44 protein-coding genes and 1 riboswitch (2 of these 45 running past the window's edge) are annotated in these 57,671 nt (G+C 71.1%); of the genes, 13 read left to right on the top strand and 31 right to left on the bottom strand.

All coding sequences use genetic code 11. From position 1 onward, the window contains the following. The 5 genes from FB453_RS15215 to FB453_RS15195 form a co-directional block, all read right to left on the bottom strand. Positions 1 to 1,457, bottom strand: partial view of an SDR family oxidoreductase gene (locus FB453_RS15215; RefSeq protein ID WP_145790789.1) — the 5' portion only. Its footprint begins 4 nt before the window's first position; 1,457 of the gene's 1,461 nt are visible here — the first part of the coding sequence; its start codon is at positions 1,455 to 1,457; the stop codon falls past the left edge of the window. Positions 1,458 to 1,588: 131 nt separating this feature from the next. Next, positions 1,589 to 2,494 carry a siderophore-interacting protein gene (locus tag FB453_RS15210; RefSeq protein ID WP_145790786.1) on the bottom strand — a complete coding sequence of 302 codons (906 nt, stop codon included), beginning with the start codon at positions 2,492 to 2,494 and terminating at the stop codon, positions 1,589 to 1,591. A 27-nt stretch (positions 2,495 to 2,521) separates the two neighbouring features. Continuing rightward, the gene (locus tag FB453_RS15205; RefSeq protein ID WP_145791080.1) at positions 2,522 to 4,621 is read right to left on the bottom strand and encodes an iron ABC transporter permease; all 2,100 of its coding nucleotides are present in this window, start codon (positions 4,619 to 4,621) and stop codon (positions 2,522 to 2,524) included. Between the two features lie 5 nt (positions 4,622 to 4,626). Next, positions 4,627 to 5,610, bottom strand: coding sequence for an iron-siderophore ABC transporter substrate-binding protein (locus FB453_RS15200; protein ID WP_145790784.1), 984 nt, complete (start codon positions 5,608 to 5,610; stop codon positions 4,627 to 4,629). Between the two features lie 32 nt (positions 5,611 to 5,642). Beyond that, the gene (locus tag FB453_RS15195) at positions 5,643 to 6,476 is read right to left on the bottom strand and encodes an ABC transporter ATP-binding protein (protein ID WP_112584481.1); all 834 of its coding nucleotides are present in this window, start codon (positions 6,474 to 6,476) and stop codon (positions 5,643 to 5,645) included. Positions 6,477 to 6,589: 113 nt separating this feature from the next. Here FB453_RS15195 and FB453_RS15190 point away from each other — a divergent pair, with 113 nt between their 5' ends. Further along, entirely contained in the window at positions 6,590 to 9,778 is a 3,189-nt protein-coding gene (locus FB453_RS15190; RefSeq protein ID WP_145790782.1) for a winged helix-turn-helix domain-containing protein, read from the top strand. A 1-nt stretch (position 9,779) separates the two neighbouring features. Here FB453_RS15190 and FB453_RS15185 read toward each other — a convergent pair whose 3' ends face one another. Together FB453_RS15185 and FB453_RS15180 are read right to left on the bottom strand one after the other, a co-directional pair. Further along, the gene (locus tag FB453_RS15185; RefSeq protein ID WP_112584483.1) at positions 9,780 to 10,607 is read right to left on the bottom strand and encodes an ABC transporter permease; all 828 of its coding nucleotides are present in this window, start codon (positions 10,605 to 10,607) and stop codon (positions 9,780 to 9,782) included. After that, entirely contained in the window at positions 10,604 to 11,584 is a 981-nt protein-coding gene (locus FB453_RS15180) for an ATP-binding cassette domain-containing protein (protein WP_112584484.1), read from the bottom strand. The genes FB453_RS15185 and FB453_RS15180 overlap by 4 nt, the downstream gene beginning before the upstream one ends. A 295-nt stretch (positions 11,585 to 11,879) precedes the next feature. Here FB453_RS15180 and FB453_RS15175 point away from each other — a divergent pair, with 295 nt between their 5' ends. Beyond that, positions 11,880 to 12,821: a hypothetical protein gene (locus FB453_RS15175; RefSeq protein ID WP_145790780.1), complete on the top strand. Its 942-nt coding sequence runs from the start codon at positions 11,880 to 11,882 to the stop codon at positions 12,819 to 12,821. A gap of 387 nt (positions 12,822 to 13,208) precedes the next feature. Here FB453_RS15175 and FB453_RS15170 read toward each other — a convergent pair whose 3' ends face one another. From FB453_RS15170 to FB453_RS15120, 11 genes are all read right to left on the bottom strand, one after another. Continuing rightward, positions 13,209 to 14,012 (bottom strand): methyltransferase domain-containing protein, encoded by an 804-nt coding sequence (locus FB453_RS15170; protein WP_145790778.1) that lies wholly within the window; start codon positions 14,010 to 14,012, stop codon positions 13,209 to 13,211. Between the two features lie 32 nt (positions 14,013 to 14,044). Then, entirely contained in the window at positions 14,045 to 14,821 is a 777-nt protein-coding gene (locus tag FB453_RS34890) for a branched-chain amino acid ABC transporter ATP-binding protein (protein WP_145790776.1), read from the bottom strand. After that, the gene (locus FB453_RS34885) at positions 14,821 to 15,564 is read right to left on the bottom strand and encodes an ABC transporter ATP-binding protein (RefSeq protein WP_091406866.1); all 744 of its coding nucleotides are present in this window, start codon (positions 15,562 to 15,564) and stop codon (positions 14,821 to 14,823) included. Before FB453_RS34885 ends, FB453_RS34890 begins: the two co-directional genes overlap by 1 nt. Continuing rightward, positions 15,561 to 16,580 carry a branched-chain amino acid ABC transporter permease gene (locus FB453_RS15155; RefSeq protein ID WP_145790773.1) on the bottom strand — a complete coding sequence of 340 codons (1,020 nt, stop codon included), beginning with the start codon at positions 16,578 to 16,580 and terminating at the stop codon, positions 15,561 to 15,563. Before FB453_RS15155 ends, FB453_RS34885 begins: the two co-directional genes overlap by 4 nt. After that, positions 16,577 to 17,473, bottom strand: coding sequence for a branched-chain amino acid ABC transporter permease (locus FB453_RS15150; protein ID WP_112584490.1), 897 nt, complete (start codon positions 17,471 to 17,473; stop codon positions 16,577 to 16,579). The genes FB453_RS15155 and FB453_RS15150 overlap by 4 nt, the downstream gene beginning before the upstream one ends. After that, on the bottom strand, positions 17,470 to 18,663 hold the full coding sequence (locus FB453_RS15145) for an ABC transporter substrate-binding protein (protein ID WP_145790771.1): 1,194 nt from the start codon (positions 18,661 to 18,663) through the stop codon (positions 17,470 to 17,472). Before FB453_RS15145 ends, FB453_RS15150 begins: the two co-directional genes overlap by 4 nt. A 52-nt stretch (positions 18,664 to 18,715) precedes the next feature. Further along, positions 18,716 to 19,120, bottom strand: a complete 405-nt coding sequence (locus FB453_RS15140) for a roadblock/LC7 domain-containing protein (RefSeq protein WP_030490280.1) — start codon at positions 19,118 to 19,120, stop codon at positions 18,716 to 18,718. Between the two features lie 16 nt (positions 19,121 to 19,136). Beyond that, positions 19,137 to 21,536, bottom strand: coding sequence for a nitrate- and nitrite sensing domain-containing protein (locus FB453_RS15135; protein WP_145790769.1), 2,400 nt, complete (start codon positions 21,534 to 21,536; stop codon positions 19,137 to 19,139). A gap of 253 nt (positions 21,537 to 21,789) precedes the next feature. Then, positions 21,790 to 22,272, bottom strand: a complete 483-nt coding sequence (locus FB453_RS15130; protein ID WP_186718289.1) for a helix-turn-helix domain-containing protein — start codon at positions 22,270 to 22,272, stop codon at positions 21,790 to 21,792. A gap of 263 nt (positions 22,273 to 22,535) precedes the next feature. Beyond that, entirely contained in the window at positions 22,536 to 23,828 is a 1,293-nt protein-coding gene (locus FB453_RS15125) for a cytochrome P450 (RefSeq protein WP_145790765.1), read from the bottom strand. A gap of 471 nt (positions 23,829 to 24,299) precedes the next feature. Further along, positions 24,300 to 26,654 carry an AbfB domain-containing protein gene (locus FB453_RS15120; protein WP_145790763.1) on the bottom strand — a complete coding sequence of 785 codons (2,355 nt, stop codon included), beginning with the start codon at positions 26,652 to 26,654 and terminating at the stop codon, positions 24,300 to 24,302. Positions 26,655 to 26,909: 255 nt separating this feature from the next. Here FB453_RS15120 and FB453_RS15115 point away from each other — a divergent pair, with 255 nt between their 5' ends. The 3 genes from FB453_RS15115 (at position 26,910) to pdxY (ending at position 29,910) form a co-directional block, all read left to right on the top strand. Further along, positions 26,910 to 27,926 carry a LacI family DNA-binding transcriptional regulator gene (locus FB453_RS15115; RefSeq protein WP_145790761.1) on the top strand — a complete coding sequence of 339 codons (1,017 nt, stop codon included), beginning with the start codon at positions 26,910 to 26,912 and terminating at the stop codon, positions 27,924 to 27,926. A 163-nt stretch (positions 27,927 to 28,089) separates the two neighbouring features. Further along, positions 28,090 to 28,884 carry a S1 family peptidase gene (locus FB453_RS15110; protein WP_112584497.1) on the top strand — a complete coding sequence of 265 codons (795 nt, stop codon included), beginning with the start codon at positions 28,090 to 28,092 and terminating at the stop codon, positions 28,882 to 28,884. Positions 28,885 to 29,058: 174 nt separating this feature from the next. Next, positions 29,059 to 29,910 (top strand): pyridoxal kinase PdxY, encoded by an 852-nt coding sequence (gene pdxY / locus FB453_RS15105; RefSeq protein ID WP_145790758.1) that lies wholly within the window; start codon positions 29,059 to 29,061, stop codon positions 29,908 to 29,910. Between the two features lie 65 nt (positions 29,911 to 29,975). Here pdxY and FB453_RS15100 read toward each other — a convergent pair whose 3' ends face one another. The 6 genes from FB453_RS15100 to FB453_RS15075 all read right to left on the bottom strand — a co-directional run bounded on the left by FB453_RS15100 (position 29,976) and on the right by FB453_RS15075 (position 38,721). Further along, complete coding sequence (locus tag FB453_RS15100) at positions 29,976 to 30,308, bottom strand: putative quinol monooxygenase (protein WP_145790756.1); 333 nt, start codon at positions 30,306 to 30,308, stop codon at positions 29,976 to 29,978. A 9-nt stretch (positions 30,309 to 30,317) separates the two neighbouring features. Continuing rightward, positions 30,318 to 33,566, bottom strand: a complete 3,249-nt coding sequence (locus FB453_RS15095; protein ID WP_145790754.1) for a helicase HerA domain-containing protein — start codon at positions 33,564 to 33,566, stop codon at positions 30,318 to 30,320. After that, positions 33,563 to 34,282: a hypothetical protein gene (locus FB453_RS15090; RefSeq protein WP_145790751.1), complete on the bottom strand. Its 720-nt coding sequence runs from the start codon at positions 34,280 to 34,282 to the stop codon at positions 33,563 to 33,565. Before FB453_RS15090 ends, FB453_RS15095 begins: the two co-directional genes overlap by 4 nt. Beyond that, positions 34,279 to 35,382 carry a DUF559 domain-containing protein gene (locus FB453_RS15085; RefSeq protein ID WP_145790749.1) on the bottom strand — a complete coding sequence of 368 codons (1,104 nt, stop codon included), beginning with the start codon at positions 35,380 to 35,382 and terminating at the stop codon, positions 34,279 to 34,281. Before FB453_RS15085 ends, FB453_RS15090 begins: the two co-directional genes overlap by 4 nt. Before the next feature lie 67 nt (positions 35,383 to 35,449). Beyond that, complete coding sequence (locus FB453_RS15080) at positions 35,450 to 36,868, bottom strand: WGR domain-containing protein (protein WP_145790747.1); 1,419 nt, start codon at positions 36,866 to 36,868, stop codon at positions 35,450 to 35,452. 176 nt (positions 36,869 to 37,044) lie between these two features. Further along, the gene (locus FB453_RS15075) at positions 37,045 to 38,721 is read right to left on the bottom strand and encodes a hypothetical protein (RefSeq protein WP_145790745.1); all 1,677 of its coding nucleotides are present in this window, start codon (positions 38,719 to 38,721) and stop codon (positions 37,045 to 37,047) included. 153 nt (positions 38,722 to 38,874) lie between these two features. On the opposite strand from FB453_RS15075, the gene FB453_RS15070 reads away from it, so the two are divergent. After that, a complete protein-coding gene (locus tag FB453_RS15070; RefSeq protein ID WP_186718287.1) occupies positions 38,875 to 40,008 on the top strand; it encodes a tyrosine/phenylalanine carboxypeptidase domain-containing protein in 1,134 nt (377 codons plus the stop codon). Positions 40,009 to 40,023: 15 nt separating this feature from the next. Here FB453_RS15070 and FB453_RS15065 read toward each other — a convergent pair whose 3' ends face one another. From FB453_RS15065 to FB453_RS15055, 3 genes are all read right to left on the bottom strand, one after another. Continuing rightward, complete coding sequence (locus FB453_RS15065) at positions 40,024 to 40,359, bottom strand: hypothetical protein (RefSeq protein WP_145790740.1); 336 nt, start codon at positions 40,357 to 40,359, stop codon at positions 40,024 to 40,026. A gap of 154 nt (positions 40,360 to 40,513) precedes the next feature. After that, complete coding sequence (locus FB453_RS15060; RefSeq protein WP_145790738.1) at positions 40,514 to 41,455, bottom strand: acetamidase/formamidase family protein; 942 nt, start codon at positions 41,453 to 41,455, stop codon at positions 40,514 to 40,516. Between the two features lie 90 nt (positions 41,456 to 41,545). Beyond that, positions 41,546 to 42,568: a polysaccharide deacetylase family protein gene (locus FB453_RS15055; RefSeq protein ID WP_145790736.1), complete on the bottom strand. Its 1,023-nt coding sequence runs from the start codon at positions 42,566 to 42,568 to the stop codon at positions 41,546 to 41,548. Between the two features lie 442 nt (positions 42,569 to 43,010). Here FB453_RS15055 and FB453_RS15050 point away from each other — a divergent pair, with 442 nt between their 5' ends. From FB453_RS15050 to FB453_RS15040, 3 genes are all read left to right on the top strand, one after another. Further along, complete coding sequence (locus tag FB453_RS15050) at positions 43,011 to 43,901, top strand: glycoside hydrolase family 19 protein (protein WP_145790734.1); 891 nt, start codon at positions 43,011 to 43,013, stop codon at positions 43,899 to 43,901. A 275-nt stretch (positions 43,902 to 44,176) separates the two neighbouring features. Continuing rightward, positions 44,177 to 49,792 carry a GH92 family glycosyl hydrolase gene (locus FB453_RS15045; RefSeq protein WP_145790732.1) on the top strand — a complete coding sequence of 1,872 codons (5,616 nt, stop codon included), beginning with the start codon at positions 44,177 to 44,179 and terminating at the stop codon, positions 49,790 to 49,792. Between the two features lie 95 nt (positions 49,793 to 49,887). Continuing rightward, positions 49,888 to 50,547, top strand: a complete 660-nt coding sequence (locus FB453_RS15040) for a phosphotransferase (RefSeq protein WP_145790729.1) — start codon at positions 49,888 to 49,890, stop codon at positions 50,545 to 50,547. 25 nt (positions 50,548 to 50,572) lie between these two features. Here the strand turns inward: FB453_RS15040 and FB453_RS15035 are convergent, their stop codons facing one another. After that, complete coding sequence (locus tag FB453_RS15035; protein ID WP_486480274.1) at positions 50,573 to 51,205, bottom strand: TetR family transcriptional regulator; 633 nt, start codon at positions 51,203 to 51,205, stop codon at positions 50,573 to 50,575. Positions 51,206 to 51,385: 180 nt separating this feature from the next. Here FB453_RS15035 and FB453_RS15030 point away from each other — a divergent pair, with 180 nt between their 5' ends. After that, positions 51,386 to 52,888, top strand: a complete 1,503-nt coding sequence (locus FB453_RS15030) for an MFS transporter (protein ID WP_145790727.1) — start codon at positions 51,386 to 51,388, stop codon at positions 52,886 to 52,888. Positions 52,889 to 52,967: 79 nt separating this feature from the next. Here the strand turns inward: FB453_RS15030 and FB453_RS15025 are convergent, their stop codons facing one another. From FB453_RS15025 to FB453_RS15015, 3 genes are read right to left on the bottom strand one after another with little or no spacing between them, the layout of a single operon-like run. Continuing rightward, the gene (locus FB453_RS15025) at positions 52,968 to 53,564 is read right to left on the bottom strand and encodes a histidine phosphatase family protein (protein ID WP_222431353.1); all 597 of its coding nucleotides are present in this window, start codon (positions 53,562 to 53,564) and stop codon (positions 52,968 to 52,970) included. Beyond that, the gene (locus FB453_RS15020) at positions 53,561 to 54,331 is read right to left on the bottom strand and encodes a CbtA family protein (protein ID WP_145790725.1); all 771 of its coding nucleotides are present in this window, start codon (positions 54,329 to 54,331) and stop codon (positions 53,561 to 53,563) included. The genes FB453_RS15025 and FB453_RS15020 overlap by 4 nt, the downstream gene beginning before the upstream one ends. Next, on the bottom strand, positions 54,322 to 54,468 hold the full coding sequence (locus FB453_RS15015) for a CbtB domain-containing protein (protein WP_486480273.1): 147 nt from the start codon (positions 54,466 to 54,468) through the stop codon (positions 54,322 to 54,324). The genes FB453_RS15020 and FB453_RS15015 overlap by 10 nt, the downstream gene beginning before the upstream one ends. A gap of 92 nt (positions 54,469 to 54,560) precedes the next feature. After that, positions 54,561 to 54,705, bottom strand: a riboswitch (cobalamin riboswitch). A gap of 272 nt (positions 54,706 to 54,977) precedes the next feature. On the opposite strand from FB453_RS15015, the gene FB453_RS15010 reads away from it, so the two are divergent. The 3 genes from FB453_RS15010 to FB453_RS15000 all read left to right on the top strand — a co-directional run. Next, positions 54,978 to 55,856 (top strand): amidohydrolase family protein, encoded by an 879-nt coding sequence (locus FB453_RS15010; RefSeq protein WP_186718283.1) that lies wholly within the window; start codon positions 54,978 to 54,980, stop codon positions 55,854 to 55,856. A gap of 320 nt (positions 55,857 to 56,176) precedes the next feature. Beyond that, positions 56,177 to 57,184, top strand: a complete 1,008-nt coding sequence (locus FB453_RS15005; RefSeq protein WP_091406814.1) for an ABC transporter permease — start codon at positions 56,177 to 56,179, stop codon at positions 57,182 to 57,184. 40 nt (positions 57,185 to 57,224) lie between these two features. Next, on the top strand, positions 57,225 to 57,671 hold the start of the coding sequence (locus FB453_RS15000) for an ABC transporter substrate-binding protein (RefSeq protein ID WP_145790722.1). Its footprint extends 606 nt past the window's final position; the window shows 447 of its 1,053 coding nt (coding positions 1-447); the start codon lies at positions 57,225 to 57,227; the stop codon falls past the right edge of the window.

Here is a 57,671-nt window from a genome sequence, read left to right as displayed (position 1 = left end):
CAGGCGCAGGGCGCGTAGTCCTTCAAAAAACAGCCGTACAGATCCTCGCCCTGCTCGCCGCGGACGATCGGGTCGTACACCCGGGCCGCTCCGTCGACCAGGTCCAGTGGGGCGTGGAAGCCCTCGTCGGCCAGCCGCATCTTCGTCGGGTGAGGGCGTTCGTCGGTGATCCAGCCCGTGTCGACGCTGGTCATCAGGATGCCGTCGGTCAACATCTCCTCGGCGCTGGTGCGGGTCAGCATGTTCAGCGCCGCCTTGGCCATGTTGGTGTGCGGGTGCCCCGGCCCCTTGTAACCGCGGCCGAACTGGCCCTCCATCGCCGACACGTTCACCACGTACTTGCGGCGGGCCGACGCGGCGGCCATCACCGGGCGCAACCGGCTGACCAGCACGAACGGCGCGGTGACGTTGCACAGCTGCACTTCGAGCAGCTCGACCGGGTCCACCTCCTGGACCCGCTGGACCCAGCTGTTGACCGAGTCGAGGTCGGGCACGAGACCTCCGGCGTCGATGGCCGTGGACGCCGCGATCCGTTCCGGCGAGGCCGAGCCGCTGGTCAGCGCCAGCGCGGTGAGCGCGTGCGGGGTGAGCGCTGTCGACTGTGGCCCTGCGGTCAGGCTGCCCACCGGGCCGCCCTGCCCGTCCGGCTTGGCGAACGTGATCAGCTCCGGCAGCGGGCCGTCCGGCAGGGCCGCGGCCTCGGCGGCGATGAGCTGCGCGTACGCCCCGGGGGACCGGCGGACGGTCTGCGCCGCGTTGTTGATCAGGATGTCGAGGGGGCCTTGGCTGCTGACATCGTCGGCGAGCGCGATCACCTGGGCGGGGTCGCGTAGGTCGATCCCGACGATGCGCAGACGGTGCAGCCAGTCCGCGCTGTCGGGCATCGCGGCGAAGCGGCGGACCGCGTCGTGCGGGAACCGGGTCGTCACCGTCGTGTGCGCGCCGTCGCGCAGCAGCCGCAGCGCGATGTACATGCCGATCTTGGCCCGGCCGCCGGTGAGCAGCGCACGCCGGGCGGTCAGGTCGGTGCGGGCGTCGCGGCGCTCCCGGTTCAGGGCGGCGCAGGACGGGCAGAGCTGGTGGTAGAAGGCGTCCACCTCGCGGTAGCGCTGCTTGCAGACGTAGCAGCCGCGCGGGTTGTGCAGGAAGCCGGCCGTCTCGCCCGCGACGGAGGACGCGAGCGGAATGCCCTGTGTCTCGTCGTCGATTCGCCCAGGAGCGCCGGTGGCGGTGGCCTCGGTCACCGCGCGGTCGGCGGCGAGGATGGCGTCCCGCCGCTCCTCCCGCCGCCGCTGCTTGATCACCTTGTAGAGCCGGGCGGTGGCCCGCTGCACCTGCACCACGTCGGGGTGGTCGGAGGGCAGCGCCTCCAACGCCTCGAAGACGCTGAGGCAGGCCTCCAGCCGGCTTCGGTCAATACCCTCTTGACCGTTTTCGGTAATGTTGTCCACCGTCATGCGTCGTTGTCTCGTCCCGTATCCCGTGCCGGCTCCAGCCGACCCGCCCCAAGTCCGACCCGAAACGGTACGCGCCTCACGGCCTCCGACGCACCTCGCGGCCGCTCGGCGTGGTGCGCCTCGCGGCGCTGTCAGTCGGCGTCGGTGTGGCCGAGACGCCAGTAGCCCATGAAGGCCACCGCCCGCCGGTCCATACCCCGCTCGGCGACGAGGTGCCGGCGCAGGTTACGGATGACGCCGGCCTCCCCGGCCAGCCACGCGTAGAGCGGCGCCGAGGCCACCTGCTCGGGCACCTCCCACAGGATCTCGGTTTCCACGTCGACGTCCGGCACGGGTTGGGCGGCCGTCGAGGCGCCGGGGGCCAGCAGTTCCCCGGCCGCCGCGACGACGGCCGGCACCAGCCGGCTGCCGTACCCGTCGGCGCCCCGGGCCAGCCAGCGGACCTCGACGCCAGGCGGCGCGAGCAGCGGCAGCACGTCGGCGGCGTCGGGCACCTCCAGCACGACAGTGCCCCGGGTGTCGAGGGGGAGCCGCTCGCAGATGCTGCTGATCGCCGGCACGGCGGTCTCGTCCCCAGCCAGCAGCACCGTGCCGCCGGTGGACTGTCGAAACTCGACCCCGCCGTGGTTGCCGTCGAAGCCGGCATCCGGCCCGACCAGGGCGATCTCGTCGCCGACGCTGGCCCGCCGAGCCCAGCGCGTCGCCGGGCCACTGTCGCCGTGCAGCACCAGGTCGACGTCGACCTCGGCCAGGTGCGGGCGGACCGCCCGCACCGTGTAGGTGCGTATCGGGTTACGCAGGTGCTCGGGCAGGGCCCGCCACGTCGCGTACCAGTCCGCGCCGTCCGGCAGGGTCGCCCGGTCCTGACCGGGCAGCGGCAGCGCCAGTTTGATCCGCTGGTCGTAACCGTTGTCGGCGAAGCGGTCCAGGTCCGCCCCGGTGAAGGTCACCCGGGTGAAGGACGGGCTCAGGCGACGTACCGCCCGGACGGTGACGGCGAACACGCGCCACGGGGCGATGGGCAGGGTCTCGGTCATGGTGCCTCTCTCGACTCGGGCTCGCGTCTACCGGGTGGTGCTCGCCACGGCGCGGGAGCGCCACAGCAGCCAGACGAAGTACGGGGTGCCGATCATGGCGGTGACCAGACCGGCGGGGATCTGGGCCGGAGCGATGACCGTCCGACCGAGGGTGTCGGCGATGCTGACCAGCGCCGCGCCAAGCAGGGCGGCCACCGGGAGCACCCGGGAGTGCCGGCCGCCGACGAGCGCCCGCGCGGCGTGCGGGGCGACCAGACCGACGAAACCGATGACCCCGACGGCCGAGACGGCGGTGGAGGTGAGCAGCGCCGCCGCGCCGAGGGCGATCAACCGGGTGCGTTCGAGCCGGACGCCCAGCACCCGGGGGGTGTCGTCGTCCAGCGCCATCAGGTCGAGTTCCCGGCGGGCGGCGACCACGGCCGGGGTGAGCACCAGCAGGGCGATCAGCACCGGCAGCACCTGGGTGGGCATCCGGCCGTAGGTGGAGCCGGACAGCCAGGTCAACGCCTTCCCGGTGTTCCACGGGTCGAAGGCCACGACCAGGTAGGTGATGACCGCCATGCCGCCCTGCCAGGCGCCGAAACCGATCAGCACCAGTCGGTCGGAGCTCAGTCCGCCGCGCCAGGCCAGGCCGTAGACCAGGGCGAACGCCAGCATCGCGCCGAGCCCGGCGACGCCGGAGACGGCCCACACCCCGGCCAGCGGCACGAAGGTGAGCAGGGAGACGGCGCCGAGTCCGGCGCCGGCGGTGATGCCGAGGATGCCGGGTTCGGCCAGCGGATTGCGGCAGACCGCCTGCACTGTGGTGCCGGCGACCGCGAGCGCCGCGCCGGCCAGGACCGCCGCGGCGACGCGCGGCCACCGCTGGTCCAGCACAAAGGTGTACGCGGGCCCGGTGGTGCCGTTGACCCAGTTGACGACGTCGCCGAGCAGCACCCAGGTGTCACCGGCGAGCATGCCGACCGCCACGGCGCAGACGGTCAGGACGGCGGTGACGGCGACGACGCCGCGGTGGAAGGCGGCGGAGCGGACGGCCGCGTGCCCTCCGGGCGGACGACGGGTGGGGCCGGCGTCGCGGTGCCGGCGGGCCAGCCAGATGAGGATCGCCGCGCCGAACAGGGTGGTGACCACGCCGGTGGGGATGTCGACCCCGGCCTGCCCGCCCATCACGGCCCGCAGCAGCACGTCGGAGCCGAGCACGATGATCACCCCGGCGATGCCGGACAACGGCAGCAGGATGCGGTGCCGGTGTACGCCCGGCACCACTGGGGCGAGCAGCCGGACGATCACCGGGGCGCACAGGCCGACGAAGCCGACCGGGCCGGTGAGGGTGACGGCCGCGGCGGAGAGCAGCACGGCCAGCACCATGACGGTGAGCCGGGTGCGCCGCACGTCGAGGCCGAGCACTGTGGCGGTGTCGTCGCCGAGGGCGAGGATGTCGAGGCGGTGCCCGAGCAGCACGAGCACGATGGTGGCGCCGACGATCACCGGGGCGAGTTGGGTCAGCGCGGTCAGGTCGCTCTGCACCAGCGAGCCGTTCCCCCAGGCGAACAGCCCGATGGTGGCCTGCTCGAACAGGAGCAGCAGCAGTGTGGTCACCGACCCGAGCGCCAGCGCGGTCGCCGAGCCGGCGAGGATCAGCCGGGTGGTGCCGGCCTGCCCACCGGAGGACATCGCCATCACCAGACCGGCGGCGGCCAGCCCGCCGCAGAAGGCGAGGCCGCCGGCGGGCAGCGCCGGCAGTGAGACGCCGAACGCGGCGACGGCGACGATCGCCAGGTGGGCGCCCGCGTTGACCGCGAGGGTGTCGGGGGACGCGAGCGGGTTGCGGGCGATCGACTGCAACGCCGCCCCGGCGAACCCGAGCGCCACGCCGATGGCGAGCCCGGCGAGCAGCCGCGGCAGCCGCGACGCGATCAGGACGCGGGCCGCCTCGTCGTCCGCGCCGGTCGCGAGCCGCAGCAGGTCGAGGGCGCCGACGTTCGAGGTGCCCTGGGTGAGGTGCACGGCGCCGACCACGAGCAGCAGCAGGGTCGCGGCGACGAAGACGACGGCGACGCGGGGCACGGCCTGGTGTCCGCCCGGAGCCGGCCGGGTGGCCGGCACCGGGCGTGGGGGCGCGTTCAGCACGCTCACACCGTGTACGTCTTGACGAGTTCGTCGATGTACTGCTTGCCGGAGAGAGGACCGCCGAAGGTCCAGATGCCGTTGGGCATCTTGTGCAGGTTGCCCTTCTGCACGAAGGGCAGCGACTTCCAGATGGCGTTGCCGGCGAGACCGTCGGCGAACACGTCGTCGCCGTCGGAGGCGTTGTAGAAGAGGTGCATGTTCGGGTCCTTGAGGACCGTCATGCCCTCGACGTCGGTCTGGCCCAGGCCCCACACCTCATCGGTCTTGCCGGTCCAGGCGTTGGTGAGGCCGAGTTGGATGCCGATCTGGGAGGCCAGCGCGCCCTTGCCGAACATCCGGATGCTGACGGTGCTGCCCTCCTTCCAGCCGTCGGCGATGGCGAACGGACGGCCGGCGGCACCCGCGTCGGCGATTCTCTTCTTGCCGTCGGCGATGGCTGCGTCGAAGTCGGTGAGCAGCTTCTCCGCCTCGGTGGTCTTGCCGACCGCCTTCGCGATCATGTTGAGGTCGGTGCGCATCCGGCCGAGGTTGTCGGTGGCGTCACTGCCCTTGGCGACCACCACGGGCACGAACTTCTCCAGCTGACTGACCATGTTGGCGCCCCGGTCGTCCTCCATCACGACGAGGTCGGGCTGGAGGGCGACGATCGCGTCGACGCTGGGCTCGCCGCGGACCCCGACGTCCTTGACGCCCGGGTCGAGCTTCGCGGAGGTGACCCAGGTGCCGTAACCCTTGGGGTCGGCGACACCGACGGGCATGACGCCCAGGCTGACCAGCAGCTCGACCTCGCCCCACTCGAGCCCGACGACCTTCGTCGCCGGCGCCTTGAGGGTGATCTCCTTGCCCCGGCTGTCGGTGACGGTGACCGGGCCGCCGGCCGCCGAGGCGGAGGTGTCGGGGGCCGCGGCGTTCTCGGTGGTGCCGCAGGCGCCGAGCGTCAGCGCGGCCACGACGGCGATGAGGGCGGTGAAACGGGTACGGGTCATGACGGTCTTTCTCTGCTGTGGATGGGGGTGGTTCAGACCAGGGCGCGGATCTGGTGCCGCCCGACCGGGCGGGTGGTGACCAGTCCGCTGACCGGATCGGTGGTCACCTCGATGCGGATCCCGTAGGTCTCGGTGAGGGCGTTCTCGGTGAACACCGTTGCCGGGGTGCCGGTGGCGCGGACCCGGCCCTGCTGCAACAGGACCACCTCGTCGGCCACGGCGGCTGCCTGGTTGAGGTCGTGCAGCACGACGCCGACGGCGACGCCGTGATCGTCCGCGAGGTCACGGACCAGGTCGAGGATCTCCACCTGGTAGCGCAGGTCGAGAAACGTGGTGGGTTCGTCGAGGAGCAGAACCGGGGTGTCCTGGGCGAGGCAGGTGGCCAACCAGACCCGCTGCAACTCGCCTCCGGAGAGTTCGTCGACGGGACGGTCGGCCATGGCGGCGACGCCGGTGACGTCCATGGCGCGTGCGATGGCGCCGGGACCGTCGGGGTCCTCGGTGCGCCAGCGACCCCGGTAGGGGTGGCGGCCGTAGCCGACGACGTCGCGGACGGTGACTCCGCTGGGCACCGGCCGGCTCTGGGCGAGCAGGGTGACCCGCCGGGCGAACTCCCGGGCCGCGAGGCTGGCGGCCGTGACGCCGTCGGCGAGGTGCACGATTCCGGCCTCGATCGGGTGCAGCCGGGCCAGGGCCCGCAGCAGGGTGGACTTGCCGCTGCCGTTGGGCCCCACCAGTGCGGTCACGGCACCCGCGCGCAGGTTGATCACGGCACCGTGCACCACCGGCACACCGTGATAGCCCAGACGGAGGTCGACGCCGGACAGGCTGCGCTCTCCGTTGACCGACGCCAACTCGTTCTGCATGAGGTTAGGCTAACCTAACCAAACGCCGCAGTGTCAAGCCGGTCGTGGGGCCGTGACCGGCCTGGCGGACCGGTGGTCGTCGGGTCCGTGCGCGCGTGGGGGATGCTGGGTCCGTGCAGATCGCGACCCTCGGCCCACTCGCCGTCGACGGCCAGCCCGTTCGGGGTGAACGGCTCGCGGCGGTGCTCCGCGCGCTCGTCGACGCGCGGGGGCGCGCGGTCTCCGTGAACCTGCTCGTGGACGCCGTCTGGGACGGGGCCCCACCCGACGACGCGACCGGCGCCGTCCAGGCGCTCGTGTCCCGGGTACGCCGTCTCGGGCTGCCCGTGGTCGCGGTGCCGGGCGGATACCGGCTGCCCGCCGAGGAGATCACCGTCGACGCGGTCGAGGCGCGCGCGCTCGTCGATCAGGCGGGCACCGTGCTCCGGTGCGGTGACGTCAGTGCCGCCCGCGGTCTGGCCGATCAGGCGCGGGCCCTGTTCCCCAAGGTGCCGGAGTTGGTCAGCGCCGAGGACACCCGCCTGTTCGCGGAGGTCGCCGCGCTGCGCGCGCAGGCGGCACTCGCCGGCGTGGGCCCGTTCGACGAGGTCGACCTGGGCCGACTCGTCGCGCGGACACCGCCGGACGAGCCGTCCGCAGCCCTGCTCGTCCGGGTGCTTGCCGCGCAGGGACGGGAGGCGGAGGCGCTGGAGGTGGTCGAGCGGCTGCGCGCCGACCTGGCCGACCGCTACGGCACCGACCCGTCGCCCGTGATCACGAGCGTCCACCTGGCGTTGCTGCGCGGTGAACTCACCGCGCCGCCCGCCGCGGCGCCGCCGACGCCGCCCCGGCAGCAGGCGCGGATCACGCTGCCCGCCGCGTGGCGCCGTCCCATGGCCGCCCTCGTCGGGCGGGAGCGGGACGTCACTGCCGTCACCGACGCGCTCGCCGAGACACCCGTCGTGACGATCGTGGCGACCGGCGGGGCGGGCAAGACCCGGCTCGCCGCCGAGGTGGCCAGGCGTACGGCGGCGGGTGGGCAGGCGGTACGCGTGATCGAACTCGCCGGCCTGCGCTCGCCCGACGAGGTTCTGCCCACTGTGCTCGCCGCGCTCGGCGGCGCGGACACCACGGCCACCGGCGGCAACCTGGGTCTGGAGCGGCGGGTCCTCAGCCCCGAGGAGCGGCTGCGCGCCGTGGCGCCGGACCTGGACGGGCTGGTGGTGCTGGACAACTGCGAGCACGTGCTCGACGCGGTGGCCGTCGTCGTCGCGGACCTGGTCGCGGCGGCCTCGCCGGAGGTCGCGATGCTCGCGACGAGCCGCGCCCCACTGGGCCTGGTCGGCGAGCTGGTGCACCGGCTGACCGCATTGCCGGACGCCGACGCGCTCGCGCTGGTGGAGTCCCGGGCACGGGCCGGTGGCGCCGTACCGACGTGGGACACCGAGCGGGCCCTCGCCCTGTGCCACCGGCTCGACAACCTGCCGTTGGCCCTCGAACTGGCCGCCGCGCGACTGCGGCACATGCCGATCGACGACGTGCTCGCCGGGCTGACCGACCGGTTCGCGCTGCTCGACGACGCCCTACGCGGCCTGCCCGAGCGGCACGCGAGTCTGTGGGCGCTTGTCGACTGGAGCAGGGAACTGCTCGCCGAGGCCGACCGCGACCTGCTCCAGCGGGTCGCGGTCATTCCCGCGCCGTTCACCGCGGACCTCGCCGCCGCCGTCGCGCAGGCCCCGGACGTCCGTCGCGGCCTGGCGACCCTCGTCGAACAGTCCCTGTTGACCCTGGTCGAGGGGGACGGTCCGCCGCGCTACCGCATGCTTGAAACGGTCCGTGAGTACGGCGAGGCCCGGCTGGACGCGGCCGGTGCCCGGGATCAGGCCATGGCCGGCCTGGTCAGCTGGGCGCGGGAGCAGTCCGTCGCGCTGACCGGCCGCTTCATCGGCCCCGGCCAGGTCGAGGCGCTGCACCGTTGCGCCGCCGAGCAGGACAACCTGGTCGCCGGCCTGCGGTGGGCGATGGGAGCGGACGACGAGCCCGCCGCCGTCGACGTCGCCGCCGCGCTGTTCCACCTCTGGTCGGTGCGGGGCCTGCACCTGGAGGTCCTCGCCTGGGCGCGCGGGCTGCTGCACATCGACGACCCGCAGCGGCGGCTGCGGTCGGCGATCCTGCGCGGCGCGGCCAGCGGCCGGCCACTGCCCAACGCCGACCGGCTGGCCTGGACGTGCGTGGTGATCAGCGTGAACGCCGGCGTCAGCGCCGATCTGCGGCCCGCCGTGCTCGCCCGGCGGGCGTTGCGGACGCTTCAGACCGAACGTCCCGGCGAGGTGTCGTCCCGGATGACCGCTATTGCGGCGGCGCTGCCCGGCTTCGACGCGTCCGACGTGGAGCAGAGCCTGAAGAGCGCGACCGAGATGGTCGCGCACCCGGACCCGTACGTGCAGGCGCTGGGGCTGTTCGCGCGCGCGGCGGTACGGGAGAACGGCGGCCTGCCGGAAGCGTCGATCAGCGACGCCGAGCAGGCTTACCACCGCTTCGAGGCCGCCGGAGACCACTGGGGCATGGCGATGGCGGCGGGTGCGGTCGGGCAGTTCCTGGTCCCGGGCGGGGATGCCCGGTCGGCCGAGTGGCTGACCCGCAGCGTCCGGCACATGGAGCTGGTCGGCGCCACGCAGGACGCGCGGTCGATCCGGGTACGGCTGGACGTGCAGCTCGCCCTGACCGGCGACGCCGAGGCGGAGCGGCGACTGGGTGAGACGGCCGCGCTGGGCCAGGCCGAGCAGATCGACTCCGCGCAGGCGCTGCTCGGCCTGGCGCACCTCGCCTGGCAGCGTGAGCGGTACGACGAGGCGCTCGCCCACGCCGACGAGGTGACGCGCGTCCTCGCCGGCTGGGTCGGGCCGCAGCCACAGCCGCGCGTGATGCTCCGGGCCACGGCGGCGATCATCTACCTGCGCGTGGCCCAGGTTGGGCGGGTGTCGGGCACCGACGCCACCATCCAGGCGGCCGCGATGCTGTCGCTCGCCCGTGACGATGCGCTGACCTCACGGGACCTGCCGGTGATCGGGGCGTGGGCTTCGGGCGGCGCGGAGTTCGCGGCGTACCGGGGTGACGTCGACAGCGCCCGTGAACTGGCCGTACTGGCGAAGCGGATCGGCACCCAGATCGAGATGTTCTTCCCCTTTGAAAACGGCGAACGGCTCAACGCCATCCTCGGGAACGAGGAGCAGCGTGAGCCGTTGCTGGCCGCGTGGCGCGAGCGGCCACCCGCCGCGGCCGTCAGCCGGATCCGCGAGCTGATGGACGACCTGCTCGCCTGACTCAGATCTTCTTGCGGTACGCCCGCAGCGCCAGCGGCATGAACACCGCAACGAAGCCGGCGCACCAGGCGAGCGTCCACCACACGTGGTTGCCCAGTGGGGTGCCGAGGAACAGCCCGCGTACCGACGCCACCAGATGGGTCATCGGGTTGACGTCCACGAACGCCTGCATCCAGCCCGGCAGGGTGTCGGCGCCGACGAACACATTGGACGCGAAGCTCAGCGGCATGATCAACGCGAACATCACACCCTGCACGGCACCGGCGGTCCGCACCTTCATCGACACCAGCACCGGCAGCCAGCTCAGGCAGAGCGCGAACAGCACCGCGAGCAGACACCCGGCGATCGCCCGGAACGGGTCGGTGTCGATCCGGAAACCCATCACGTAGCCGATCGCGAGCGTCGACACGGTGACGATGACGTACCGGACGACATCGCCGAGGACCGCGCCGACCAGCGGGGCTGAGCGGGGGATCGGCAACGACCGGAACCGGTCGAAGATGCCCTTGGCGATGTCGGTGTTGAGGTTGACGCCGATCGCGATGGCACCGGTCGCGATCGTCTGCGCCAGGATTCCGGGCAGCAGGAACTGCAGGTAGTCGTGGGTCGATCCGGCGACCGCGCCGCCGAAGACGTACACGAAGATGATGAGGAACAGCACCGGTTGCAGGGTGACGTCGATGAGCGCCTCGGGCGTACGCCAGGTCTTGATGAGGCTGCGCTTGGCGAGCGCCAACGAATGCCGGACCAGCCGGAACGGCCGAGGGTTCGGCGCGGAGTTCGAGAGCACGCGGCTTCTCGTGGGCGCTGTGTCGGTCAGAGTGCTCATGCCGCGACCTCCGTGGGGCGGGTGGTGTCGTCTTCAGACGCCGTACGCCCGGTGAGGGTGAAGAACACCTCGTCGAGGCTCGGCAGGTGCAGGGAGAGTTCGGTGACCCCGATGCCGGCCGTGGCGAACCGCGCGACGCTCTCGGTCAGGGCCGCGTCGTCGGTGACCGGCACCGCGAGCACGCCCTTACGGATCTCGTCGGCCTGCGCGCCGGAACCGACCTGGGTCAGGATCTCCGCGGTGCGCGGCAGCTGAGCCGGATCGGACGGCCGGACCTCCAGGGTCTGCCCGCCGACCACTCGCTTGAGCCCTTCGGGAGTGTCGTGCGCGATGACCCGGCCGTGGTCGATCACCGTGATCGCGTCGGCGAGCGCGTCGGCCTCCTCCAGGTACTGGGTGGTCAGCAGCACCGTCGAGCCGTTGTTGACAAGCGTTCGGACCACGTCCCACATGTCCTCGCGCTTGGCCGGGTCGAGCCCGGTCGTCGGCTCGTCCAGGAAGATCACGTCGGGGGAGCCGACGAGGCTGGCGGCCAGGTCCAGCCGTCGCCGCATGCCGCCGGAGTAGGTCTTGGCCGGACGGTTAGCGGCATCGGTCAGGTCGAACCAGTCGAGCAGTTCGGCGGCCCGTCGCCGCGCGCCGACGCGCCCCAGCTCCAACAGGGTGCCGAACAGCTCCAGGTTCTGCCGCCCGGTCAGGTCCTCGTCGACCGAGGCGTACTGGCCGGTGAGGCCGATACTCTGCCGAACGCGTTCGGCGTCCCGTACCACGTCGAAACCGCTGATCCGGGCGGTCCCGCCGTCCGGGGTGAGCAGGGTGGAGAGGATGCGCACGGCGGTGGTCTTGCCGGCGCCGTTGGGCCCGAGCACCCCGAGCACCGTCCCACGGGGTACGGCGAGGTCCACGCCCTGAAGCGCCCTCGTCTTCCCAAACGTCTTCACGAGGCCCTCGGCCTCGATCACCAGGTCAGCTGTCATGCGCCGAGTCTGCGCGGGCCCGCTGACACCGCCCCGACACGCCACCGACATCGGCTGACACGGGCTGATACCGGGGCCGAGAGGGAGGGCGGCCAGGGTGTGCACATCCACACCGGCGGTCGGCGTCACGATATGCTGGCCACGGCAGAGCGCCTGCCAGCGCCCGATGTGGTGGCCCACGCCTGACCACATGCTTGGGGCCAAGAGTCTCCGACTCCGCGCCGCTGTGTCGACTCTCGGCGTGCCGGTCACGCCGCCCGTTCGGTGGAGTGCGTGGGGCTGCACCGGAGGCGTCATGTCTGATCCGATCCCCCGACGGACCCCGGCCCCGGGACGCGCCCGCAAGCGCGCCATCCGGGAGCATGCAGCCCGGGCCGGCGTTGCCTACTCGGAGGCGGCCCGCCAGCTCGAGTCGGTCGGCCTCCGGCCCGGCGAAACCCTTTCCAGGTACGGGCGGACGATCTATCCGATCGGGTCCGACCCGCATCGCCAGCTGCTCGTCGAACGCCGTGAGCGGCGGTCGTTCGAGGAGCGGGTGTCGGACACCAGGCGGGCCGCTGCCCTACCTCATGGCCGCGCGCTGCACCTCGTCGAGCGGTTCCCGCCCAGCCGTGGGCGTACCGGCAGCGGGGTGGGCTCGCTCTATCACGGCGAGGGCCGCGAGGAACTGCTCGCGATGCTGTACATCGTGATCGTGGCCGAGTCGCCAGGGTTGCTGCCCGAGGTGGGGGACCTCGCCTGGATCGCGGAACTCGGCGAGGACACCGCGCTCGACACGGCCTGCGCCGAGATCGACCGCGAAGCCCGCCGCCTGCTCGACCAGGAGCCACTGGCCCTCTGGTCGAGCATCCAGAAGGCGCTGACCGTGGCCGAACGCATTGTGGACGGGCAGGTCCGCCAGGAGGCGATCCGGCAGACCGCGCTGTTGACCACGATGATGACGCCGCGTCTGGGATACGCGGGCGAGCCGTACGTTCCGGGGTTGCCTGTCGCCGGTGCCCGGCAGATCCTCGACGCGCTGCTCATCGTCGCCGACGACGGCCACGCGCCGGGCACCCGGGTACGCCTGCTCACGCAGCCGCACGACGCGCGGTCGGCCACGATCATCGGTGCCCGGTGGGGTTCTTCCGGTCCGCCGGTGGGCTATCTCGTGTGGCTCGACGGGGCGACGGGGCCGCTGTCGGCCCGCCCCGACGACCTGATTGTCCTGGCCCACCAGGAAACCACTCCGCGCTGAGCCAGTGCCGGCCTCGGTGGTGCCCGCATCGTCTCCTCCGGGCCCGGTCAGACCCTCCTGCACAGCTTCGTCGCCTGGGCCACCTTCGGATGGATCCGGCGCGGCGGCCGCCGGTGACCGACGGTCGCCTGCGTCGGGCGGATGCGGTCGTGAGCGGTATACCTCAGAGTCATATTCATACCTCCGAGGTATGCCGCTCAACAGCACAACGACATGGCGGGCCAGCCAGAGCGCGCGCCGGGCACGGGCCGGCCGGGCTCCCTCGCGGGGAGCCCGGCCGGTGCGGTCGACGCCGTCGTAGAGCTGTCCGGAGCGCAGCGGGGGGGAGGTGCTGCGGCGGGAGAGGTACGGACGGCGTGACCGCGCTCCGCGCGGTGATCCACCTGCTCAGCTCGGTAGGCGGCCCCGCGTGGAGACGAAGTGGTACGACATGACGGCGAACCCGGGGTCACGGAGCAGCCGTCGGAAGGCGTGCAGTTGCTGGGGCGACAGCCCGGCGGCCAACAGGTCCGGTTCCAACTGGCGGGAGTTGGTCTCGTAGAGCGATGTTCCGGTCGACCCGCCGGCCCAGCTCTGCGAGTGGGTGATGGTGTCCAGGTCGGTCAGACCGGCGAGGGCCATCTCGGTGTGCACGTCCTGCGCCCAGCCCAGGTCGGCGCCGTGGTCCTCCAGGACACCCATCATGGCGTCCATGACCTGCGCGAAGAGCTTGGCGGCGTCGTCGGTCGGCGCGGTCAGCACCCGCTGCGGCGCGGTGCAGTCGAACTCCTCGACCACCAGCCACCCGCCGGGCGCCAGGGATCCGGTGAGCGTGCGCAGGACCCGTCGTCGATCGGGAAGGTGTAGCAGCACCAGCCGGGCGTGGATCAGGTCGAACGTGTCCCCGGGTGGCGGTTCGGTGCGCACGTCGTGCTGGCGTACGTGCAGGTTGCCCTCGGCCACGAGGTGGGTGGGGTCGATGTCGGTGGCCAGCACGTGACCGTCGTCGCCGACCGCGCGGGCCATCCGCCGGGCCATCGAGCCGCCACCCGCCCCGACCTCCCAGCAGGTCGCGCCCGGTTCCAGCACCGGGCGGGCCAGCCGACGTGTCGTGATCGGATCCAGGAAGGACTCCAGCGCGTGCATCTGGGGAACGGCGTCCGGTGCGCCGTTGTCGAACGTGTACGTGTCATCGCTCGTAGCGGTGGTCATCGGTGTCTACCTCTCCGTGAATGGTCGGGTGACTAAGGGGTGTCGGCCCAGAGCCGAGGGGTCGATCGGTTGGCCAGGGGCGGGGGCGGCGCGGCGGCGGTGACGCTCAACATCGCCGCCAGTGGGGCCGGATCGTGGCGGGCCTCCGCGGTCGGCCGGTCGTAGACCACCCGGCCGTACTCCAGCACCGCCACCCGGTCCGCGAGCTCGATGGCGTGCTGGAGTTGCTGCTCCACGAGCAGCACGGTCAGGCCGTCGGCGGCGAGACCGTTGACGAGTTCGCGGACCCGCGCCGCCAGGTCGGGCGCGAGCCCCTCACATGGTTCGTCGAGCAGCAGCACCCGGGGTTGGCCGAGCAGCGCACGGGCTATCGCCAGCATCTGCTGCTCGCCGCCGGAGAGTTCGCAGCCGCGGTGTCGCAGCCGCACCGCCAGCCTCGGCAGCAGTTCCAGGGTCCTGGCGACCGTCCAGCCCTCGCCGCCGGAGGTGGGAGCCCGCCACGGCGCGGCCGCCAGGTGCAGGTGCTCGGCGACGGTCAACCGGGAGAAGACCCGGCGGCCCTGCGGGACGAGACCGACGCCGGACTGGGCGATGCGATGTGGTTGCCGGCCGGCGACGTGCACGCCCCCGATCTCGATGCGACCGCTGGACGCCCGTACCAGCCCGGCGATGGTGTGCACGAGCGTGCTCTTGCCCGCCCCGTTGCGGCCCACCACGGCCTGGATGCTGCCCGGGCGTACCCGAAGGCTGACCTCGTGCAGGACGATTCCCCCGCCGTAGCCGGCGCAGAGACGATCCACAGTGAGCATCAGGCCACCCCGTCGGCGTAGGCCTGCCGCACCAGCGGCGAGGTACGGATCTCGTCCGGTGTGCCGGCGGCCAACGTCTGACCGTCGCGCAACACGGTGACCGTGTCGGAGAGGGCGTACACCAGGTCCAGTCGGTGTTCGACCAGCAACACGGCGACCGCCCTGGGTAGCGCCTGGAGCAACTCGACCAGCCGGCCGACCTCGATGGCGGACAGCCCGGCCGCCGGTTCGTCGAGGAGCAGCAGGCGGGGGCGACCGGCCAGGGCCATCGCGATCTCCAACTGGCGTCGTTGCCCGTGCGCGAGGTGCCCGGCGGGCACCGCCGCGACGGCGGTGAGTCCCATCTGGTCCAGCAGTGGGCCGGCCAGGCGCTGCGCGGCGCGTCGGCGTCCGCCCGGCCACCACCGGCGGCGTGGGATGACCCGGGGCAGCGCGGCCACCACGACGTTCTCCGTCGCGGTGAGCGTCGGAAAGACAGCGGGTCGTTGGTGGATGCGGTTGATGCCCCGCCGGGCCCGGGCCGCCGGGCCGAGCCGACCGACGTCCCGTCCGTCGAACCGCACCGTGCCGCGTTGCGGCCTGGTGGACCCGCCGAGCACGTTGAGCAGGGTCGTCTTGCCGGCCCCGTTCGGGCCGATCAACGCGTGCCGCTGGCCGTCGTGGATGCGCAGGTCCACGCCGTCGAGTGCGGCGAGCGAGCCGTACCGCACGCTGATCTCCTGGGCTTCCAGCAGGCCGGTCATCGGTGCAGCTCCGCAACGGTGGTCTGATCATGGGCGGCTGGCTGGTCCGGCTGTGGCGCCGGGGCGTTCGGCGGGCGCAGCCGACCCCGGGCCCGGTTGACGCCGGTGGGCAGCAGGTAGACCGTCGCCACGAACAGCGCGCCCAGCACCAGTGGCGCGTGGCCGGGCAGCACCCCGAACAGCCAGTCCCGGACGGCGATGACCAACGCCGCACCCACCAGGGCGCCGCCCACCGAGGCGGTGCCTCCGATGACGACACCGAGCAGCAGCAGCGCAGAGGTGTCGAAGCCGAAGTCGGCGGGGGAGATGTACTGCTGGGCGACGACCAGGAGCGAGCCGGCGGCGCCGGCGATCGCCCCGGCGGCGATGTGCGCGCCGGACAGGTGCAGCGCCACCCGGTGACCGCTGGCCCGCAACCGCGTCTCGTCGTCGCGGCCGGCACGCAGCACCAACCCCGCTCGGGTACGCAGCAGCACCAGCACCGCGCCGACCAGCATGGCCACGACGACCAGGGCGTACAGGTAACGGGCCTGATCGTTGGCCAGGGCCGGGAGCCCCCAGAACGGGCGGACCGGTGGGATGCCGGACAGCCCGTCCGTGCCACCGGTCACCGACCGCCACCGCCCGAGGACGATGACGACGAGTTCGCCGATGGCAAGGGTGATCATCAGGACGATCACCCCTCGGGCGTGCACGACGAGCGGCACGGTCAGCGCGGCCAGCAACGCCCCGGCGGCCGCCGCGACGACGAGCTGCACGACGCCGACGTCGGAGACTCGGCTCCCGACCACTGCGCAGGCGTAGGCGCCCGCCGCGTACGGTGCGGTCTGGCCGAGGGTGGGCATGCCGGCGACGCCGGTGAGCAGGGCCACGCTCACCCCGACCAGGGCCAGCGCCAGCGTCCGGGCGAGGATCGCCGTGGTGTAGTCGTCGACCACCCAGGGCGCCACGACCAGGCCGACCAGGACGAGCGCCGCGATGCCGCCCCGAACTCGCCGGATCACCTCGCCTCTCATGCCGCCCTCCACCTGCCGGCCAGGCCACGCGCCCGCACGGCCAGCACGGCCGCCATGGCGGCGAAGAGCAGAAACGGCGCGGCGGACGGCAGCAACGCCACTCCCAGCGTCTGGATCTCGCCGATCGCGAGCGCGGCCAGCAGGGTGCCCGCCATCGACCCGAGACCACCGAGGACGACCACCACCAGGGAGAGCAGCAGCACCGTGTCTGCGGTGCCCGTGCCGGGGCCGATGATGGGCGCGCCCAGGACCCCGGCCGCGCCGGCCAGCGCACCGGCGGCGGCGAGCACACCGGCCCGGATCCGCGCCGGACTCACGCCCAGACAGGCGACCATCTCCGGGTCGTCGACGGCCGCCCGGACGAGCATCCCGGCCCTGGTGCGTCGCACCACCAGGTAGAGGGCGGCGGCGAGCACGGCGGCGACGACGATGAACACCAACCGGTACGCGGCGTAGCGGTGACCGGCCACCATCACCGATCCCTCCAGGGCTGCGGGCACCTGGACCTGCGGGTTGTCGGGTCCGAAGCCGGCGACGAGCAGGCTGCCGCCGGCCAGCGCCACCCCGAACGTCAGCAGCGCCTGACTCAGGTGATTGCCGGTGGCGACCGGTGTGAGCAGACCGGCCAGGAGCACCCCCGCCGCGGCGGCGGCCAGCACACCGACCGCCAACGCCAACGCCAGGCTCGCCCAGCCGCCGTCGAGCAGCGCCGCGGCGGTGTACCCGCCGATCGCGTAGAGCAGGCCGTGCGCCAGATTGAGGATGTTGGCGACGCCGAAACAGAAGACCAGGCCCGACGCGGCGACGAACACCAGCAGCCCGTAGGCGACCCCGTCCAACGCCGGGATCAGGTACGGGTCGATCCGGTTCGTGCCGGCCGCCACCGCTATCACCGGCCGACGGTCGCGAGGTCGCCCACGACGGTGTTGGACAGTGCCCGGCCGTCCTGGCGGACCTGCCGCAGGTACCACTTCTGCACCGGGGAGTGTGTGGTGGTGGAGAACTGCCAGGTGCCGCGCGGGCTGGCGATCTGGCCGAGTTGGCCGATGGCCGTGTTGATGGCCTCGGGGGTCGGGTCGCTTCCGGCGGCGCCGATCGCCCGGTCCAGCACCGCCGCCGCGTCGTACGAGGCCAGCGCGTAGGTAGTCGGCGAACCGTCGTGCTTCGCCTTCCACGCGGCCACGAAGGCGCGGTTCTCCGCGTTGTCGAGGTCGGGCGAGTAGTTGAGCACCGAGTAGATGCCCCGGGCGGCCTCGCCCTGCGCGTTGAGCACCCCGCCCTCGGTGAGGAACCCGGCCGCGTACAACGGGATGTCCTTGATCTCGGACTGCGCGTACTGCTTCACGAAGTCGACGGCGGCGCTGCCAGCGTAGAAGGTGTAGACGGCCGCCGCGCCGGATGCCTTGATGCGGGCGAAGTACGGGAGGAAGTTGGTGGTGGCCGGGAACGGCGTGAAGGTCGTCTTGCCGTCGGCGTTCGCGAGCTTTCCGCCGATCTTGCCGAACGCGTCGGTGAAGCCGCGCAGCTCGTCCCAACCGCCCTGGTAGTCCGGGCCGATCGCGTACACGGAGCCCTTCACGTTGTCGCGGACGTGCTGGGCGATCGCCGCCCCGGGCTCGTCGGAGAGGTACGAGGTGTGCCAGACCCGGGAGACGTCCTTGAGCTCCGGCCGGCCGTTGGAGCCGACCAGTGGCACCTTGGTCTCGTTGAGCACGGGGGTGACTCCGGCGACCGAGCCGCCACCGACGATGCCGGTGAGCGCGGACACCCGGTCCTGCTTGAGCAGCTTGGTCGCCGCCGGGACAGCGGTCTGGGCGCCGTTGCCCTCGTCCGCGACGACGAGGTCGACCTGCCGGCCGCCCAACTTGCCGTCGTGGGTGTCCAGGTAGAGCTGGAAGCCGTCGCGGATCTCCGTACCGACGGCCTGGTACGTCCCGGACAGCGACGCGAGCAGGCCGATCTTTATCGAGCCGCCGGCGCTCGTGCCCGGAGCGTCGTCGCCGCAGGCCGTGCTGGTGGTCAGCACGGCGGCGAGCAGCGCGGCGGTGAGGGCACGGCTGCGCCAAGGCGTGATGAGAGGCATGTCTGACTCCAGAGGAAGGGGAAGGGGTCTCCGGCGTGGGGCGCCGGGGTGGTCAGCGGCTGCGGGCGAGCGCCGCTCGGGCAGCGGGGGTCAGCGCGTCCCCGATGCGGTTGGCCAGCTCGGTCATCTCGTAGGAGACCTTGCCCACGTCACACTCGGGCGCGGCGAGCACCAGCAGCGAGGCGCCGTCGTTGAAGGCCATGGAGAACATGAACCCGCCCTCGAGCTGGGTGACGTTGGAGATCACCGCGCCGGCGTCGAAGAAGGCCGCCGCCCCCCGCAGCAGGCTGACCAGCCCGCTACCCGTGGCGGCCAACTGGTCGGCCCGGTCCGGTGGCAGGTCGCGTGTGGCGGCCACCATCAGGCCGTCGCTGGAAATGGCGATCGCGTGGCTGACCTCGGTCGCTCGCGCCGCAAAGTTGTCCAGCAGCCAGCCGAGATCCTGTTGGTCGGTCACGTGCTCTCCTGTCGCGTCATTTGTTGCCGAGGTTGATCGGGGTGCGCCGTCGGTTCGCCACGCCCCGCGCGTACGCGGCCATCGCCGTCGCCACCTGTGCCGGGTCGCGGTACTCGGACCGTTGCTGCTGCTGGGGCACTGTCACACCGCCGGGCACGAGGTGCCGTTGCGGCTGTCGTTTGGGCAGGCCGGAGTTGGTGGTCGTGGCGACCTCGGGGGTGTGCGCCTGGGCGGCCGTACGCCAGGCGTCGTCGGCGGGGCTGGACCACTGCTGGCCGTTCTGGCCGTTCTGACCGTCGACGACGTCGTTCTGGAACCAGTGGTTGACCTGTTCGAAGATGAGCAGCTCCTCGGTGGGCGCGTCACCCCGGTCCGGGGGTGGCGGAGCCGGTCGGAAGACCGGCGCGGCCGGCAGGGTCCGTTCGGCCGGCGGGCGTCCGGCGGTGGGTTCGGGGCGCGGCTGGTACGGCGGCGGCGGGGTGGGCGTGCGCGCTGCCCGCCGCGACAGCCGGCCGGGTGCGAGCAGGTACTCCTCCGGTGGCAGCGACCGGATGATCGCCGCGGGCAGTGTCGCCTCGGCGAGGATGCCGCGTCGGGGGCCGCGTCGCAGTTGGACGGTGGCGCCCAGCCGGGCGGCGAGCTGGCCCACGACGACCAGCCCCATCGCCCGTACGGCGGCCACGTCGATGGCCGGTGGGCGGGCCAGCAGCTCGTTGAGCTGCTGCATCCTCTGCGGGGACAGCCCCACACCCTCGTCGCTGATCTGGACGATGACGCGGTCTCCCAGGCTTCGGCCGCTCACCCAGGTCTCGCTGCCCGGCGGCGAGTACGTCGTGGCGTTGTCCATGAGTTCGGCGAGCAGGTGCACGACCTCGTCGACGGTCTTGGCGGCCACCGCGACGTCCCCGTCGATCATGCCGAGTCGGACCCGTGCGTAGTGCTCGATCTGGGACAGCGCCGCCTGGAGCACCTGTTGCAGCGGAACGTCGCGCTGGCGTACGCGACCCACGCCGACACCGCCGAGCACCAGCAGGCTGGCGTTGATTCGTCCCATCCGGGTCGCCAGGTTGTCCAGTGTGTACAGCTGGTCGAGCCGGTCGGGGTCGGTCTCGTCCCGCTCGACCAGGTCGACCTGGGCCAGGACGGCGTCGACAAGTCGCTGTTCGCGGCGGCTCAGGTGGATGAAGATGTCGGCGGTGTTGGCGCGCATGACCGCCTGTTCGGCGGCGGTCCGTACGGCGGCCTGGTGCACGGCGCTGAACGCCTGACCCAGTTCACCGATCTCGTCGTCGCTGGACGGTTCGAGGGCGGCACTGGACTGCTGGTGGGCGAGCTTCTGTGGGTCGACGGTGGCGCTGCCGGGCTGTTGGAGCTGGGCCACCACTGCGGGGAGCTGTTCGAAGGCGACGGCGTTGGCCGCGTCCCGTAGCCGGCGCAGCCGTCGGGTGATCTGCCGTGCGACGGCCCAGGTCACCAACGCGGTCAGGATCAGGGCCAGGAGGACGCTGGCCGCCTCGGCCACGGCCCGGCGGCGCTGGTCGGCGTGCGCGGCCCGAACGTCGTCGCGGACCGCGTCGTCGACCCGGGCGCGCAGGTCGGCCAGCCGGGCGGCACGCGTCTGGGTGGTGGACACCCACGCGTCGGTCTCCAGTTTCAGTTGCGACCCCGGCTGGGCCCGGGACACCTCGTCCTGCATCCGTTGCAGGGCGAGCGCCTCCTTGCCGGTGCCGGCCTGCTCCCACCAGATGCCCCACTCGGGTGGGGCCAGGGCCAGGAATGACAGGCTCGACTCGGTGTAGCTGGTGCGGGCCGCGGTGATGTCCTGCTGCATGGCCGGGGTCAGTTCCCCGCCCGCGACGGCGCGCAGCACGGCCACCTGCTGCTGACCGATGGCCTCGGCCGTCTTCGACAGCGCCGCCGAGGCCCGGATCCCGTCGGCGAGTGGGGCGTCCACCACGCCGTGCGAGACGTTCTCCCGGAAGTTGATGAGGTCGGCGATCGCGATGCGGTAGCTGAAGGTCATCGCCGACACCGACGCGTGCGTGGCGGTGCGCACCTGGGTGCGCAGCGGGGCGAGGCCGTCCAGAGCCGCGTCGATGCGCCGCAGGAGAGCCGAGCTGGTGCCGTTGTCGCCGGGCAGTCGGTCACGCTGCCCGCGGTAGCGGGCGACGGCGTCGTCGGTGGCGACGATCTCCACGCCGAAGGCGTCCTGCTGCTCCGGCCGGGCGTAGGTGAGCAGGTCGGCGGCGGCGATGCGTTCGCGTTGCAAACGGTAGGCCAGGTCGCCGGCCTCGGCACCGACCTGCGCCAGAATCTGCAGGTCGCTGGCGCGGGCCGTCTGGCGTGCGCTCTCGGTAAGTGCGAGACCGGCGAAGCCGATTACGGCGACGAGCGGGGCCGCGACGATGAGGCGCATCCGGCCGGCTATCTTCCAACCGCGTCGGCGGGTCGGGTAGGGTCTGGCCGCGTGGGACCGGGTGCTCGACGCCAAGATTGACTCCCACGACTCGTCGATGACGGTCTATCCGCACGTTGCCGAATGCAAGTCCCATTCGGCCGGAAGCCGCGCTCGTAGACCAGACCTGGCCGTGGTACAAACTGCCCGTACCAGCATCTGTACCCAACGTCAGCAACCGGTGACGCCGCGAGGTCGGGCTGGATTCGTCGGGTCAGCGCTGGTTGTCGAGGGGTTCGGCCGACGGGTGCCGCCGCTCCGGTCCATCCGGTTCGGGCTGACCGTTGAGCACCTGGCCGATCAGCTCACGCAGCTCGTCGATCGCGTCCACCACGGCGCCCGGGTCGCGCGCGTCACGCCGTCCACGCTGACGCGGCACCTGCCGATCCAGTCGGGCCGGCTCCGGCGCGCGGGGGCCTCGGCGACCGTCGGCCGCCAACTGCTCGGCCGCGACCCGCGGCCACAGCGCGGCCAGTCGGCCGCCGGTGTCGAGCACGTCGTCGCAGCGCAGCGCGAACTCGTGGCTGCCGAACCGGCGACCCGACTCGACTGCCGCGACCGTCTCCCGGCTGAACCGCACCAGGTCCGCCAGGGCTCGTTGGGTCAGGCCCCGTTGGACGCGGCAGTCGCGCAACTCCCGTCGGAACCGCTGACTGGCCGCAGAGTGAGCCGAGCTCGACGGGGACGTGTGCTCCATGCGCTCACCTTCGTGGAACGGACATTCAGCGGTAGACGCCAGATCGAGATTGGCCGATGAGCTGAACATTCACAGAGGGCAATTCTTAACCCAGGAACCGATGGGTGTGAAGACGTTCACCGGTATGGATCGTCGGGAAAAGCGGGAAAGGTGCGCGCGGGACCCGGCGCCGGCACCGACGTGCGCCGGGTGGAACGGGTCGACCCCGGTCCACCCCACCCTCGGCCCGTCCGCAGGTCAGCGCCGCTGGCGCCCGGGCCCGCTCACGCGGCGTGCACTTCGGCCGTCGCGCCATCCCGTGCCGCCGACACGTCCGCAGGCGCCGGGACGTCGATTGTCGCGAGCAGCGTGCGGTGCGCACGAAACGCGACATTGGGTTTGTACGAGCGATGTTGCTCCGGTGACAACCTCAGCCCGGGAATGGCTTCGGCGAGCCGGCTGAGGGCGATTCCGGCTTCAAGTCGCGCCAATCCCGCGCCGATGCAGAAATGGGGACCGTGGCCGAACGACAGGTGATTGCCCACGTCGGCCCGGTGGGGGTCGAACCGGTCCGGGTCATGGAACGCCGCTGGGTCCCGGTTCGCCGCTCCGATCAACAGCAGGCAACGCGCCCCGGCGGGGACCGTCACCGTCCCCACCGTGACATCCCGGGTGGTCACCCGCAGCCAGCCGTCGATGGCGGGCGCGAACCGCAGCGTCTCGCCCACGAAGGCGGGGACGAGCCCCGGGTCCGCGGTGATCGCCGACCAGCGCTGGGGAGCGGACAGGGCCTGGTCGAGGGCGTGCGCGAGCAACCCGGCGGTGGTCTCGTGGCCCGCGACCAGGAGATTGAAGGCAAGGCTCGCCACCTCGGGCACCGTCAGAACGCTGTCGTCGTCGTCGCGGTAGTCCAGGGCGCGGCTGATGAAGTCCTCGCCCCGGTGTCCACTGTCCACCCGCTGGCGGACCAGGTCCTCGCAGTAGTGCCAGAACTCCAGCAGGCCCTGGGCCAGGCGTACCTGCTCGGCCGGGTCCGGCTGCCCCCAGATGAGGGCGATCTGCCCGTCCGCCCAGCTCCGGATCCGTCCGATGTCGGCGTCGGGCACCCCGAGGATGTCCAGGACCACCAGCAGGGGAAGTTCGGTCGCGAACTCCGGGATCAGGTCGACCTGATCGCCCTCACGGGCGGCGAGACGGGACACCAGCTGGTCGACCCGGCGTCGGATGATCGCCCCGTACTCGGCCTCGACCCGCTCGGCGGTGTTCGCGAAGGTCGCCCGTAGGGCCCGCCGGGTGCGCGGGTGCGTCGGTGGGTCCGCGGCGGCCGTCGTGGGTGGCGCGTCGATCTGCATGATGACGTTCAGTGCCGGTGGACACACCTCGTAGATCGGGGCGAGAGTGAGGGCGTTGGCGAATGTCGTGGCGTCGGCGAGGGCCCGCCGGACGTCCGCGTGCCGGCTGATCAACCACAGGCCCAGATCCTCGGCGTAGTGCACCCCGTCGGGATCGTCGAGAATGCGTCGCCACATGCTTGCCGGATCGGTGAGATAGACCCCGGTGAACGGATTCAACCGCATGGAAAGCCTCCTGGTGCACGCGGCGCGAAACCGGCAGCGCCCCCATTTGGCGATCCACTTCAGCCGGGCCGATAATGGCGTGCATCTGCCTCTGGCTCTTTACGGTGCGCTGGCCGGCCGTACAAGTCAAGATTGATTCTTGTCTATTTATTTGTCGGCATAATTGCGTGTTGCAACAGCCGGGCGAACCTGGCCAGATGCAAGTTGCGGCTCGGTCCTTGCCCTCAAGCCGACCCGGCCGAACGGTGCAATCAACTCGCCGCTTTCGCTCACGACCGGGGAAACGACCCCCGAGACGAGGAGTGACGCCGGAGTCCGCTCACCGACCGCGCCGGCGCTGACGGAAGGGGCCGACCCCTGGGTGGGGGGAGCGGGCCCGCGACGCCCGTCCACGCGTCGCGGGGGTTCCGGCCCACGCCGGAACCCCCGCGCTTTCTTCTTGTCGGAACGGCCCCGCTCAGCGAGCGGCGGTCAGGGCGCCCACGGGGCGGCGATGTTCCAGGTGCTGTCGGCGGTCCATGACGTCGGCGTGTTGTACGCGTCGCCGCCGGCGCCGTTGCTGAGCCAGACCTCCGCGTTGTAGTGCCGCAGGTATTTACCTCGGAAGTTGTACGACTCCAGAGACACGCCGGTGCCGGTCAGCCCGGTACGGGCGCACCAGGTGGCGTCGGCGCGCAGCAGCGCGGAGCCGTCGTCCGGCGAGTTGCGGACCCGGGAGTTCTGGTGGCGCAGGTACTGCCCGGGAAAGTTGACCGACTCGAACGAGTAGCAGCCGGCACCGGCCAGACCGGGCCGGATCGTGTACGTGGCGTCGGCCTTGAGCAGGCTGGAACTCGCGGCGTCGACCACCTCCGTGTAGGCCAGGCTGTCCTGGTGACGGAGGTAGCGGTTGGTGAAGCCGGGTGTGGTCACCTGCAACGACCGGCGGGTGTTGACCGGCAGGGCGACGGGCCCCGAACTGCCGATGGCCTTCGAGGCGTTGATCACGGCGGTGTTGGCGGCGCGCACCCGCGCCTGGTCCATTTTGATCACTTGCCGGTCGTAGGTGAGGAACCCGTTCAGCTCACCCTCCAGGTCGGTGATCTCGGTGTAGATCGAGGCGCTGAGCCCCTTGCCGAGCATCAGGTTCTGGGTGCCCTGCACCAGCCCCACGTACCGGTCGGTGAGGGCGTTCGAACTGGACTGCCACTCGTACGCGAAGAAGCTGCCGTTCGGGCTGTACTCGTGGCCCGGCGTGTGCAGGCCCAGGCCGCCGAACTCACCGAGCACCGCGATCCGGCTGCTCGACGGTACGGGGGAGTCCGGGCCGAGGTAGACGTGCCAGTCGTCGATGTCGCCGTTGCCGGGGTTGCCGAGGGACTGACAGCAGTTGTGGCCGCTGTGCGGGTTGACCAGACGCGTCGGGTCCTGGTTCTTGATGTTCTGCGCGACCCGCCGGGTGTCGGCGAGGGAGCGCTCGCCCCAGCCCTCGTTGTAGGGCGTGTACGCGATCACGGCGGGTGAGCTGCGGTGCTCGTCGACGATCTCGCGTGCCTCGGCCTCGAACTGCGCCTGCTGGGCGTCGGTGGGGTCGACGTCCTGTGCGGTCAGTGACGGGATGTCCTGCCAGACCAGCAGGCCGAGCCGGTCTGCGTGGTAGAACCAGCGCTGCGGCTCGACCTTGATGTGCTTGCGCACCATGTTGAAGCCCAGGTCCTTGTGCTTCTGCAGGTCGAAGGCGAGGGCGGCGTCGGTCGGGGCGGTGTAGAGCCCGTCCGGCCAGTAGCCCTGGTCGAGGGTGCCGACCTGGAAAACGAACTGGCCGTTGAGCTTGGGGCGTAGCACCCCGTTGACCAGGCCGGTGGTGATCTCCCGCATGCCGAAGTAGTGGGTGGTCCGGTCCACCGGGGCGCCGGTGGTGCCGCGCAGTGTCACCCGGAGGTTGTAGAGGAACGGGTCGTCGGGTGACCAGCGGCGGGCGTTGGGCACCGGCACGCTGAAGTCGGTGAAGCCGCCGGTGGCCGAGCCGACCACTGTGGTGCCGTTCAGCGCCTCGGCGAGCACGCTGTGGCCGCTCACGTCGCCCCTGGTGAAGACCCGGACCCGCAGCGTGTTGTTGCTCAGGTTCGGGTAGACGTCCACGCTGCTGATCGAGGCGGCCGGCACCGGCTCCATCCACACCGTCTGCCAGATGCCGGAGCTGGGGGTGTAGAAGATCCCGCCAGGTGTCTTGGTCTGCTTGCCGATGGCGGGCAGGCTGCCGTTCTGCCGGGTGTCGGTGGGATCCCAGACCTTGACGACGATCTCGTTCGTCCCGGTGGTGAGCTGGGGCGTCACGTCGAAGGTGAAGGCGTCGTAGCCGCCGGTGTGCGCGCCGACGCGGACACCGTTGACCCAGACGGTGCTCTGCCAGTCGACGGCGCCGAAGTGCAGCAGCGTGCGCCGACCCGACCAGTTCGCCGGGATGGTGACGGTGCGTCGGTAGAACAGGTAGTTGCGGTTGTCGTTGGCGGCCCGCTGGATGCCGGACAGGGCGCTCTCCACCGGGAAGGGCACGTTGACCCGCTCGGGCAGGTTCGTGCCGAACTGCGGGGCGTCGTCGGTCGTCGACTGGCGTAGCTGCCACTCGCCGTTGAGGTTGAGCCAGTCCGGCCGCGTCATCTGGGGTCGCGGGTACTCGGGAAGTGGTGTGCCGGCCAGCGCCTGGCTGGTCCAGGGGGTGCTCAGTGGCGGCGTCTTGGCCGGTGCGGCGTACGCCGACGAGGCGGGCGCGGCGAGAACGCCGGCGACCAGGGCGATGGCGAGCAGCAGTGGCAGGGCAGGGCGGATGGGGACGTGACGTGTCATGCCGTCTCCGGGGGAGGAGTCGCCGCGGGCGGTGCAGCCAGGCCCGAAGCGCGTGGGTGGTGGGCATCGGGTGGTCATTGACGGGGGACGGGCGTCAGCGACGGATGTCGGTGGGATCTCCACACGCCAACGGTGACCGGCATATTGACATCCATCATCACCTGTATAACGTTATAGAGCCGCGCCGACCCTCCCGTCAATGCCTGTTCATCAATGTCCGGTCGGCCCGCCGGTCGAATTCGCGAGAGGTTGGGGATGGGCGTCAACCTGAAGGACATCGCCCAGCGCGCCGGTGTCTCCCTGGCCACTGTCTCGAACGTGGTGAACGGGTACCGGCCGGTGGGGGAGCGGACCCGACAACGGGTGCAGCAGGCGATCGACGAACTCGGCTACAGCCCCAACCTCGGTGCCCGGCATCTCCGTCGGGGCCGTACCGGTCTGATCGCCCTGGCCGTCCCGGAACTGACCAACCCGTACTTCGCCGAGCTCGCCGAGATCGCCATCTCCGAGGCCGCCGCGCTCGGCTACACACTCGTCATGGAGAACACCGCCGCGGACCGGGAGGCGGAACTGGCGCTCCTCGACGGCTCGCGACAGCGCATCATCGACGGCCTGATCCTCAGCCCGGTGCGCATCGGCCGGGAGGAGGTGCTGGCCCGGACGGCCGGCAGCCCACTGGTGCTGATCGGCGAGGGCGTCTACGACGTGCCACACGACCACATCGCCATCGACAACGTCGCCGCCAGCCACGCGGCTATCCGGCATCTCGTGGCGATCGGCCGCCGCCGGATAGCGTTCATCGGCGCCACCCCGGGCGGTGACCGACAGTCGGCCCACCTGCGGGTCCGGGGTTACCGGGAGGCACTGGCGGCCGCCGGCCTGCCGTACCGACCAGTGTTGGTCGCCGGCACCGACGCGTTCGGTCGGCTCGACGGCATGCGCGCAATGCGTGACCTGCTCGCCCTCGGTGACCCGCCGGACGCGGTGTTCGGTTACAACGACCTGGTCGCCATCGGCGCGCTGCGGGCGCTGGCCGAGGCCGGTCACCGGGTGCCCGAGGACGTCGCGGTGGTCGGGATCGACGACATCGAGGAGGGACGGTTCACTACCCCGACTCTCACCACGATCGCCCCGGACAAGAGGGAGATCGGCCGTCTCGCGGTACGCCGCCTCATCGCCCGCATCGAGGGCGCGGAGGTCGCGGGGCCGCTGACCGTGCAGACACCGTTCCGGCTTCTCCGCCGGGAGAGCACCGGCACGCCGGACGCCTGACCACCGGTCGCCCGCGAGCCTCGCGCCGCGCCGCGCGAGATCCATACCGCCGGTGGTACGACCCAGAGAGGATGACCCACTAGATCCATAATCCTCAATATGATGACCGCTATCTCGACTGCGGTGCGCTCACGAGGCGCGCCATCCTGATGCGGAGGAATGCATGGTTCGCTGGCGTACCCTCACTGGCCTGCTGGCCACCGCGTTGGCCGCGGTGACCGCGGCCAGCCTCACCCTCACCGCGCCGGCCGCCGCGGCCGACAGCCCCGTGACGCCGAACGTCGTCGGCGGCACCCGCGCCGCTCAGGGCGAGTTCCCGTTCATGGTGCGTCTCTCGATGGGCTGCGGCGGGGCGCTGTACAGCCCCCGGCTGGTGCTCACCGCGGCACACTGCGTGGGCGCGACCGGCACCAACACCAGCATCACCGCGACGCTCGGGACGGTCGACCTCCAGTCGTCCAGCCGGATCACCGTCCGGTCCAACTACGTCTACCGTGCCCCCGGCTACAACGGCGCCGGCCGCGACTGGGCGCTGATCCGGCTGGCCAGCCCCGTCACCGGGCTGAGCACGCTGCCGATCGCCAGCACCACCGCGTACGACAGCGGCACCTTCACCGTGGCCGGTTGGGGCGCCGCCCGCGAGGGCGGCGGCCAGCAGCGGTACCTGCTCAAGGCGAACGTGCCGTTCGTCAGCGACTCCACCTGCAACGCCAACTACGGCGGGGATCTCATCCCCGCCCAGGAGATCTGCGCCGGCTACGCCAGCGGCGGCACGGACACCTGCCAGGGTGACTCGGGCGGCCCGATGTTCCGCCGCGACGCCTCCAACGCCTGGATCCAGGTCGGCATCGTCAGCTGGGGCAACGGCTGCGCCCGGCCCAACTACCCGGGTGTCTACACCCAGGTGAGCTACTTCGCCTCGTCGATCGCCTCGGCTGCGGCGAGCCTCGGCGGCTGACCGTACGACGGGACGGCCAGCCAGCGCGCCGGTCGCCCCGCCACCGCTCGGGCGGCCCGGACGACACGGTCCGGGTCGCCCGTTCGTGCCGTCCCGGGTGGGCGGCGAGTGGGCCACCCGACAGATTCGGCGGGCCGTCCGTGCGCCGTCAGCCGCAGCGGCGATGATGGGCCGGTGAAGATCCTGTCCATCCAGTCGTCGGTCGCCTACGGTCACGTCGGCAACTCGGCGGCGGCCTTTCCGCTGCAACGCCTCGGGCACGAGGTCTGGCCGGTCCTGACGGTGCACTTCTCCAACCACACCGGGTACGGCGCGTGGCGGGGCCCGATGCTCCCGGCGGCAGACGTGGCGGAGGTGATCGCGGGCATCGAGGACCGCGGTGTCCTCGGCAGCGCCGACGCGGTGCTCTCCGGCTACCAGGGCGACCCGGCCGTGGGCGCGGTGATCCTGGACGCGGTGGCGACTGTGAAGGCGACCAACCCGGCCGCTGTGTACTGCTGCGACCCGGTGATGGGCGACGCCGGTCGGGGCATGTTCGTCCGGCCGGGAATTCCGGAGTACCTACGGGACACCGTCGTGCCCCGCGCGGACATCATCACGCCGAACCACTTCGAGCTGGACTTCCTCGCCGGTCGCACCACGAACTCACTGGCCGAGGTGCTCGACGCGGTCGACGTGGTGCGCGCGACCGGGCCACGACACGTCCTGGTGACCAGCGTGCTCCACGGCGACCTGCCGCCGGACTCGCTGGAGGTGGTGGCGGTCTCCGACGAGGGCGCCTGGGCGGTGACCACGCCGCTGCTGCCGATCAACCCGAACGGTGGCGGCGACGTCACCGCGGCGCTTTACCTCGCACACCTGTGGACGACCGGCTCACCCGCGACCGCGCTGGAACGCACCATCGCCTCCGTCTACGCCGTGCTCGAGGCCACTCTCGCGGCGGGCACCCGGGAGATCCAGCTGATCGCGGCACAGGACGTCATCGCCGACCCGCCGGCACGGTTCACCGCCCGCCGGCTGCGCTGACGGCGGGTCGCTGACCGCGGACGGGCTGCGTTTGACGGCGGTCGCTGACCGCGGACCGGTGGCGGTCAGCGACCCTCGGGAACGGCCATCTCGCCGAGCAGCGACCAGTCCTCCTGCGGCACCGTGGCGTTCACGATCCGCGGCGTCTCGGCCAGGTACCGCGGCAGGGTCTCCTGGGCCGTGCGGAAATGCGCGGACTGGACGTGGGCCCCGCCGGCCTGGTCGTCGCGAAACGCCTCGACCAGCACGTACTCACTGGGATCGTCCACGCTGCGGGACCAGTCGAACCACAGGCAGCCCGGCTCCGCCCGGGTCGCCTCGGTGAACTCGGCGGCGATCTGCGGCCACCGGTCGGCGTGCTCGGCCAGGACCCTGAACTTGGCGGTAATGAAGATCATGGCCCCAGGCTACCCAGCCGGGCGGGCGCGGGCGACGACCTCCTCGGGGGTCAACGGCGCCTTCGGGTGGTGCGTCAGGCACAGCGGGGTGCGCACCTTCACGAACGAGAACCCCTCCCCGGCCGCGTAGAACTCACCGCTGTTGAGCAGGCCGATGTCCGGCAGTCGCCCGCCCTTGGCCTCGGCGAGCTGCCGGGCCGCGTCGATCTGCGCCGGCGCGTTGAGCAGCCCGAAGAACTGCGTCGTCGCGTTGCCGGAGATCTGGTTGTGCAGACCCTTGGGCGCCTGGGTGGCGAAGACCAGCCCGAGGCCGTACTTGCGGGCCTGCGAGGCCAGCGCGATCGAGCTGGCGGTGCAGGCCGTGGTGCCGGTCGAGGGCGCGAGCGTCTGCGCCTCGTCCATCACGAACAGCCCGCCCAGCGGTCGGTCACCGGCGGGGTGCCGCTTGATCCACGCGAAGAGCGCCATCTGCAACTGGTTGACGAAGCTCTGCCGCTCCTGGTCGGAGGTGAGGCCGACAAAGCTGATCACCGACACCCGGGCCCGCCGCCCCGCCGACGGCGTCAGCAGCAGCCCCGGGTCGGCCGGCGCGCCGACCCCGCCGAAGAGCGGATCGGTGACCATCGCCGCCTTGAGCGCCTCGGCCAACTCCTCGGCGAGCTTCCCGGCGCGGGCCAGCCGGCTGACCCCCTCGGGCAGATCGGTGAGGAACTCGGTGAAGCCGGGCAGGCCGACCATCCCGCTGCGCGCGTACGCCTGGAGGGCCTCGGTGAGGACGGCCTTGCCCTGCTGGGCGAGCCGGCTGGAGCGGTCCACGCCCGCCCGTGGCGCGAGTGCCTCCACGGCGGAGCGGACGGCCTGGTCGAACTCGTCGGGCCAGTCCCGCAGGGAGGTGAAGTCGGGCAGCGGCTGGAAGCTCAGCGGCCGACCGGCGGTGACCCGGGGCGTCCACACCACCACCTCGGTGTGTGCGAGGTAGTCGGCGGCGAGTTCGGCGTCGCCGGGGCCCCAGCCGCCGGGCGGGTCGGGCCACGGGTCGCCGAGCCGGGCCAGGTCGTTGTTGGGGTCGAGCACGATCGCGGAGACCCCCTCGCGGGCACACTCCTCGACCAGCCGGCGGATCAGCACGGTCTTGCCCGAGCCGGACCCGGCGAACACGACCGCGTGGCGGCGCAACGACTCCAGGGGCACCGTGAAGGGGTGACCGCCGTCGACGGTCCGCCCCAGCCCGACGGCCCGACCGCCCTCGCCGACCACGAGGTCGGCCGGGTCGGTGGGTACGGACTCGGCGGCCGCGCCGGTCGACATGCCAGCGGGGACGTCGGCTTCCGACACGTTCGTCGGGTCGGATTCGGGGCCACCCGACGATGGCTCGTCGTCGTCGGGCGTCGGCGGCTGGGCATCGCCGCGCGTCCCGTCGGGCCCGGGCAGGACCGCGCGGAACAGCTCGGTGCCGCTGGCCGGACGGCGGGCCACCAGCCACTCCTGCAAGGCCGTGGACGGTTCGGCCGCCATCACCCGCAGCGCCGCGAAGACCCGCAGGTCCGCCTCCGGCACGGCACACCGCACGCCGCCTGCCGCGTCGAAGCCGGTCAACACCTCGGTCGTACGCTTCCCGGTCGGCCACGGACCGTTACGCAGCAGGATCAGCCGCCGTTGTGGCAGGTCCCGGTCCAACCCGGCGAGGGTGCAGGCGGCCTTGACCCGGGCGGTGACGGCGATGGCATTGGGGTGTGCGATCGCCCGGAAGCACCAGTGCGCCTCGTTCTCGGTGGCCTCGTCGAGCACCTCGATGAGCCGCCCGTGCAGCGCGGGCTTGCGGCCGGGCGGCGGATCGTACTTGTAGGTGGCGCCGGTCGGCGCCTGCTCGGCGATCCAGGCGGCCAGGCCGGCGGCGAGCAGCCGCGGCATCTGCTCGTCCTCGCCCTTCGGGTCGACGGCGGCCGACACGTCCGCAGCCTCGACCAGTTCGGCGAACCGCGCGTCCAACTCGTGCAGGCGGCGCTCGTCCGTCGTCGGATCGGCGGAAGCGCCACGGGCGGTGCTGACCGTCGGCGTCGAGCCGGCGCCGTCGATGAGCCGGTCCAGCTCGACCACCTCGTCGCGATCACGGCACCAGGCGATGTGGCGGTCCACCCGGCGGAGCAGGGCGCGTGGCGTCAGGGTGGGTGCGTCGGCGAAGGCGGCCGGGGCGATCGGCCAGGTGGGGTGCGGTGGTCCGAAGTACATGCCCGCGAAGGCGGCGGCGAGGCGCTTCGACACGATGGCCTGCCCGATCTCCGGGGTGGGGATCCGGTCCGGCAGGGTCGCCGTACGGAAGCGGTCAGCGACCGGGGTGGGCGCCGTGCGGGTCAACAGCACCCAGGTGTCCGGCAGGCACGAGACGACGACCAGCGTGCGGCGGGTGATGTCGCGGAGCTTGAGCAGGCCGTCGGCGATCGGGCCGAGCACCCTGGCCTGGCCGTCCTCCAGCCCCTGATGCTGGTTGAGCAGTGAGGTGCTGGTCTGGGCGAACAGCGTGTCGAGCTGGTCCACGGCGATGACAGTGGGGTCCAGGGTCAGGGCCATCAGCCGGGAGATGTCCTGCACGACCTGCTGCGGGGTGCGGATCGCGGCGCTCAACCCCCACGCCGCCCGGGCGGCCGAGTCACCCGGTTCGGAGATCAGGTGGGCGTAACCGACGTCCTGTGCCTCGAAGTCGATGGCACCGTGCAGGACGAGCGCCCGCGCGGTGTCCTGGGCGTCCCGCCCAACCTCCCGATCGCGCTCGCGCAGCGCCCAGATGAAGGTGTCGAGCTGCGCACGGGTCACCGGTCGGGCGCCGGCGACCGCGTCGCGGACCTCCACCGGCAGGCCGAGCTGGGGGGTGAGTCGACGCAGGAAGGTCTTCAACTGGGTGCCCCAGCCGACGTGGGGGCGGCCCATCCCCTCCACCAGGGCCAGGGCCACGCTCTCCCAGAACGTCTTGCCACTGACCATGTCGACCAGGAAGAAGTAGCCGCCGTCGCCCTGGATCCGTTCGCGGACCGCCCCGAGCAGGTGCGTCTTGCCGGCGCCCGCGCGGCCCTGCATGGCCACCCCGAGCGGCATGCTCGTGTCGTCGGTGCGGGCCCGTGCCACCCCGCGCAGGATCTCCGCGGCCACCTTCTCGTGCAGCTCCGGCACGTTGTGCGGGCTGGGTCGCCAGACGTCGTCGGGGGTGACCGCCGGGTTGAGACTGACCGCTTCCAGCGCGGCCCGCTGGTCGTCCGAGATCATGCCGGGCCGATCGCCAGGGCGTGGTTGTCCTCGTTCCCGATGCGGACGGCCGCAGCCCGGTCCCGTGCGGTCAGTGACTTGGTGTTCGCCACCGGGATGATGCGGACGTCCTCCCGGCCGACCATCGCCCGCAACGCCGCGTCGAGGGCGGCTCGATCGGTGTCGGCGAGCCGGTCGCGGACGTCGGCGAGGCCCACCCAGGCGCCCGGCGCGGTGGCCAGATCCCGGTACGCCGAGCGAACCGATGCCTCCACCTCCGCCGCGGACACCGGCGCCGCAGCAGCCGGTGTCGCGGTCTTCGTGGGTGCCGGTGCCTCGTCTCGCGGCTCGCTGGTCGCCGGGGCGGCCGTTGCCTCGGTCTGCTTGAAGAAATCGCCGTGGCTGACCCGCAGCCGGTCCAACGAGCGGTGCAGGTTGGACAGGACGACGAACAGGGACCGGGTCGTCGAGCCACCCTGTTTCGGCGGCGCGGCAGTGTGCAGCTGGCGTGCCACCCGCCAGCCCTGCTCGGTCAGCTCGTGGGCGAAGGGCCGGTGCGTCCGATCGGTGTCCACCAGGCCCAGGTCGACGAGCTTCGTGTTGTCCTTGCCGGTCAGCGTGAAACCGGCCAGCTCTTTCAGCTCGACGTTGGTGAGTCGGCGTGCCTCGACCATCAGCACCACGAGGGCGTTGATCTGGTTCGGCGTCAGGTGCGGGACGTCCGCCGGGCTCGTCATGATGTCTCATCTCCGTGGGGGTGCGTGCCGCCCGCGCGTCGCCGGGCCAGCAGCCGACGGATCCCGTCGACCACCGCCGGCGCGTCGGTGAGCACCTGCTCGTTGGTGAAGCGGAGCACGTCCAGCCCGAGGAGTTGCAGCTGTACGTCTCTCCGCCGGTCGTTGGCGAAAGCGATTCGCCCACGATGCTCCGGGCCGTCCACCTCGACCGCAAGACCCTCCGTGGGCCAAAACAGATCCAGACGGTACGCCGTGGCCAGGACGTGCCACTCGTAGGTCTGGTTCCACCGCCGGCCCCGCGCCCAGTCGTGCGGTGCGAGCGCACGTTCCAACGCCTGCTCGGCAGCGCTGTCACGGCGGGGCACGCCGGCGATCGGCGGCCAGGCCAGCACCGTCGACTCCGGCTCGGCGGCGAGCGCCGGAAGCCGTTCGGTCGTGCTGGCCAGCTCGGCGAATCGCGCTGGCACCGGCATGGGCACCGAGCGCACCCGGTCGGCGTGTCGCAGCGGCCCGCCGGCCAACCACACAGTGAAGCCACCGTGCCGCACGAGCCACTCGGCGGCGGCCACCAGCGTCCGCTCGGCGTCGGCGTCGGCGTCGGGCAGGGCCACGACGAGCACGCAGCTCTGCCGGTCGTACGCGTCGGCGATCACCCGGGCGAGCCCGGCGGCGCGTACCCCCGGGGCGAAGCGGGACCGGCCGCCGGGGTGGTGCGGGCCGCGCAGTCCTCGCTCGGCGAGGTCGGCCAGGAACGGGCCGAAGTGCCGGGAGCGTGCGGCGGTACGGGCCGCGAGTGCCCGCACCACCGCCACGCCGAGCGTGCCCTCGCCGTCGACATGGTCGGCCCCCGTCAGCCAGCGGGGGAACATCGCGAGGGCCGCGGTGTCCAGTTCGTCGAGCACTGTGTCCACGAGGTCACCGAGAGGACGTGTCACAGTGGGCCGGTAGTGCACGATCGCGGGTGCTGCCGGTGGCAACGGGTCGAGTGCCACCCGCAGCAGCTCCGGCTCGATGCCCGGCAGGTGACTGACCCGCCCCGTCGGCGGGGCAGCCCACCAGGCTCCGCTGGCGTCGCCGTTGGCCCGGACGGGGTGCGCCATGGCGGCACCCTACGACACGGGCGGGCGCGCCCGGGACCCTTCGGTAGCGAGGCGGTGCGCGCGCGGCTCAGCGCAGCCGGCGGATGTCGCCGTACGCGCGGTAGTAACCACCGCGGCTGGACTCGCGCACCTCGGTCACCAGGTAGCGGGCGCCCGGCTCGCGAATCCCCTTGGGGAACTGCACCGACCAGTCGCGCCGGTAACCGTCGGAGAGCACCTGAATCCGCAGCCGCCCCCGGTCGTCCAGGCACTGCACGACCACGCCCGCGCCCGAGTCGCTGGTCACCTCGACGATCGTCGGCTGCACCGGCTGGGGCGCCTGGCGGGGGGCCTTGACGTCGCGTACCTCGGGCACGTTCCCGGCCTGCGCCGCGCGGATCGCCGGCTCGCTCGCGTCGATGCAGGCCAGATGCCCGCCGGTGGTGACGACGTAGAGCCGGTCGTCGTGGTACTGCATGGAGTACGCCGAGCCGCAGCCGGTGCCGAGCTTCCACAGCCGGGTGCCCGCCGCGTCGAAGCAGTAGATCGAGGACTGGCTGTCACCGGCGAAGACGTACTCGCCGCCCTCGGCGGTGGCGCAGGAGAAGACCGGGGCGTCGCACAGATAGGCGCGTTCGCGGCGGCCCGACTTGGACAGCCGCACCACCTCGCGGCTGCTGGTGCCGGCGAAGACACTGCCGTGCTCCTGCCAGCCGAAGAGCACCGAACCGGTACTGGTGTGCCACAGTTCGCTGCCGGTGCGCCACTCGTAGCCGGTCACGCCCTGCGAGTGGCCGTGGTAGATCGCGTCGTCGTCGCACCGCACCATCCAGGCCGAACGCCCCCGCCCGGGGCGACGCCACAGGAACTCGTCCTCGTGGTCGACGGCGGTGATCCCGCCGTCGGCGTCGGAGACGCCGAGGACGCCGTCGTGGATGTCCAGCCAGTAGATGTCGATCTCCGGGGCGATCGCGTACGCCACGCGGGGCACCTTGCCGGACAGGTCATAGACGTTCCCGTCGTCGCAGCCGGCGTAGATCCAGGCGTCGTCGGCGACGATGCACTTCACCCCGTCGGGAAGGCGGACCTGGCTGCGCACCTGGGCGTGGTGGTCGAGCGTGGTGATGACTCCGTGCTCGTTGCCGACCATGCAGTGCTGCCCGTCGACAGAGATGCCGAAGGCGGGGGCGCCGGAGTCGTAGCGCCAGAGCACCGGGGCGGTGTGGGCGGTGGAGCGGGTGCTCACGATCTGCCGCCGTGACACGGTGCGCTTCTGGCGGACGCCGGGGACCGCCGGCGCGTAGCCCTTGCGGACCTTCTCCCCGATCTTCTTCGCCGCGGCGGCCCGGGCGCGGGCGTTGTCCGGATAGGCACTCGCCTTCACCTGCCCCTGGTCGCCGATCCGGCCGTAGCGCACCGTCAGCGTGGCGTTGTCGACGATGACCTCGTAGAACTTGTGCGCACCGTCCACTTCGGACAGTTCGAGGTAGGTCGTCTCCTGGGACATGGGGGGCCTCCGAGGGTCAGCGAGCGGCGCGATCCGGCCGGCGCGGCGACAGTGCCCACACGTTAACGGCGTCCCCCGACAGAATCGGCTGACGCTGACGGCTGGGCCCGTGTGACGCGTCGGTCTGGTCGGCGACTCCCGCCGTGCCCGCCGAGGGCGGGCCACCCCGCCCCGGGTCAGCCCTGGCGCAGGACGCGCGCGATGGCGGTCGCGACGGCCGTGGTCAATACCCATCCCGACAAGATCAGGCCCCAGGCCACCCATCGGGCACCGCTGTCGAAGCGCCAGGTCGAGTCCTGCCCGAGGCTCACCACCGGAATCAGAAGGTCCACCGAGTAGACGAGTGAGTGGAACTGCGGTGGCTTCTCCACTGCGGCGATGGCGCTCTCGCCGATCGGCGTGAAGACGGACCACCCCAGGGCCGTCAGCCCGATCAGCCAGACCGAAGCGAGCCAGGTGCGGTAGCCGTAGCCCACGGTGGCCCACAGGATCCCCGACCATATTCTTGAGATCCCTCTGACCTCCTTCGCGCGGGCGTGTTGTTTCCGGTAACCGACGACACGTGCCTCGTGCTCCTGGCCGGCGCGCCGGTACGCCGCGATCAGTTGTTCGTACGGCTGCGGGCGGTAGTTGGTGTCACCCCTGGTGAGCCACTTGATCCTCTCGCGGACGGTGACCGGTTGGGGTGAACTCAACCGGTCGTACGAGAACCCGTCGAGCACGATGACGGCGGGCCAGGTGCTCGGGTTGTCCGTCACCACCCGGGCAGACACGTTCGTCATGTCGAGCGTCGCCGGAGGTTGTGCGAAGTCGAGGTCGACCATTCCTGCAGACGTCCCGGACAGGTCGACCAGGCTCGGGTCGGCGGCTGAGTCAGCCGCACCAGGAGCAAAAGTCGCCGTGTCGAACGAGACCGCCCCCTCCACGCTGGCGAAACACAGACCGATCGCCCCGTCCGACCGAAACTCCTGGTCACATCTGATGTCCCTGGTGACCTTGAGCCCGTACGCCTGCAGGCTGGTGGGGCGGTCTTTCAACCTCTTGCGTGTCGACCCCCGGTGCGGTTGGGTCAGTGCGACGCCACTCAACAGGATGGACCCACCGACCCTGGCGTTGTCGAGAATGATCCGTCCCTCGACGGTAGCGGCTCGTCGTGTGGCGTCCGCATCGAACCAGAGGCCCTCATCAATTTCCGCGCGCTCGGCCTGCAGGCACACGTCGTTTGGACTGTGCAGATCCGCGCCGCGGAAGATGGCGGCTCCGCCGATCTGGGCGCCGATCATGCGAATCTGACCGGAGACGACCGTCTTGGCGAAGGACACGTTACTTCTGACGGCCATCTGGCTCGCGCGGACCGCGTGCGAGGAACTACGGAGATCGCACTCTCGGAAGTGGAGCACGCCGTCGATCTGGGCGTAGCGCAGATCAATCGTCTCGGTGCTGACGACCCGAACCATGCTGACCGATCCTCGGACCCTCATTCCGGTGGCGTCGAGCCCGGGAATTGTCGAGTCCGCCAGTGACAGACTCAGCAGGTTGGCGTCGCAGAGCCGGGGAGCCTGGTCGAATTTGCACCAGTCGAAAGTCAGTGGGTAGCCGATGTCGAGGCCGGTCAGGACCAACTCGCCGACGATGGATGCTCCGATGAGGTGGATCGTGCGGATCTCGCCGGGCAATCCCTTGACTTGGCCGGTGACGAGCCGCTCCAGAAAATCCGCACGTACCGTCTTGTCAGCGATCGACCTCCCGTCAGCGGGCGTGCGGGTGGCGCAGACGGCCAGTATCAGCCGCTCCATTGGAAGAAAGTCCGGGATCGGGCCGTCGCTTGTGGAACGTGGCTGTGGCACATCCATTCGAACTATTCTTCTGACGACGACATGAGAGGGCAATGACCCATCAATGCCTCAACCGTGGGCCGATCGTCCGGATGCTGTCGCCGAACGTCCGTCCGGCTCGACTCTGTGAGAGCATCTCATGCAGCCGTCATGCCGCGAAGGGAACAGACAATGGGCGTCGACCTGGATGCCATCAACCACGCCACCCGGGTGGTGCTCGACGCCGTTCACCCTGTTCGCTACGCCCACTACATCACCCCCACCAACCTGACACAGGTACGGACGGAGTTTCTCGACGCACACAGGGCCGGCCGTGCCGTGGATCCACGTTTCGAATACCCGCCGATACCCGGTGAGCTCGCGGCCGCTCTCGACGCGGCGCGCGCCGCACCAGCGGAGGCGGGGCCGTGGCGAGAGGCCCTTGACCGAGAGTTGACGTACGCGCGGGCAGGTCTCGCGGCACTGCATTCTCGTGACCCGGAGGCGATGACGAGCTACTCGCAGAGCCAGTTCGGCGATGTTGCCGCCGCTGTCGTGGTGGACGCGTACCGGCGCCTGGGAGAGCAGCCGCCGACAGCCGACACCGAGGCGACGTGGAACTCCGACCGGGTAGCAGCCACCATGGGCCGGGTCCTGGGCGAGCTGGGCCTGGACGAGTGGACCGTCGACCACAGCGATCGCATGGCAGCGCGAATGAGTGTGGTCGGCCGGCGGCGTCAGGTGCGAGTCAAGCGGGGGGTCACTTTCACCGGTCCGACGGTGCAGCGACTGATCGTGCACGAGATCGGCACCCACGTGCTGCGCACGGCCAACGGCTTGCGGCAACCACTGCATCTCCTGGCACACGGGATCCCTGGGTACCTGGGGACCGAGGAGGGTCTCGCGGTCTGGCACGAGCAGCAGGCGGGGATGATCGATCCCGATGTCATGCGACGGTACGCGCTGCGGGTAATTGCCTGCGACACGGCGCTGCGGGCTGGCTTTCGAGCCGTTTTCGATGCTGTCCTGCCACATACCACCGCCAACGAGGCCTTCGATCTCGCACTCCGCGTGAAGCGGGGGCTGATCGACACTTCCACGCCTGGCGGCTACATCAAGGATCACATCTACCTGGGCGGCTTCATCGAGGTCACGAACCATCTGGACCGCCACCCGGGCGATCACGATCTGTTGATGGCCTGCAAGTGGCCGCTATCGGAGGTGCCGCTTTTGCGTACGCTTTTCGACGAGCGGTCGTCGATGTCACCGCACCATCGAGTCGATGAGGTGGTCGACCTGACTCGGGCAATTGTCGCCGAGGGTTGAGGTGTGGAGCCGCCGTTACTCCGTTTTGAGGACCTCCCACTTGTGATAGAAGGTGGATATCATCTCGAACAGCTCCCGGGCGCTCTGCGTCTCGGGAGTCTCCGGCCCTCGCAGGAACTTCAGTGACACCGAGTAGATGTTCCACTGCATCAGTGGCTCGATGAGCGCTGTGTAGAGATTCCCGGTGGCTCCGATGAGGACGAAAAAGCTGACGACGGCGTTGAGGGTATCGACGATTTCCGGCCCGGCCGATGCGGGGTCGATCTGTCCGGCGTCCACCTGCTGCTGCAGGAATCCCACCCGCTCCAGCGCGGCACCGGCGTCTTCCTTTGACTCGATCGTGACCGGCACTGTGCCTCCTCGTCGGTTGTGAAAACCCGGAGTCAGATTAGATTCAACAACGTGAAAGCAGTCCGCACTGACCGTTAGCCGACACGCCCGCCTCTGGCGATGGCACTGGCCCGCCCTGGGCTGTGTCCCGAGGGCTTCGCGGTGGCATCGTCAGTCACTGACCTGGCCAGCGCAGCGCGTCGTCGCGGAGCACCGCGTGCGCGCCGACGCTCTGGTTGACGATCTGCGTCACCCGCACGTCGACCGCGATGCTGGCCAGCGCCACCGCGTCCGCGCGGCTGAGCCCGTGCAGCCGCTGCATCACTGTCAGCATCGAGTCCAGCGCGGTGAACGTGGCGTCGTCGAGGGAGGCGCCGACGCCCAGGGTCAGCCACGCGTCGGGGGTACGGGCCACCGGGCCGGTGACCGGAAAGTCGTCGCGTACGTCGAAGGTCAACGTCACCTCGTCCATCGGACATTCGATCGCGGTGCCGCCGACCTCGCCGTCACCCTGTGCGGCGTGCCCGTCCCCGACGGAGAACAGCGCGTCGTCCACCGGGATCGGCAGCAGGAGGGTGCTGCCGGCGGTGAGGTCCCGACAGTCCAGGTTGCCGCCCCAGGGGCGCGGTGGGATCGTCGAGTGAAGCCCCGGCTCTGCGGGTGGCATGCCGAGCACTCCCATGAAGGGCCGTAGCGCGATCGTGTGGCCGTGCTGGTTGCGGCCGGTCATCGTCACCGGGTCCAGCGCCCAGGCGTGCACCACCGGTTGGTCCTCCTGCACGCCGTAGCGCTGGTTGAACTCACTCGGCCAGCCGCCGGCCACTGTGGTTCCCCAGCTGCCCGGGACGACCGCGTCGATGCGTACCGCGAGGGTCTGGCCAGCGCGCGCGCCGCGGACCGCGACCGGACCGATCAACGCGTGTCCGTGGTCGGGCCGGTGCTGTGCGACCCGGGGGCGGTCCCGGTTCGGCCCCCCGGGGTACGGGCCGGCGGACCACCAACAGTCCAGGGTGCGATAGGTGACGGTGTCGCCGGGGTCGATGGTGAGCACCGGCGGGAAGTCGGGGGAGAAGTGGCCGTGCAGGCTGTCGTCCCCGGGCGTGAGGATGTGTCGCATCAGTGCAGGCTAGTGGCCACGTGCGGCGGGCAGGCAGGTGCGCGGTGGGTGCCGGGCGCACCCACCGCGCACGTCTCAACCTGGGCGATGTCAACCCGAGGTGCAGGAGCGGATCTGTGGGCGGGCGCTGCTGTTGCCGTTGGTCATCGTGGTGAAGCCGAAGGTGTTGCCGCTGCCGTTGGACCGCATGGTCATGACTGTGCCGCTGCTGTCCCAGGTGGCAGTGCCGTTCCAGATCGTGGTGACCCGCTGCGGCGAGGTGATGGCAACGACCACCGTCCACGTGCTGGCGCCGCTGACCGTCACCGACGTGTTGTACCGGTCGCCCCAGACGTTGGGGGTCGTGGCGGTCGCGGTGCAGGTGCCGCCGGAGGGCGGCGGGGTGGTGGTGGGCGGCGGGGTGGTGCCGTCCGGCGCGACGGCGCGGCCGGTGGACGGCGAGATCATGCCGGGGCACAGGTTGCGGCTGGTCAGGTTGGCCATGATCTGGGGGATGGCGTCGCGGGTGTTCTGGATCCCGTCGTGCATCAGGATGACCTGACCGGCCTGGAGTCGGCTCGCATTGGCCACGATCTGGCTGACGCTGGCGCCGTTCCAGTCCTGGGAGTCCACGTCCCAGATCACCTGGCGCATGCCCAGTGACGACGCGACGGACTGCAACGTGGAGTTGGTCTCGCCGTACGGCGGCCGGAACAGCACCGGTCGGCTGCCGATGGCCGACTGGATCGCCGAGCTGGTCTGGGAGAGGTCCGACTGCATCTGAGCCTGGCTCATCGAGGTCATGTGGGCGTGGTTCCAGCTGTGGTTGGCCACCCACATGCCGGCGGCCACCTGTGCCTGCGCGGCCGACCGGTTGTTCTGGACGTTCTGCCCGACGTTGAACATGGTGGCCCGTACGCCGTTGGCGCGCAGCACGTTCAGCAGCGCGCTGGTGCTGCCGGTCGGACCGTCGTCGAAGGTGAGGCCGACGTAGCCGTTGCAGGCGGCGGCGTTCGACGGGGTGGAGGTGGCCGCGAGGACGACGCCGCACATGGCGACGGCGGTGGCCAGGACGGCGAGCGCCGCGCGCAACCGCCTGGACCACAGGGCCGTGCGGGGGAAGAGCCTGCTCATCTGGTGCCCCTTCGCGCAGGCCCGGACGCGCCCGGGGGCGGGCAGCACAGTCCGGACAGGTGTGGATGAGTGGGTAGGTGGAGCGGAAACCGCAACGAAGCCGATCGCATTGACCTCAGTGGATCGGAGTATTACAGCGAGAATTCCAACGCGTCAACAAGTTCCGGAACATCCTCGGAACAACGCAGGAAGCTGCCCGGCGGTTGGTGCAGGCATGCCTTCGGCCGGGGCGGTGCCCACACGCCGCCTCGATCCGATCAATCGATGGGTCTACCCGTTACATGATCCGGAAAGTGGCCGGAACTATCGATCGTCGATCTCCGGGCCCACCGTCGCGTGCGCAGCATCTAATAGTAAAGATTGTGAACAGAAGGTGTTACAGTCACTTTGGTCGATATCCGCTCGGGTTTCGGCCAGTGAGGTCCCTGAGAGGAGTGAGCACATGACGAGACTGCGCGCGCTGGTCGCGCTGGCGGCACTGATCGTCGCCGGTGGGCTGGTTGCGGTCATCCCGGCCACCGCCGCCTCGGCGGCGGCCTGCTCGGCATCGTGGCAGGCCTCGGCCGTCTACTGGGGAGACGCCCAGGTCTCCCACAACGGCCGCAACTACCGGGCGAAGTGGTGGACCCAGAACGAGGCGCCGCCGGGCACGACCGGCGTCTGGGAGGATCTCGGCGCGTGCGGCGGGGGCACCACGCCGCCCACCAACCCGGGTGGCTTCGTGGTCACCGAGGCCCAGTTCAACCAGATGTTCCCGGGTCGCAACTCCTTCTATACGTACTCCGGGCTCGTCGCCGCGCTCGGCGCCTACCCGGCGTTCGCGCGCACCGGCAGCGCCACCGTCCAGCGCCAGGAAGCCGCGGCCTTCCTGGCGAACGTCTACCACGAGACCGGCGGGCTCGTGCACGTGGTCGAGCAGAACACAGCGAACTACCCGCACTACTGCGACTACGGTCAGCCGTACGGCTGCCCCGCCGGGCAGGCCGCCTACTACGGTCGGGGGCCGATCCAGCTCAGTTGGAACTTCAACTACAACGCCGCTGGCAACGCCCTCAACCTGCCGCTGCTGACCAACCCGTGGCTGGTGCAGACCGACGCCGCGGTGGCCTGGAAGACCGGCATCTGGTACTGGATGACCCAGAACGGGCCGGGCACCATGACCGCCCACAATGCGATGGTCAACGGCGCCGGGTTCGGTCAGACGATCCGCAGCATCAACGGCTCGATCGAGTGCAACGGCGGAAACCCCGCCCAGGTGCAGAGCCGCGTCACCAGGTACCAGCAGTTCGTCGGCATCCTCGGGGTGTCCGCCGGAGCCAACCTCTACTGCTGATCCGTGGCCGGGCCTCGGCTTACGTCCTGGACGGAGTCGAGGTCCGGCGCATCGGCGGCCGGGCCTCGGTGGGGGTCCCGGCCGTTTTGGCGCGATCAGCCCGTTGACACGGCCGTGCTGCGCCCGGAACTATCAGCGGCAGTCCACCGCCCCGATCCTCGTTGTTCACGAAGTCCAATGACAACGATGTCAGGGCCACCGACCCACCACCCGCTCCACTCTGCCCAGACGTTCGACGTACTCGACCCGGTTCGAGTCGAAAGGCTCCGTCCCTCATGTCGCACACCCCCCTTGCGCGCCCTCTCTCACCCCGCCTGATCGCGGCGACGACAGCCGCCCTGCTACCGCTTGGCCTGCTCGTCGCCGCGCCCCTGGCGAACGCCGCCCCCACCCCCGCACCGCCGGGCAACTTCACCTCCTCGTTCGAGTCCGCCGACCCGCAGCCCGCCACCAGCACCGTGGAGGTCGGCCCGAACGGAAAGCCGATCCAGGCCAACCTGAGCGGCAAGGTCTCCACGCTGCCCGGCAGCCTGCTCGGCCAGGTCAGCGCCGTGACCGCGAGCGACGAGAACCAGCCGCGAGAGATCGCCGCAAACCTCAAGGACGACGATCCGTCGACCAAGTGGCTCGTGTTCGCGTCCAGCGGCTGGGTGACCTACCAGCTCGCCAAGCCGGCGACGGTGGTGCGCTACTCGCTGACCGCTGCCAACGACGCACCGACCCGCGACCCCAGGGACTTCGTCGTCCAGGGGTCGAACGACGGCAGCACCTGGACCGACCTGGACAAGCGCGCCGGCGAGAAGTTCAGCGGGCGCTTCGCCACCAAGACGTACAGCTTCACCAACCCGAACGCCTACGGCTTCTACCGGCTCAACGTCACAGCGAACTCCGGTGACTCCCTCGTGCAGCTCGCCGACTGGAACATCAGCGACGGCTCGGACGTCCGCCCGCCGGCCACCCCCATGGTCAGCGAGGCGACCGCCGGCCCGAACGGCGGCTACACCACGAAGCCGGACGTCGGGTTCACCGGGCTAACCGCGCTGCGCTACTCCGGCGGCGCCGAGGGCAACGGCCGGTCGTACGCGACCAACAAGCTCTTCGACGTCACCATCCCGGTCGGGCCGAAGACCCGACTGTCGTACAAGATCTTCCCCGAGTTCACCGGGGGAGACGGCCGGTACCCGTCCACCTACACCGCCGTCGACCTGCACTTCACCGACGGCAGCTACCTGAGTGGCCGCTCGCCCGCCGACCAGCACGGCTACCCGCTTACGGGTACCGGTCAGGGCGCCTCGAAGGTGCTCTTCGCCGACCAGTGGAACCTGGTGCAGGCCGATCTGGACACCGTCGCGCGCGGCAAGACGATCGACCGCATCCTGCTCGCGTACGACAATCCGCAGGCCACCGGGGAGACCCGGTTCCAGGGTTGGCTCGACGACATCGAGCTGACGGCCACACCGGCGTCGATCGACGGCTCGAAGCTGACCAACTACGTCGACACCCGACGGGGCACCAACTCGACGGGCGGCTTCTCGCGCGGCAACAACCTGCCGATCACCGCCGTGCCGAACGGGTTCAACTTCTTCACCCCGGTGACCGACGCGACCTCCGACTCGTGGGAGTACGAGTACCACCGGATCAACAACGAGGCCAACCTGCCCATGCTCCAGGGCCTCGCGATCTCCCACGAGCCCAGCCCCTGGATGGGTGACCGCAACCAGATGTCCGTCATGCCGGTCGTCGGTGGCGGGCCGCTCACCGGTCAGCCCGCCGGCCGTGCGCTCGCCTTCAGCCACGACGACGAGACGGCGCAGCCGGACCTCTACCGGGTCAGGCTCCAGAACGGCCTGGTCGCGGAGATGTCGCCCACCGACCACGCCGGGATCATGCGGTTCACCTTCCCCACCGGGCAGCAGACCGGGAGCCTCGTCTTCCACAACGGCACGTTCACCATCGGCACGGACGGCACGTTCACCGGTTGGGTCGACAACGGAAGCGGCCTGTCGGCCGGTCGTAGCCGGATGTTCGTCTCCGGCGCCTTCGACCGGGCGCCGACGGCGTCCGCCGCGACCTCGGCCACCTTCGACATCTCCGGCTCGCGGGAGGTGACGATGCGTCTCGCCACGTCGTTCCTCTCTGTCGACCAGGCGCGCCGCAACCTCGATCTGGAGGTCACCGGCAAGAGCTTCGACCAGATCCACGCCGCCGCGACGGCCGCGTGGAAGGACCGGCTCGGCCGGGTCGAGGTGCGGGGCGCCAACGAGTCGCAGTTGGTCACCATGTACTCGAACCTGTACCGGCTGAACCTCTACCCGAACTCGCAGTCGGAGAACACCGGCACCGCCGCCGCGCCGCGCTGGCAGTACGCCAGCCCGGTCTCGGCGCCGACCGGCGCGTCGACCCCCACGCGGACCGGCGCGAAGATCGTCGACGGGCAGATCTACGTCAACAACGGCTTCTGGGACACCTACCGCACCGTGTGGCCCGCCTACGCGCTGCTGTACCCGGACGTCGCCGCGAAGATCTCCGACGGGTTCGTCCAGCACTACCGCGACGGCGGCTGGATCGCCCGCTGGTCGTCCCCCGGCTACGCCGACCTGATGACCGGCACCAGCGCGAACGTGGCGCTGGCCCAGGCGTACCTCACCGGGGTCAAGCTGCCCGACCCGCTCGCGGCGTACGACGCGGCCGTCAAGGACGCGACCGTCGCGTCCGGACGCAGCGCGGTCGGGCGCAAGGGCATCGAGAGCTCCCTGTTCCTCGGCTACACGCCGACGTCCACTGGAGAGTCGGTGTCCTGGGCGCTGGAGGGCTACATCAACGACTTCGGCATCGGCAACATGGCTGCGGCGCTCGCCAAGGACCCGGCCACGCCGAAGTCGGAGCGCGCCCGTCTCAAGGAGGAATCGCGGTACTTCCTGGAGCGGGCCCGCAACTACGTCCACCTCTTCGACCCGAAGACCAAGCTCTTCCAGGGCCGCGACGCCGCCGGCAACTTCCTCGCCGGTGACCCGCTGGACTGGGGTGGCGTCTACACCGAGACCAACGGGTGGAACTTCGCGTTCACCGCCCAGCAGGACGGCCAGGGCCTGATCAACCTGTACGGCGGGCAGAAGGCGCTGCGGGACAAGCTCGACGCGTTCTTCACCACGCCAGAGAACGCCGACCGCCCCGGTGGGTACGGCGGCGTCATCCACGAGATGCTCGAAGCACGCGCGGTGCGGATGGGTCAGCTCGGCATGAGCAACCAGCCGTCGCACCACATCCCGTACATGTACAACGTCGCGGGCGCGCCGGCCAGGACCCAGGAGACGGTACGGGAGATCCTGCGCCGTCTCTACGTCGGCAGTGAAATCGGCCAGGGCTACCTGGGCGACGAGGACAACGGCGAGATGTCGTCGTGGTACATCCTCAGCTCGCTGGGCATCTACCCGTTGCAGGCCGGGTCGTCCGAGTGGGCGATCGGTTCCCCGCAGTTCACCCGGATGACCGTGCACCGCAGCAGCGGCGACATCGTCGTCAACGCGCCGAACAACAGCACGGCGAACGTCTACGTGCAGGGCGTGACGGTCAACGGCAAGAAGCAGCGCGGCTTGTCAGTGGACGTCGCGACGCTCGCCAAGGGCGGCACCATCGACTTCCAGATGGGCTCCAAGCCGTCCTCCTGGGGCAGCGGCAAGAACGACGCGCCGCCGTCGCTGACCAAGGGTGACGAGGCGCCGAAGCCGTTGCAGGACGTCACCGGCCCCGGTCTCGGCACCGCGACCGCGACCGGCGGTCAGGACGCGTCGAAGCTGTTCGACGACTCGTCGACCACGCAGCTGACCTTCACCTCGGCGACCCCGCAGATCACCTGGGCCTTCCGTGGTGGCAAGCAGAAGCCGAAGTACTACACGGTCACGTCCGGGGCCGGTGCCGGCGATCCGGCGGACTGGCGTCTGCAGGGCTCCAACGACGGCCTCACCTGGACCACAGTGGACTCCCGCACCGCCCAGGTGTTCCCGTGGCGCAACCAGACCCGCCCGTACTCGATCGACAAGCCGGGACGGTTCGCCCAGTTCCGCCTCGCCGTCACGAAGACCGTCGGCGCCGCGCAGACCAACCTCGCCGAGGTCGAGCTGCTCGCCGGAGGTGACCTCGACCTCGGGGGCGGCGACATCACGGTCACCGCAGCGGACGGCGTGCACGCGACCACCGGCGTACCCGTCTCGGTGCCGCTGGCCACCGTCACCGGCGGCGACGCCAGCGGCTACCAGGCCACCATCGACTGGGGTGACGGCACGCCGGTCACCGCGGGTACCGTGACGTTGAGCTCGCGGGCCGTCTACCGCATCGCCGGGTCGCACACCTACACCACACCCGGCTACCACCAGGCGAACGTCACGGTGACCGACGGCGAGAGCCAGAGCTCCGCGACGGTCGGCGTCGAGGTGGCGTACGCCCCGGCCTCCGGTCTCACCGCCGCGTTCGACAGCGTCTGCGTCGGCGACGAAGGGGTCCTGGCGGCGGACTGTGACGCCAAGTCGTGGGCGTACTCGCGGGCCGCCCTGGCGGCCGGTGGTGTGACCCAGGGCCAGCCGCAGCAGGTTCCCGGAACGGCGCTGCGGTTCACAGTGCCGGTGATCCCGGCCGGGCAGCCGGACAACGCCACCGGCAACGGGGCGACCATCGTCCTCGACCTTCCGCAGGACGCGAAGAGCATCTCGTTCATCGGCGCCGGAACGCAGGGCAACCAGAGCACCACCGGCACGGCGACGTTCAGCGACGGCAGCACGGCCAGCATTCCGATCCAGTTGAGCGACTGGACGCTGGGCGGCAACGCCAACGGCACCCCGTCCTACGGCAACGTCATCGTCGCCCGGACGGCGTACCGGTTGCAGGGCACGAGCCGCGACGGCGCCCAGCCGTTCCTCTTCGCCACCGCGCCGTACCAGATTCCGGCGGGCAAGACGCTGGTGTCGGTGACTCTGCCGACGCAGACCGGTGACCCTCGCTCGGCGGGTCGGATCCATGTGTTCGCCGTGGCCAACGACGGCACGCCCGCCCCGGCGCTGACGACCGACGCCCCGAAGAACCAGACGGCCACCGCCGGGCAGGCCCTCGCGGCGAACCTCGGTGCGGTGACCGGCGGCGTTCCCGGTACGACGGGCTACCGCGCCCGCGTCCAGTGGGGTGACGGCACGGTTCCGGACGACGTCACGATCGGCGCGTCCGGCGCGATGAGCGGCCAGCACACCTACGCGCGGGAGGGCACCTACACGGTGCGCGTCACCGCGTGGGACACGCTGTCGAGCAGCACCGGGTCCTTCACCGTGACCGTGGCTCGGAGCGGATCGCAGCCGGCGATCGCGCTGTCCGCGTCCGGCACCGTCACCACCGGTGGCGCGATCACCGTCAACGGCAGCGGCTTCGCTGCCGGTGAGCAGGTGACCGTCAGCGTCGGCACCGACCCGGGCCGGACCATGAAGGTCGCGGCCTCCGCGACGGGAACGGTCCGCGCGTCGGTGCCGACTTCCGGTGACGCGCAACCCGGCCGGTACGCCGTCACCGCGACGGGCGCGTCCTCGCGTACGCCGGCCACGGCCACCGTCCAGGTGACCGGGGAGCCGGAGGCGCGGACCTACCAGCCGCGGGTGGCGCTGCTGACCACCTCGGGCCCGCGCGGCACGTCGATCATGCTCGACGGTTCCGGGTTCGCGCCGAACGAGGTGGTCACTATCGCCTTCGCGACCGGACTGGCGGTCAGCACCGTGCGCGCGAACGGTGACGGCGTCATCTCCGGCGCGACGGTCAGCGTTCCGGGTGCGGCGAAGGCGGGCGCGACCAGCGTCACGCTGAACGGCGCCACGTCGGCGACGAAGGTCTCCCGACCGTTCACCGTCACCGGCTAGCACCGAGCCGGGGACAGTACAGCCGCGTGGGGCGGGCCGTGATCACGGCCCGCCCCACGCGCTCGTCGCGCAACCCACTGTTAGCGTCGTCTGCCATGGCCGATCACGCGCTGCTCGCCTCAGGGCGCGACGCCGACGTCTACGCGCTCGACGAGTCGCGGGTGCTGCGCCGCTACCGCCAGGGCGGGGACAGCGCGCCCGAGGCGGCGTTGATGGCGTACGTCGCGGCCGCCGGCTACCCGGTACCCGTGGTGTACGACGCCCATGGGCCCGAGCTGGTGCTCGAACGACTCGACGGCGAGACTCTCCTGGTGTCGATGCTCACCGGGCGCACCGGCATCGGCGCGGCCGCCGACCTGCTCGTGGGCCTGCACGACCGCCTCCACACCCTGCCGGCCCGGGTCAGCGCCGACCCGTCGGACCGCGTCCTGCACCTGGACCTGCACCCACAGAACGTCATGGTGACCTCGCGCGGGCCGGTGGTCATCGATTGGCGCAATGCGACCGAGGGGCCGGCCGACCTGGACGTGGCCATGACCGCTCTCATCCTCGCCGAGGTGGCGGTCAGTCCGGACCCGCAGCTCGCCGATCTTGCTCGGGACGGCCTCAATGCCTTTCAACGACGCGCCGAGCCGCCCCGGGCCAGCCAACTACGGCGTGCGGTGGGTCTGCGCCGGGTCGACCCCGCGCTGTCCGCCGTCGAGAAGTCCGCCCTGGGTCGCGCCGCCGCACTGGTCCACACCCGCGTGGGCTGAGGCCCAGCCGAGCGCCCAGTCGGGCTCAGTGCGGTGGCAGCAACGCGTCGACCAGGTCGCGCAGCGGCCCGACCAGGTCCTGTTCGGTGGCGGAACTCAGCGGTTCAAGCCGGATCGACGATCGCAGCACCGCGACTCCGATGCCGGCGGCGAGGGCCATCTGGGCGCGGAGCAGGAGCTGTTCGCTGCCCGGTTCGCCCGGACGCCACCCGCGAGCCGCCGCCAGCTGTTCACTGGAACGGACCAGCACGCCGCGCCGGATCTCGTCGGCCCCCGCGTCTCCGGACGATCGCAACAGCAGTGACAGCTGGCTCGACAGGCCTGCCGCGCCGAGGTCGGCGATGTGCCGGGCGATGGCCTCGGGCACCCGGTCGGCCGGCGTCTGGCCGGTGGTTCGGCGCAGCTCGTCGCCGGCCGCCCGCAGGCACGCCTCGAACAGGCCGTCCTTGGACGTGAAGTAGCGGCTGATGAGCGCCACGTTGACGCCCGCGTCGTCGGCGATGTCCCGGACAGTGGTGGCCGCGTAGCCGTCCCGGGCGAAGCGTTGGCGAGCGGCGTCGAGCAGCAACTGCCGGGTCTCGGCCGCGTCCCGACGGCGACGCTGGGCCGGTTCGCCGGCGGTGTTGCTGGTCGCGGGGACAGGCGGTTCTGCTGTCACGACGCGTCCTCTCTGTCGCTCTGGCTCGGCGTCGATGCCTAGTAAGTAAACATATGTTGACTTCCCGCCGACCGCAACGTCCGGTGCGGTCCGAGGGTGAGGTAAACGACTGTTGACATGGGCCCCAGGCTGCGCATACTGGCTAAGTCAGCAAACGTTTACATCTAGTTCGGGGATTCCATGACCCACACCATCGAGGAGCCGACCCGCCTCGGCTCCGCGCCCGGCGCCACCCCGCGCGCCAACAGCACCCTTCTGGTGCTGTACCTGTCGCTGGGCGGCCTGGCGTTCGCGGTGCTCCAGTCGCTGGTGGCGCCCGCGCTGTCGACCATCGGAAGGGACCTGGGCGTCTCGACCGGAGACATCAGCTGGGTGCTCACGGCGTACCTGTTGGCCGCCTCGGTGCTGACGCCCATTCTCGGACGTCTCGGTGACATGATCGGCAAGCGTCGGGTCCTCATCGGCGTCCTCGCGGCCCTGGCCGCGGGCACCCTGCTCGCCGCCCTGGCCCCCAACCTGACAGTGCTGATCGTCGCGCGGGCGCTACAGGGAGCCGCCGGAGCGATCCTGCCGTTGTCGATCGGCATCGTCCGCGACCAACTGCCCCGGGAGAAGGTCGGCGTCACCGTCGGCCTGCTGTCGGCGATCTTCGGGGTCGGCGCCGGTGTCGGCATCGTGGCCGCGGGCCCGATCGTGGAGCACCTGTCGTGGCACTGGCTGTTCTGGCTGCCGCTGGTCCTCGTCGTCGTCGCGCTGCTCGGAGCCATCTTCGGAATGCCCGAGTCGCGGGTCCGCACGCCCGGGCGGCTCGACATGCTCGGCGCGGCCATCCTGTCGGTCTCGCTGGTCTCGCTGCTGCTGGCCGTGAGCAAGGGGCAGGGCTGGGGCTGGACCGAGCCGAAGACAATCGGCCTGTTCCTGCTCGGCGCGGTCGCGATGGTGGTGTTCGTCCGGGTCGAGCTACGCGTACGCGAGCCGCTCATCGACATGCGCCTGATGCGGATTCGCGGTGTCTGGGCCACCGACCTCGTCGCCCTGATCCTCGGTTTCGCGATGTTCGGGACGTTCGTGCTGGTGCCGACCCTGTTGCAACTTCCCGCCGCCACCGGGTACGGGTTCGGCAAGACGGTGTCCCAGGCGGGCCTGTTCCTGCTGCCCACCGTTCTGATGATGGTGGTCTTCGGTCCCCTCGCGGGCCTGCTGGACCGTCGCTTCGGTCCCAAGGTTCCGATGTTCCTCGGCACTGTCGCGGTCGTCGTCGCATTCGCGCTGCCGGCTCTCGCGCACGGCGCGACCTGGCAGGTGCTGCTCTCCGGGGTGCTCACCGGCGCCGGCATCGGCCTGGCGTTCGCGGCGATGTCCAACGCCATCATCGAGAGCGTCCCGGCGGGGCAGACCGGCGAGGCGAGCGGCGTCAACACCATCGCCCGCACCATCGGCAGCAGCATCGGCGCGGCGGTCGTGGCGGCCGTCATCACGTCGAACAGCACCCCTACGGGGCTGCCCACCGACGCGGCGTTCACCGCCGGCTTCTGGGTGTGCGCGGGCGTCGCGGTCCTGGCCGTCTTCGCGGCACTCGCCCTGCCCTCGGCGCGTCGCCGTCACGAACAGGCCGTCGCCGCCGGTGTCGACGACCTTCCGCCCGAGCCGGTCGAGCTGCACCTGCCCCACCGGCACCACTGAGCAGGCGGCTGACAGTCGCCGAACGAGCGCAGGCCGTGTCCACTCCTGGTGGCCACGGCCTGCGCCGTTCGGTTCGACCTCAACCTGCTCGCGGTGCGCTGAGGCGGAGCTGCCAGCGCGCACCCCGGCTGGTGAGCCGGACGACGGCCAGGGGCTCCACGTCCACCTGCCGGTACGTCGCCATCGGAAGACCGAGGGCGTGCACCACCGCGACCCGGATCACCAGTGGGTGGGTGACCGCGATGACGCGTCCACCGGCTTCCTGCTGCTCGTCCAGCCAGCCGCCGACCCGATCCCGCACGGCCGTGACGGACTCACCGCCGTGCGGCGCAGACTCCGGTGCGGACAGCCAGTCGTGCAGCGCCTGCGGCTGCGATTCAGCGATCTCCTCCAGCGACCGTCCGGACCAGTCCCCGTAGTCACAGTCGGCCAACGCGGTCTCGATCGTCGGCAGCAGGCCGAAGGCGTCGGCGGTCTGTCGGGCGGCCACCGCGGGGCTGGACAGGCAGGTGGCGTTGACGCCGAGGGGCCCGCGCCGGTCTGCGCCCGCCTGGGCCTGGGCGAGTGCGGCACGCAGGCCACCCTCGTCCAGGCCGTCGTCGGCGCCGCCGAAGCGGGCCCGGCGCAGAGCGGCGGTGTGACCGTGGGCGACCAGCCGAAGGCTGGTGCCGGTCACGTGCTCGGCAGTGCGGTGCCGGCCCGGTGACGCCGCTCGTGGTGCATCAGGGCCGCGAACAGCAGGCCGATGCCGGTCCAGAGCACGACCTGGGTGCCGAGCGAGGCCAGTCGGAAACTCCACAGCAGGGTCGCCGGGAAGTCCGCCGGAACCTCCTGGAAGGACGGCATCACCACGTACGACACTGCCGTGACCAGCAGGAACCCGCCCGTGGCCCCGGCGGCGCGCAGCCACGTCGGCGCCTGGGCACCGACCGACCGGTAGCCCAGCGAGCCGGCCCACACGGCCACCAGCCCGAGCACCACCATCAACAGGTAGGTGACGGTCCGTTGGTTGATGGTGGCCGGGTCGCCGACCGCCGGCGGGTTCGCCGGGTACTTGACGAACGGCACGATCACCGCGCCGAGCAGCGCCGCGCCGGCCAGCAGCAGACCCGCCCGCCCGTCGTCGTCGCCGCGACGCCGCCGGGACAGCAGGACGTACGCCGTGGCCAGCAGGCCACCCATCGCGGCCCCGAACAGGCCGGTGGCCAGGAACAGACCGCCGCGCTGACCCGTCCGGCCGACCAGGGCGTCCTCGTGATCGTGCGCACCGGCGGCGGGCTCACCGTGCGTCGCCGCCTCCTCGATGGCGATGGCTGCCTCGACGTGCGGTTCGCCAGCGACGTACGCGAACGCCCCGGCCAGCAGGCCGGCGATCAGGCCGGCCAGCAGCCCGCGGACGAGGACGGCGAGGAACGGGGGAGCGGCGGTGGTGTTCAGTGGCACGGGACGCCCAGCAGGTGCCGGCCGTCGTGCATCAGCTCGTGCAGGTACATGCCGCTGCGCGACACCGCCCCCTGGTCGAAGGCGACGAGGTACGCCAGCAGGGTGAGCACGGCAACGGTCGCCAGAACCGTCCACATTAGACGGACACTGCCAGCGGGATGCATTACCGGCTGGCTGGAAGCGGAGCTAGACATGAATACACGAACCTCCCCAGGGATGACGCGTCCCCATCGCAAGGCTGCGGACGACCGAGCGTCCTGGCTCGCGGCCCCCAGTTGTGGTTGGGGACCGCTCACAGTGGCGCGACCGCGCCGGATTCACACCGGCTTCCCTCGCGTCGCCGCAGATAGTGGGTCGACGGTAGCGGTGCCGCCTCGGGCGGTCAACCCGGACCCCGGGCACCGAACGCGGCACCCACCGGTCGGTCAACGAGCCGACCGAGCCGCAGGGTGCCGGCGGATTCGTCAGACCAAAAGGCGACACTGCCGCAAGCCGGTCGTAGCGCGCGTTCCGCGACTCGTGAACACTCTGTTACCGCTAACATGGTCAACCTGCCAGATCGGCTCTGTGGCTCCGGGTCGACCCGGAGGGTTTCGATCAGCGGCGGGGCGGGGTGCAGAGTGGACGAACACACAGGACGGGGCCGGTGACGACCGGCGAGGTTGCGCGACGACAGGGCATCGTCGACGCGCATCATCACCTCTGGGTCCGGGCGCGGCACCCACAGCCCTGGATCGACCCGCACACCATGGCCGCGATCGACGACGACTTCACGCCGGTCGAGCTCGCCCCGGCGACCCGGGCCGCCGGGGTCACCCAGACCGTGGTCGTCCAGTCCGTCGCCGTTCGGTCGGAGACGCCCGAGCTGCTCGGCATCGCGGCCGACGACCCCCTCATCGCCGGGGTCGTCGGCTGGGTCGACCTCACCGCCGCCGATGTCGACCGTCGCCTCGCCCGACTACGCAGGGCCCGCGGCGGCGAACGGCTGGTCGGGATCCGCCACCTGGTCCAGTCCGAACCCGACCCGACCTATCTCGACCGCGCCGACGTGCGGCACGGCATCGCCGCGGTCGGTGCCGCCGGCCTCGCCTTCGACCTCCTGGTGCGCCATCATCAGCTGCCGGCGGCCGCCCGGCTCGTCCGCGACCTGCCCCAGGTGCGGTTCGTCCTGGACCACCTCGGCAAGCCCCCGCTCGGGCGCGCCGATCTCGGTGACTGGCAGCGCGACCTGCTGGCGCTAGCGGCCGAGCCCAACACGACGGCGAAGCTCTCCGGCCTGGTGACCGAGGTGGACGGCCAGTCCTGGACGACAGCCGACCTGCGGCCCGCAGTCGAGCACGCCCTGGACGTGTTCGGCCCGGATCGGCTGATGTTCGGCTCGGACTGGCCGGTGTGCCTGCTCGCCACCTCGTACACCCGCTGGGTCACCGTCCTCGGTGACCTGCTGGACCCGCTGTCGGACGACGAGCGGGCCGCGATCTGGCGCCAGACCGCCAGCCGGGTCTACCGGCTGGCCCCGTCCTGAGAGGGCAGCGCCTTCCCAACTGGGGACATAGCATGTTATCGATAACACGCTGACGGCGGCAGCGATGTCGATGTGGTCGGACGTATGCCTTCGGGGGTGCAAGTAACGATGGCAAAACATGCTTGCAAGACCTTGGCAACATACGTGAATGCGTGGCAAGGTAACGCCTGATCGTGGGAAACATCCGACCTATCCCCAAGGGGTGTGTGGCCATCTAGCCGCACCACCGTCCGAGCGGGGTCGGTCGCTCACAGGCGTTCGGCTCGTCGGCGGGTCCCCGTCGGACGCCGGCGCCGCGCTTGGGGAGGTCAGGTCCGACGATGAGTAGCGCCGAGGCAACCGCCGGCACGCAGCGCGGCGAACTCAGCGACTGGTTCCGGGAACGGATCTCCCACGCCGTCTCCGAGTTCACCGCCGCGACCGCGCTGGTCGTCCTGTTCATCGCCTTGACCTTCGCGAGTCCCTACTTCCTGACAGCGGACAACCTCTTCAACATCGGCGCCCAGACGGCGGTGATCGCCATCATCGCCACGGCCCAGACGATGGTCATCATTACGAAGGGCATCGACCTGTCCGTGGGGTCCGTCGCCGCGCTCGCCGGCGTGTTGGGCGCGATGGTCGTGCGCGACCTCGGCTTCTCACTCTGGGCGGCGACGGCGGTCGCGATCGGCGTCGGCGCACTGGCCGGGCTGTTGAACGGCCTGCTGGTGACGGTTGCCCGGATTCCGCCGTTCATCGCGACGTTGGGGACGATGTCCGTGGGTCGCGGCCTGGTCTTCATCATCACCGGAGCGGTCGGCGTCTACGGCCTTCCCCGGTCCTTCCAACTGCTCGGCAACGGGCAGATCCTCGGCATTCCGTTCGCCGTGGTGATCACCGTCCTGGTCGCCGTCGGTGTCGCCTTCCTGCTCTCCCAGACCCGCTTCGGTCAGTACACCTACGCGATGGGCTCCAATCTGGAGGCGGCCCGCCGCTCCGGAATCCGGGTCGGACGGCACCTGACCGGGGTGTACGTGCTGGCCGGCGTGCTGGTCGGGCTGGGCGGCATGATCGCCGCGTCCCGGGTCAACTCCGGCCAGCCCAACTACGGGATCTCGCTGGAACTCGACGTCATCGCCGCCGCCGTCATCGGCGGAGCCAGCCTGTTCGGCGGGCAGGGCCGGATCGTCGGAACCATCATCGGCGCGTTCCTCATCGCCCTGGTCCGCAACGGCGCCGTCCTGCTCGACATCAGCATCCACTACCAGCAGGTGATCGTCGGCGTGATCATCTGGGCCGCCGTCTACTTCGACCAGTACCGCCGCCGGCGGCTGGAATCACGGGGTTGATATGCCATTCCGAGAGTCCGAACGAGGAAGGACACACACCATGGCACACACCACCACCAGCCGGCGGACGCGAGGACGACTCCTGCGCGCGCAGGCGATCCTGGCCGCGGCCGCGGCGACCGCCCTGCTCAGCGCCTGCGGCGGGGTCGAGGTCCGTGACGGCGGCGACGGCGCGACCAAGGACGCGAGCGGCCCGTTGAAGCTCGCCGTCGTACCCAAGGCGGTCGGGGCCGACTACTGGAACACGGTCAAGGCGGGCGCCGAGTGCGCCGCGCAGCGCGCCGGGAACGTCACCGTCCAGTGGGACGGGGTGACCACCGAGACCGACGTCGAGGGCCAGGTCAACCTGATCCAGAACTTCGTCACCAAGAAGGTCGACGGCATCGTCTACGCGGCGACCGACTCCAGCGCGCTGGCGCCGGCGACCGACAAGGCACTCAGCGCCAACATCCCGGTCGCCATGATCGACTCCGGCACCAGCCCGCAG

It is taken from the genome of Micromonospora sp. CNZ322 (assembly GCF_007827755.1).
This window is presented reverse-complemented; position numbering and strand designations above follow the sequence as displayed.

Bases quoted from the DNA above. Each gene is read 5' to 3' on its own strand.
- FB453_RS15210 (WP_145790786.1), bottom strand. From the start codon at position 2,494: ATGACCGAGACCCTGCCCATCGCCCCGTGGCGCGTGTTCGCCGTCACC.
- FB453_RS15200 (WP_145790784.1), bottom strand. From the start codon at position 5,610: ATGACCCGTACCCGTTTCACCGCCCTCATCGCCGTCGTGGCCGCGCTG.
- FB453_RS15195 (WP_112584481.1), bottom strand. From the start codon at position 6,476: ATGCAGAACGAGTTGGCGTCGGTCAACGGAGAGCGCAGCCTGTCCGGC.
- FB453_RS15185 (WP_112584483.1), bottom strand. From the start codon at position 10,607: ATGAGCACTCTGACCGACACAGCGCCCACGAGAAGCCGCGTGCTCTCG.
- FB453_RS15180 (WP_112584484.1), bottom strand. From the start codon at position 11,584: ATGACAGCTGACCTGGTGATCGAGGCCGAGGGCCTCGTGAAGACGTTT.
- FB453_RS15175 (WP_145790780.1), top strand. From the start codon at position 11,880: ATGTCTGATCCGATCCCCCGACGGACCCCGGCCCCGGGACGCGCCCGC.
- FB453_RS15170 (WP_145790778.1), bottom strand. From the start codon at position 14,012: ATGACCACCGCTACGAGCGATGACACGTACACGTTCGACAACGGCGCA.
- FB453_RS34890 (WP_145790776.1), bottom strand. From the start codon at position 14,821: ATGCTCACTGTGGATCGTCTCTGCGCCGGCTACGGCGGGGGAATCGTC.
- FB453_RS34885 (WP_091406866.1), bottom strand. From the start codon at position 15,564: ATGACCGGCCTGCTGGAAGCCCAGGAGATCAGCGTGCGGTACGGCTCG.
- FB453_RS15155 (WP_145790773.1), bottom strand. From the start codon at position 16,580: ATGAGAGGCGAGGTGATCCGGCGAGTTCGGGGCGGCATCGCGGCGCTC.
- FB453_RS15145 (WP_145790771.1), bottom strand. From the start codon at position 18,663: ATGCCTCTCATCACGCCTTGGCGCAGCCGTGCCCTCACCGCCGCGCTG.
- FB453_RS15135 (WP_145790769.1), bottom strand. From the start codon at position 21,536: ATGCGCCTCATCGTCGCGGCCCCGCTCGTCGCCGTAATCGGCTTCGCC.
- FB453_RS15130 (WP_186718289.1), bottom strand. From the start codon at position 22,272: ATGGAGCACACGTCCCCGTCGAGCTCGGCTCACTCTGCGGCCAGTCAG.
- FB453_RS15125 (WP_145790765.1), bottom strand. From the start codon at position 23,828: ATGCGGTTGAATCCGTTCACCGGGGTCTATCTCACCGATCCGGCAAGC.
- FB453_RS15120 (WP_145790763.1), bottom strand. From the start codon at position 26,654: ATGACACGTCACGTCCCCATCCGCCCTGCCCTGCCACTGCTGCTCGCC.
- FB453_RS15115 (WP_145790761.1), top strand. From the start codon at position 26,910: ATGGGCGTCAACCTGAAGGACATCGCCCAGCGCGCCGGTGTCTCCCTG.
- FB453_RS15110 (WP_112584497.1), top strand. From the start codon at position 28,090: ATGGTTCGCTGGCGTACCCTCACTGGCCTGCTGGCCACCGCGTTGGCC.
- FB453_RS15100 (WP_145790756.1), bottom strand. From the start codon at position 30,308: ATGATCTTCATTACCGCCAAGTTCAGGGTCCTGGCCGAGCACGCCGAC.
- FB453_RS15095 (WP_145790754.1), bottom strand. From the start codon at position 33,566: ATGATCTCGGACGACCAGCGGGCCGCGCTGGAAGCGGTCAGTCTCAAC.
- FB453_RS15090 (WP_145790751.1), bottom strand. From the start codon at position 34,282: ATGACGAGCCCGGCGGACGTCCCGCACCTGACGCCGAACCAGATCAAC.
- FB453_RS15085 (WP_145790749.1), bottom strand. From the start codon at position 35,382: ATGGCGCACCCCGTCCGGGCCAACGGCGACGCCAGCGGAGCCTGGTGG.
- FB453_RS15080 (WP_145790747.1), bottom strand. From the start codon at position 36,868: ATGTCCCAGGAGACGACCTACCTCGAACTGTCCGAAGTGGACGGTGCG.
- FB453_RS15075 (WP_145790745.1), bottom strand. From the start codon at position 38,721: ATGGATGTGCCACAGCCACGTTCCACAAGCGACGGCCCGATCCCGGAC.
- FB453_RS15070 (WP_186718287.1), top strand. From the start codon at position 38,875: ATGGGCGTCGACCTGGATGCCATCAACCACGCCACCCGGGTGGTGCTC.
- FB453_RS15060 (WP_145790738.1), bottom strand. From the start codon at position 41,455: ATGCGACACATCCTCACGCCCGGGGACGACAGCCTGCACGGCCACTTC.
- FB453_RS15055 (WP_145790736.1), bottom strand. From the start codon at position 42,568: ATGAGCAGGCTCTTCCCCCGCACGGCCCTGTGGTCCAGGCGGTTGCGC.
- FB453_RS15050 (WP_145790734.1), top strand. From the start codon at position 43,011: ATGACGAGACTGCGCGCGCTGGTCGCGCTGGCGGCACTGATCGTCGCC.
- FB453_RS15045 (WP_145790732.1), top strand. From the start codon at position 44,177: ATGTCGCACACCCCCCTTGCGCGCCCTCTCTCACCCCGCCTGATCGCG.
- FB453_RS15040 (WP_145790729.1), top strand. From the start codon at position 49,888: ATGGCCGATCACGCGCTGCTCGCCTCAGGGCGCGACGCCGACGTCTAC.
- FB453_RS15030 (WP_145790727.1), top strand. From the start codon at position 51,386: ATGACCCACACCATCGAGGAGCCGACCCGCCTCGGCTCCGCGCCCGGC.
- FB453_RS15015 (WP_486480273.1), bottom strand. From the start codon at position 54,468: ATGTGGACGGTTCTGGCGACCGTTGCCGTGCTCACCCTGCTGGCGTAC.
- FB453_RS15005 (WP_091406814.1), top strand. From the start codon at position 56,177: ATGAGTAGCGCCGAGGCAACCGCCGGCACGCAGCGCGGCGAACTCAGC.